We start from the raw sequence: 54642 nt of genomic DNA on the forward strand, positions 1-54642 counted from the left end.
TCTGTTGCTCCATCCGGGGGTTTCTTTGGTGTGGTTGCAGGCTTCGCAGAGTCCTTGGCCGTTGGTGTGGGTGGTGGGGCCGTTGTTGTGCCAGGGGATGATGTGGTCCAGGTGGCGGATGGGGGCGTCGCAGTAGGGGGTGCGGCAGGTGTCGTCGCKGGCGGTGATGAAGCGGCGGAGCCCGTCGGGGAAACGCCGGGCGCGGGRGTCCATCGCGATCAGCTCCCCGGTGGAGGGTGCGGTGTAGAGCCGTCGGAGCCAGGCATTGAAGGCCTGGTCTTCGCCGGTAGTGCCGGGTGCGGGCGGCTGGTTGATSAGGGYSCGGGCCCAGGCGGCGGGGACTGTGCCGTAGCCGGGGAGGCGGGCGGGTTCGCTGTCGGACTGGAAGAGGGTGCGGTCGGTGATGACGAGCTGAATCTCGATTCCGGTGATCCCGCCGGGGGTGCCTGTGGTGCGTTCGACCAGGTCGTCGGCCATGATCTGGGCGCGGGTGCGGGGGTCCCCGGCGGTGCGGAGGGTGTCGGCGTGGCGGGTGAGGGCGGCGTGCACGGCGACGGCCTGGGCGACGGGGAGCAGGGCGGTGAGGTAGGCCATGGTGTCCGGGGCCGGGCGGAGGCTGATGTGCCGKTCGGTCACGGCGTGGCTGGCACGCCGGGTAACAGAATGCGGGTCCAGCCGGTAGGCGGCGGTCCGGGCCGCGCCGGTGACGGCCCGGTCCCCGGCGCCGTCGAAGGTGCCGGTATCGGGGGCGAGWCCGGCGTCGACGGCGGTCCGGTCCGCGGCGGACAGGCAGGCGGTTTCGCGCACGAGGAGGGTGGCGCGCCATTCGTTGAGCTGCCCGGTCTCCAGGGCGGTAAGGGTGTGGGGCATTTCGGCCACGAGCGCCTTCGCGAGGCCCAGGAGCCGGCCGCCGCGGGCGGGGGATTCACGCCGGGCCAGGGCGATCTGCGSGCCGGTCCCGGCACCGAGCTGATCGGCGGGCATCCCGGCGGCGGCCTGGTCGCGGCGCCGGCGCGCATCGAAGGCGGCGGCGTCCCGGGCCTGCCGGGCGGCCATGGCGGATTTGAGGTCCTCCAGGTCCCGGATCTCGTCGATCAGGGCGGCGGCGCTGTCCGGGGCCGGAAGGCCGGCCAGGAGCGCGGCCACGTCCGCGACCGTGACAGCAAGTGCCGGTGCCGGGCCTGCCGGAACCACATCGGGCCCCACCTTGGCGTCCATGAATCAAGTCTCCCAGCCGGCTATGACAGTTATGGCCCTCCGCAGCCGCTCCACCGCTTCGGAGACCATCGGGGAGCCGCCGGGTCCGGGCGCAGGCCTCAACCCGTCAAGGCGTTGGTACTGTTCGATGATCCCGGCACGGTCCCCGGCCTGGCGCAGGTCCCGGAGCGTGCGGGCGCGAAACGCGGGCAGGTCCCGGAGCGTGCGGGCGCGAAACGCGGGCAGGTCCTGGAGTTCGAAGTCACCCCGCCCTGCTAATGATGAAGCCACCTCGGGCCCCTGCTTGCCGTCCATGAATCCAGTCTCCCTCGGGGGTCCGACAGTTAACGGAGAGCCCGTGCGGACTGACAGACAGACCTCAGTGCCGCCTCGACCTCGGTGGCCGGGGCCGCGTCTAACCCCGCGTTCAGCACCTCCGCGTGCTGCCGGAGCCACTACCTGCCGCTGAATTCCGTCCACAACCACATTCTTCCCGTGGGGTGTGACCTTATGACGAATGAAATGATGAGGGGCCAAGACGACGTGGAGTGACAACCTCGCCGTCCGGCACGCCTCCGAGACGGCGAGCATCGCCAACGCCCCCGGACTCGCTACCGAGAACCGCATCGTGCTCACCCCGCCGAGCTTCCACGACGGGACTCTGCAGGGCTCGAGGAAGGAGGAAGGTGCGCTTACTCCGAACAACCCCGAGATCCGCTTCTTCCGCGACCACCGTGGACGCGCCAGATACATCGACCCACGACCGCTTCCGGAACGCAGCACGCACCGGTACCGGTGTCCCCATCGAGCGCGTCATGTATCTGGACAAGCCTGGGACGACGCCAAGTGTTCCCGCGCCGGCGTGCACAAACGGTCGGCTGTCTGGGGGTCTTGCTAGCGTTGCACCCATGACGACTCATCAGATCACCCTTGGTGCGATCAACCTCGAGGCCCAGAATCCGGCCACGCTTGCCGAATTTTGGGCATCCGTGACGGGGGCTTTGCCCTCACCCGGGGGTGACAGCGTCTACCTGCCACCTGCCGGCCCCGGAGGGTTCGCAATGTTCTTCCAACCCATGACCGGGCCCCGGCCCGAGCGCCAAACGTTCCACCTGGACCTGACCGTCCCCTCGGGGTCACGGCAGGCTGAGGTCGAACGCCTCCTCAGCCTCGGCGCCACTTACCAGTGGGACGTCCTGGACGAATTCCCACACGTGCAGTGGACCACCCTGGCTGATCGGGAGGGAAACCTCTTCTGCGTGGCCGAACACCCACCCACAGACCAACAGGGTGCGAGAAGGGGAATTTCGAGCCAGGAGGCCCCGTTTTCCGCAAACGACTCGCTGCACGTCCCATAAACATCACCCTTTTCAGTCGGGTGTTGCGACGTTGGTGAGAAACCGGCTGTCCTCCCAGGAGTGCCGTGCTGCTCCCGGCCACCGTGCCGCCGTCGTCCGTCAGGCCCGTAATCCAGAAATCCTGGCGACGGGAGCGGCTGCCCACAGCGTGAGTTGGACCCACGCCGTGGACAGCCGGAGCGTCCGAGGCAAAGCTGATCTTGCGAAAGGCTGCTGTTACTTGTAGACGCGGACCCAGTCGACCTGCATCTGCGAGGGCTTGGTCGCGGAGCCGTCCGGGAACCAGTCAAGCTGCAGGGTCTGGTGCATACCAACGGTGGGGAGGTGCGCCGGGTTCGTGTCGGTGAAGGTCTTCACGCCGTCGATGTACCCGGTGATACCTGCCGGGGTCCACTCCACCGCATAGTTGTGCCACTGCGTGCTGTCAATCGGCTTGGCAGCAGTCGTCTGGAAGCTTGATCCGTTGCAGGCGTAGTGGAGGAAGAATTTCATCGTGGTGGTGTCGGCGCCGCCCTCGGCGTAGTCCACCTCAGCGCAGTTGGTGGAGGCGTTGTTGTTGGGCCAGAGAATCATGACCGGGTGGTACTTCGGGTCACGAGCGCTCGTCTTCATGCGCGATTCCCAACGGCCGTACTTCTGCTGGGCGAACTTGGCCGACATGCCGCCGGTTGTGCCGGCCGCGTCGCCGCTGACCGTTGCCATGCCGTTGGCGACGGACCAGGCGCTGGGGCTGCGGACGCCCTTGCCGGAGTGGCCTGCGCCGTTATAGACGCTCCACTTCGTGGAGTCGGGAGCGCCGGTGTTGGAGAACTCGTCACCGGCAACGACCGGGCCCCAGCCAAGGGTGGTGGCGGCCTGCGTGCCATCGCCAGCCGTGGCGGCGGGTGCCACGGCTGGGGCAGCTGCCGGGGCGACCGGCGTCGTGCCCGCGGCAGTGGCGGTCTTGGGGGTGCCTGTTGATGCGGGGACGACGGCGCCCGGCTGCGTGGCCGGGGCAGGAGCGGCCGCGGCGCTCTGCGCTGCGTCAGGTGCCGGCGCGGCGGGCGATGCGCTGCTAGGGGCCGGTGTGGCTGTGGTTGCCTTGGCTGAAGCGGCGGCCGGGCGTGATGCCTGACCGGTCGGCGACGGGGCATCCGCACCCTGCGTCGTGGGAGCAACACTGCACCCGGTCAGGGACAGTGCACCCATGGTCAATGCGATGGCTATTTTTTTATACAAAAGAACCCCTCCGGGCTTAGAAACTGGCGCGATCAATCCCCACGAGCAACGCGAGCGAGCACCATGGGAACGACTGCGGGAAGCTTGATCCGGCCCCGCCACAAGGGCTGGAGCGAGCAGGCGCCGGTTCGGCGCATCCGGGCCCAGCGGTCGGGCGTCCGGGGCCCTGCATTAGGGCCAGGCCTTCACGGCCAGCCGCTCACGTTACCGGACCGTTACCTTTGCCCGCAAACCCACGGCGCGCAAAAACCGCAGGTTTCCGCGCCGATTCGAGGGCACGCCGTCGGCGCACCCGGGCCACTGGTCGAGGGATGACCGAGCAGCGCTATTTGCGGCAATGACCGTCTGACCAGCCGTTACGGTTGCGTTTTGACCACGCATCAGGAACCCGCCGGTGCATCGATGCGCGGACGTCGGGGTGTTGCACGGCGGCACTAAAAGTTCTTTACAAATAGATGGAGCCGGACCCCCGAAAGGGGGCAACCGGCTCCATTGGCACATTTATTCTGCCTAGAGGCAACTGGGCTGGTATGACGGGTCTGCCGGCTGGCCGGCAGGACGCCCCAGCGCGTTGGAGACGAGGCGCTGAACGACGGGGTCGTTGGGCGTCTGGTCGTGCTCGATGACATCGGCAGGGCATTTGTCCTGGATGGTGATGTTCGTGACTTTCTGCAGTGACCCTGCCAGGAACTGGCTTTGATACGGCGTCACCACCTCGTCGTGCGTCGTTGAGATGACCGTGTAAGCCGGACCGGCAACTGTATCTCCGATGGAGTTCAGCTTGGTCAGGAAGGGCGATCCCGCCTGTTGGTCTGCGCAGGCCTGGCAGTTGGAACCTCCCGCGGATGTCGCCGGCGGCACGGAGCCCGGGGTTGGCGCAATCAGACCCTGGGTGCCGTGGTTGGACGGGGCGATGCCGACCAACTGGTTGACATTTTTCGCGCCGTTCAGGAAGCCCATGTAATAACGCGGCATCATGCCGCCTTGGCTGTGTCCCACCAGATCGACTTTTTTCGCCCCTGTCGAGGCCAGCACGGCGTCGACAAAGGGTGCGAGTTGCCCGGCGGAGTCGGCCACGGGGCCGGAGGCATCGACTCCGTTAGATGACCCGTAGTTCAGGGCATACACGCAGTAGCCTTCACTCTTGAGCGACGGCGACATGCTCGCCCAGTTCTTTGCCATGTTCTCGAACGTTCCCGGCACGAGAATAACCGGGTACGGGTGCGCCGCCGAGGGCTTGCACGACCAATCGTTGGCACCGGGAGGGGAGACGTCCACGGTGGCGGCGTTAGCGGCGGGCGAGGCCAAAATGGACCCGCACAGAACAGCCGCTGCCGCCAGCGCGGCGGACTTGGCAATGGTGTGATTTGCTCGGGTGGATTTGCTCGGGTGGGACACGGAATACCTCTTCGGTCGGGCCCCTCATCAGCGAGGAGCCGGCGTGGGTGAACGTGGGTTAGGGATCCGTCCCCAATGTGATCCGGCTCACGTTCATCACTTCAGGCTAGGAAACATTTCCCAACCAGTGACCACATCTGCACGTTTGTGCAGATGTTTCCCCCTACCCGAGCCTACTTTCGGGTAACCAGGCTCCACAGCTGCACGTATTCGCTTTCTTCCACACCCCGGACGGCGGCCCGGCGAGGACGTTACTCACCGGGCGGGAACTCGTAAGTGGCCGGGATCGTGGCAGGCGCCGTCCCGTAGGACAACACCACTTCGTCGTGTGCTTTCAGCGGGAGGTCACGGATGCCGGCGTCGTACTTCTTTCCGTTGACGTAAGCGGTCCAGCCGTCCACCGGCCCGTTCGCTGTCCCCGGGGTTCCGCTGCCGGAGAGGACGCCCCATTCCGTGAGAAGCTGCCCAAGCGTGAAGACCTGCCCCGCCGTGGGCGATTCGATGTGGACGACGCCGGTGGTGTCGTGCGTGTGCAGGGCAGAGATGCCGTCGGGCCTGTTTGCCGCGCTGATCGTGATACCGATGTTGGCGGGCACGGGCACGGGCTTTCCGTCCTTGAGCACGTCCAGGTGTGCGTGGTAGTGGTCCACGTTTCCCTCCGCCGTCAGGACGGCCAGGCCCGCCTTGGTGATGCGCTCACGCATACCCGCAGTGTCCAGGGCAAAGCCGGCAGGGGCGGGCGCGGCTGCCGCGGGCGGGGAGGAAGAGGCTGCCGGGGAAGAGGCGGTGGCAGTCGGTGCCGGCGCCGGTGCCGAACACGACGTCACCCCCAGCGTCAGGGTGGAAAGGGCGACGGCGAGTGCCAGCTTGGGGTGCATGGTTGCGGAGACTGCTTTCGTTCCGGGGACAAGATGCTTCCAGTCTATGCAGAGGAAAAGATCCGGCGGACTGCATCCGCGCAGGGCCTCCGGCCGGTAGTAAGGGTGTAAGCAAAGCACCGCCCGCAAGCCGGGCCTCCACGAGGAGTTTGAAATGCGCAAAACAATTACTGCCGTCGCCGGAGCAATGACGCTTCTGGCCGGGCTCGCAGTCGCCGGCCCCGCCCAGGCCAGCGACGGACACCGCGGCAAGGAGACGGCCCAACTGTCCGTTCTTCATGGCGTACCGGGCCTCACCGTAGATGTCTGGGTAGATGGCAAATTGACCCTGGACAACTTCACGCCGGGAACGCTGGCGGGGCCGCTGAACGTCCCTGACGGAGACCACAAGATCGCGATCACCGGGGCCGACGCCACGAGCGCAGACAACCCGGTGATCGGTCCCGTGACAGTCGACCTGGAGGCAGGGCGGAATTACACGGCAGTGGCACACCTGGCCGCTGACGGAACTCCCACCGCCACCCTCTTCACGAATAACACCTCCGCCAGCCCCGACGGGAAGGGCAAGCTGACGGTCCGTCACGTGGCCGCCGCACCGCCCGTCGATGTCCTGGCCGGCGGAACCGCGGTTATCAAGGGCCTGTCCAATCCCCACCAGAAGACGCTTACCCTCAAGGCCGGGACTGTGTCCGCGTCGGTCGCTGCCGCGGGAACCACGGCTCCACTGATCGGCCCGGCCGACGTCAACGTCGCCGAAGGCAAGAACACGATCGTCTACGCCTGGGGCAGCCTTGCCGATAACAACCTGGGCGTCGCTGTACAGGTGGTGGACTCCAAATCCGGCGGACAGAGGGGGCACAACGGCTAACGTCCGTTCGCCTCAGGAGTGACATGTTGCCTTCGTCAATGGGTGGGGTCGCGTTCCGCGCGGCCCCACCGGCCGTCTCCGCCGTCGAGCCACCGTTGCCCCGCACCGCCGGGCGCGGAATAATGTGGATCCACAGGGCTCGATGCCGCTCTAAGGAGCATTTAATGGAGGCAGCCGCGCAGGGTTGGGACGTGGGTCTCGATCATGCGTTCGCCAGCGGCGAGGAACAGGCGCTGGCGGAGGCATACCGGAAGATGAGCCCCCTCGTCTACACTCTGGCGCTAAGGTCCCTGGGCGAGCGGGCGGCCGCCGACGACGTTACGCAGGAGGTCTTCATCCGGGCTTGGAAATCGCGGGCGAGTTATCGGCCGGAGGCCGCACGGCTGCCGGCGTGGCTGATCGGGATCACGCGGAACGCCATTTCGGACGCGATGTCATCCCGTTCCCGCCAGCGCGATCTCGAACAGGCAGCCGTGCACCTGGTCAGCGGCCCGACCGTCAATCCGGGTGCCAAAGACGTGGAGGCCGTGGCGGACCGCATCACCTTGGAAGAGGAGTTGGAGCGACTAGGGGACCCCCAGACGGCCATAATGCGGCTGGCGTTCTATGAGGACTTGACCCATGACCAGATATCCTCGCGCCTGAACCTTCCGCTCGGCACCGTCAAGAGCCACATCAGGCGTAGCCTTACCCGGTTGCGGGCCCGTCTGGAGGTCGAACATGGAACACCTTGACGCCGAATTTCTCAGCCTCCTTGCCTTGGGTGAGCCGCTCGGGAACGAATCCGACGCCGTCCACCTGGCGGGCTGCCGGGAATGCAGTGAAACCCTCGCGGCGCTGCGGCGCACGGTCCTGGTAGCTACCGCCGACCCCGCCGCCGTGGAACTCACGCAACCCGGAAGCCACAATTGGGACGCCATCCACCAGGCACTCGGGCTGTCACCATCCCTGGCAGCGGATCCCTTGGGCCGCTCCGCGGTACCTGTCCGGGACGCGCAAGGTGCCCGGGACGGGCGCGGCACTGGTGCGCAAGTGGTGCGTCCGGCGGAAGCGCCGACGTCGCCGCCCCTTTCCTCGTATGCGCCGCCGGTTCCCCTGCGGCCCGGCCGCAGGACTCCCGGAACGCGCCGCGGCCTGTGGATAACAGCGGTTGCTGCGGGAATGGTGCTCGGTGCAGCGGGCGCGTGGACTGCGGCGGGCATCCTCGGCCGCACTGAACCTCCGGCAGCGGCGCCCACTCCGTCGGCCGTCGTCCTGGCCGAGACGCCGCTGCAACCCCTGGCAGCCCATGCCGCAAGCGGGAACGCAGTGGTCCAGCGGCTCCCGAACGGCACCCGCCAGCTCGTCATCCGGCTGGCCGAAGAGAAGGTTTCGGGTTTCCGCGAGGTCTGGGTGGGCTCCGCCGACCTGTCCAAGATGGTCAGCCTCGGAGTGTTGGGCAATGACCCCGGCGTTTTTGTCATCCCGAGCGGACTGGATTTGGCCCAGTACCCCGTGGTGGACATTTCCAACGAGCCTTATGACGGGGATCCGGCACACTCCCCGGAAAGCATCGCCCGGGGCCGGCTGACAGTCACCGGCTGACCTGGGGCCGCCGGTTCGTGTTCGCGCCCTCTTGGCGAAAGAATGGGCGGGTGAGTCACGCCGCGGAATTCATCGATGCCGCCCTGCAGCGGGAAGGCTCGTGGAGCCGCGCCGAGGCAGCGCAATACCGGCTGGGACGCGCGCTTCGGTTCTACGGTGCCTCAGTAGGGGCAGTCCGCGGGACGGTCCGGGATGCCGGCCGCCGCCATCCGGAGCTGTCGCACGATGACATCACCGCGCTGAGCTCTGAACTGTGGGCGGTGCCGGTCTTTGAGCGGCGCCTCGCCGCGGTGGTCCTGCTGCAGTCCAACGTGCGGCTGCTGACCAACGCGGACCTGACGCGGATAGAGGGCTTCGTCCGCCAGGCGCGGTTGCGGGACCTCGTTGATCCGCTCGCAATCGACGTGATCGGCCCCATGATGGAGGGTCTGGACGTGGTCGGCAGGGTGCGCGCCGACGCCGTGCTGGACCGGTGGATTCTTGAGCCGGACATGTGGCTCCGCCGTGCGGCCCTGCTCTCGCCGCTCCGGACGTTCCGTGCCGGTACGGGGGACTGGGACAGGTTTGTCCGGCGTGCCAGCAGGGTGCTGGCCGGGCCGCCGGCGGCGCCAGCCGCCGAGGAGGACGTGGTCCGGGAGGCAATCGCCCTGGTACAGGCTCAGCGGCTCGCGTCTCCGGCGTCCAACGGTTGAACGAAGGACTTGGCGGCCCGCGATCCGGCAACGGCGCTCGCGGCTATGGTGACCAGTGCGCCCAGGAGCAGGGCGGCATCCTCCCCGGGCAGCAGCACGTGGAGCTGCGTGCCGATGCTTGCTGCCGCCACGGGAACGCCCAGCTGGGCCGCCGAGAGTACGCCAAGTGGCAGGGGGAGCCCCAACGCCCGCAAACCGGAGTGGAGCAACACCGTCCCCATCCCCAGGGCCAGGCCCAGGACGATCATGTCCGGGTGGCCAGCGAGGTCGCGGAGGTTCAAGGAGGAGCCCAGCCACACAAAAAAGACCGGGCCCAGGAAGCCGTCGCTGACGGCGAAGAGCTGGCGCGCCAACCGCCTGGGCTCTCCGACGGCGGCCACCACCAGTCCGAAGGAGAATCCGGCCAGCATGACCGACACGTGGCCGAAGTTGGCAACTCCGGCCAGCGCGAAGAGCAGCGCCAGCTGAATCCGCAGCTCCAAGGCAAACTTGCGGTCCTCCGAGAGCCGGTGCATGCGCTGGCGCGTGCCGCTGCGCTCGAGGGAACGCAGGCCAAAGAAGAGCGCAATGGCGCATGCCCCCACCGCGAGCGCCCCCAGGGCGGCCCGGCCGGCGTTCGGCGGATCCACGGCCAACGGCAACGCGACAATGCAGGCGATGTCGGCGATGGCCACTTGGGCTGTCATGGCCACCACGTGCGGGCCGCCGAGGTGGAGGGAATCGACAATCGGGAGGACCAGTGCGGCGGATGAGGAAGCCAGCAGCACCACGTAGAGCGGAGCGTGCCCGGTGCCGAAGGCCAGGCCCATGCCGGTTCCGATGACCACCGCCGCGATCGCCGCCACCGCGGCCCGCCGTGAGCCCTTCCCGAGGGCCGAACGGATGTGGGGGTCCCTCACCGGCACGTGCGTTCCGGCCACAAACATCATGAGCGCAAAGCCGATGTTCGCCAGCAGGCTGAACGTGGGGTCGTTCGAGTCGACCAGCGCGAACCCGGTCCGACCGATCACGATGCCTGCCAGCAATTCGCCAAGAACCACCGGCAGGCGCCAGCGGGCTGGCAACGCCAGGAGGGGCCCTGCCAGGGCTACGACGGCGATCAGCGCCATAGACAGGAATGTCACCTTTCACCGGACCCGGCCGGCCTCCGTTCCACCACGGCGTAGGCCTTCCCGTCCAGGAACGCCCAATCGGTGACAACCATGAACCCCAGGGCGTCGACGCGGTCGTTGAGGACGTGGATGTCGAAACCGCCGTCCCGGGGTTCCGCATCCCAGGTCGAGACATGGACTTCCTTCCCTTCCAGGACCAGCAGCTCCGTGTTGACATCAAAATCTTCCTGGGGCTGATTGCTCAGCTGGCAGATGGCGACACAGTGGCTGTTCATTTCGGGCCTCCGCTTCGGGATGAGCTGGTGGCATCATCCTATGTGCGGATGCGCCGCTCTCCCTATGGGCAATTCCCGTGGGCAATTCCGGAGGCAAGGGGGGCGTTACCTGAATGTGACTTTCGGTGGTCGTCCCCGTACCCGTGGACAGGCTTCGATCGTCCTTTCGTGGCGTTCACTGCCGCTCCGGTTGTCGTTCAGCCCAAGCCTGCTGCCGCAGCCCCGACGGCAGCACCGGTGCAGGCGCCGGCCGCCCCCAGGGCATCCGTCCAGGTCCAGGCAGCACCTGCACCCGCCCCTGTCGCAGCACCTGCCGCGGCTCCGGCGGCGGCAGGGGGCCGCAACGCCGCCATGCTCTCCGCTGCCTACGGCCAGTTGGGCCTCACGCAGGACTGCACGGCCATGGTGGAGAAGGCCCTGGGAGCCGCCGGCAAGCCGGTCGGCGATCTCGGACCCACGCAGTTCCTCAGCCAGGGCACCGTTGTGGGCACGCCCCAGCCCGGTGACATGGTGGTGCAGTCAGGCCACGTGGGCATCTTCGCCGGCAATGGCCAGGTCATCAGCGGCGGCATGAACGGCGTCAACTCCACGATCGTCCACCCGTTGTCCTGGCTGACCGCCACCGGCCCCGTGACTTTCGTCCGCGCCTAAGCGCTGCGGCCCAACGGCCCTACATGAATGTCGGAACGACCGATGATCCACTGCCTTGGCGCAGTGGATCACCGGTTCTTTGGCGTTCAGCTTTCTCACAGAATCCGCAGATAAAGTCCCGACGGCAGGACTGCCCCGCCACGAAAACGAGGAGGACGCTTGGGCCCGGTAAAAAGTCTTTGGGCGATGGTTCAGGGGGATCCCGTCTTTATGCGGCGGGTCAACGGGTGGCTGGCAATCCTGTGGATCCTCATGATTCCGGTTTCGCTGATGATGGGCTGGCTGGATTCCGTCGTCTACGTCTCGGCGCTGTCGCTCTGGGCCCTCGTCTCCGGCCACTGGTCGGCCTGGCAGGCCGCCCGCGTCGAAGTCGCCCAGATGGAGGACGCAAAGAAGCGCGAGAAAGAAGACCTGGTGGCCGAGGTTGTTGCCGCTCTTCTCGCCAGGACAAACGTGGAGCCGGCAAACGCCTCGGCCGGAGACCCGGCGGCATCCCGGGCCGCGCCGGCGAACTGACTGCAGCCGCTAGCTAGAGCCGGGCTGCGGGAAGGACGATCTTCATGACGGTCCCTTCGGCACCGGTCCGGGCCACCTCCACCGTGCCGCCGGCGGCCATGGCAATCTCGCGGACCAGCGCCAGGCCGATGCCGAAGCTCCGCTGACCGCGCGCTCCATCGGGGCTGGGCGTCCTGACAAATCGGTCGAAGATCCGGTCCTGGTCGACGCCTGTAATCCCGGCGCCCGTATCCGCCACGGTGATGACCGCGTGGTTCTGCTCTGCGCCGACGCCAATCGTGACGCAGCCGCCGGGCGGGGTATGGGCCAGGGCGTTGTCCGCCAGCGCGAGCACCGCGCGCCGCAGGGCATTTTGTTCGATCCTGGCTTGCGGCCGGCCGTCGGCGGAGAAGTCCAGACGGACGTCGCGTTCCGACGCCAGTTGCTGGAGGCTCTCTGCGACAGAAGCCGCGACGCAGGCCAGATCGATGGGGTCAGCTTCGGGGTCCGGGGCAACCGCGGTTGCGGCCAGCAACAGTTCGTTGACGATTCCTGTCAGCGTTGCGGTATCCTCGCGAATCCTGGCCAGGGCCTGGCCTGGTTTTGAGTCCGGTGCCGCATCGCGCTGCGCAAGCTGGATCCGGGTGTCCAGGATGGCCAGCGGCGTGCGCAGTTCATGGCTGGCATCCTGGACGAACCGGCGCTGCAGGGCCAGTGCCTCTCCCAGCGGGCGGATGGCGCTGCGGGCACTGAGCCAGCCCACAAGGCCGGCCAATGCGATGCCTGCCACCCCGGCAATGATCATCGCCTCGAGCAGATCCTTGGAATCAAGGTAGGTGTAGGTTGCCCCGGCAGCCCCGGAGTGCGGCAATTCGGGGTGGGCCAGCTGGTTCATCAGATAGAGGGCGGTGGCGGCGAGGAGGCAGAGCACCATCACCGCGCAGGCGGCGCTGATGCGCAACGCCACCTTAAGCGAGGCCTTGCGCAAGGTGGACTGGTCCGGGGCCCCGCCCGGCAGTGCTTCCTTAGTCATTCGCTTCCCTTACTCATGGGCGTCGCCAATCTGGTAGCCGACGCCATGGACAGTGCGGACAACGGTCCTGGAGATTTTCCGGCGGAGGTGGTGGACGTAGGTGTCGATCACGCCAGGCTGGTCCGTGGGGTGGAAGAAGCCGGCGAGCAGTTCGTCCCGGGTGAAGACCCGGCCCGGTTCCGCGGCGAGTGCCGCGAGCACTTCGGCCTCCTTCGCCGTGAGGGAGACCAGGCCTCCGTAGACGGACCGGACCGAGCGGGATGCCGGATCGAGCTCCCAATCGCCGATGCTCACGGGCCCGACAGGCGGGCTGTAGGTGCGCGTCAGTGCGCGAAGGCGTGCAGCCAGTTCACCGGCGTCGAACGGTTTGGTCACGTAGTCATTGGCGCCCGCATCCAGGCCCCGGACCTTCTCGTCGGCATCGCCCAGCGCCGTCAGAATCAGGACCGGCGTGGCGATGCCCTTGGACCTTAGGGCCGCGATCAGGCTGATTCCATCCATCCCGGGCAGTCCGCGGTCGATCACCATCACGTCCCACGGCTCCGTCAGCGCCAGATGCAGGCCGTCCTGGCCGTTGGCGACCAGCCGGATCCGGTAGTCAGTCTCCAGCAGCTCGGCGATGAGCGGGCCCAGGACGGGGTCGTCCTCGACGAGGAGCAGGGACGGAAGGCCAGCGATTGTCATGCCGCCTATTCTTCCGTGGCCATTTCCCCGGCCAGCACGCCCTCGGCCGTGTCGTGCGCGTTTCCATCCGCACTATCCGGAGTGGTTCCAGCGGTGGCGCGGCGGTTGCTGCGGCGGCGCCTGAGGAGCTGGATGGCCCAGGGCAGGACTGAGACAAGGACCATGGCCACGGCGATGACGTCAATGTTCTTGGCGATGATCTCGTAGTGTCCCAGCCAGGTGCCCAGCAGGATCACGGACACGGCCCACGCCAGGGCGCCGACAATATTCCAGAGCGTAAAAGCTTTGTACCCGTAGCGGCCGATGCCGGCGGTCAGGGGCGCAAACGTCCGGACCATGGGCACGAAACGGGCCAGGACGACGGCGGCGCCGCCGTGGCGGCGGAAGAATTCCTCCGTTGTGGTCAAGTGGGCGGTCTTCAGGACCTTGGCATCATCTTTGAACCATCGCCGGCCAAAGGTGCGCCCCAGCCAGTAGCCGACCTGGTCGCCGGCCACGGCCGCTGCGGTGACGACGCCGATCAGGACGGGCAGCGTCAATTGCAGCTGCTGATGCAGGAGGCCCGCCGTGAAAAGCAAGGAGTCGCCGGGCAGGAACGGGAACAGCACCCCGGATTCGATGAACACCATCGCGGCGATGACGCCGAGCGCTGCGGGCCCGAGCCCCGCGAGCAGGCTGGCCGGGTCAAGCAGCGAGGGGGATCCGGCTGCGGCCGTCAGGGCCGGAACCAGTCCCGAAGCATAGATGCTGTGCATGGCCACTTCCCTAGCGTCGGCTTGATCGGAGGAACGCGGCGGCCGGCAGACGGTCCGCGATCCGGGGAGCGAAGCGGTTCCACAGCCCGGCGAGCAGTACCACCGCTGCGCTCGCGGCAAGGAATGAGGCCGCCACGTCGGTGGGGTAGTGGACCCCGACATACAGCCGTGACCAGGCCACGATGACCGCCATGGCGGCACCCGCGACGGCGATGACCTTGGACCAGCGGGTTCCGCGGGCCAGGAAATAGAGGGCGAAAGCCAGTGCGACGGCGAAGGAGACGTGGCCGCTGGGGAAGCTGTTGGACCCCGTCTCGGGCGAGAGCGGGTCGAAGAGTAGCGCCGGGTTGGGCCGTTGGCGGGCGATGATGAGCTTGAAGACTTCGCTGGCCACCCAGCCGGAGCATGCCACGAGTCCGAAGGCTACGGCCTTGACCAGGTCACGGCGGACCAGCCAGATGTAGAGGGCGGCGACGCCGATCAGCATGACACCGGCCACCGGGCCAAACACGAGATTAATTGCCATCGCGACGGCGGTCAGCGCGGCGGCGTGGTGCTTGCTGAGGTCCTGGTCCACGCCCAGCTCGGCCGTGGCATCGCCGGGCACCAGCTGCACCGCCAGGCCCAGGGCGATCACTGCCGCGCACAGCAGGGCGCCCAGCAGCAGCCAGTGCCGGGCTTGGGGCAGGGCCCAAAACCGCAGTCCGGCAGCGGGGCGTTCGTCGTCAACGTGGTGGGGTGCAATGCGGTCTACAGGGGCGGGTCCAGTCATGGAATCCTCCGGCTCGGGGCAGCGGCGCGCGGTCACGCGTCCTGTACAACTCTGCCTTGGGCCCCTTAAGAAACGCTTAAGAAGTGCCGGGAGCTCCTACGCCCGGCTCCTGCGTTGCGTAGCGGGACGGCGCCGTTCCGGGCTGACGTCGCCAGCGTACGCCCCGGCAAAATGCTGCCGGTTGATGCGTCACTGGGGAGATCGCCGTCCTCAGGCCCCGGTTTCGGCAGTATCTTGCCGAATTGGCGTCTGTGCGGCACGATGGGTGGACGCGAGTGGCTGGACCGGCAGCATCCTGCCGGATAACAGGAGCAGGCTCCGGGAGACACTGCGCGCCGATAACAGGCGGCACATCACGACGACGGGGGATTCATTGCAGAACGAGATGACCATTGCAGCAGGCATCCGCAGCGCCCGCAGGGACGCCGGGCTCACGCAGGATGACCTGGCGCATCTGGCCGGGACGTCCGTCCGGACCGTCCGGGCGATAGAGACCGGGACGGGGAATCCTTCGCTGCGGGCCGTCGCGGCCGTCGCCAATGTCCTTGGCCTGCAACTCGTGGTGCGCTGATGCTGGCGGAGCTGCAGGATCTGAAGTTCGTCAGGGCCGCGGACGTCTACAAAAACGGCACCCTTGCCGGGCACCTTAACCGGGCGGAATACGGGGGAGTGCGGTACTCCTATCTGCCTGCGTACCTCGCGGCCGGCCACCCGGCGGTGGCGGTCTCTCTGCCATTGTCCGAGGGGGCGGTGGAGACCCCCGCCGGGGCCCTGCCGGCGTTCTTCGCGGGGCTTTTACCTGAAGGGCACCGGCTCACGGTCCTGAAGAACGCGACCAAAACCAGTTTTGACGACGAACTGACGCTCCTCCTGGCCGTGGGCGCTGACGTGCCCGGGGACGTGCAGGTGGTTCCGGCCGGGGAGTCCCCAGTGGAACCGCCCAGCCTGGCCGACGCGTCACGTCCCGAGGACCTCGACTTCTCCCTCCTGGCCAACGCTGTTGACCTCCACGGGCTGCCGGGGGTCCAGCGCAAGACAAGTGCCTCCATGCTGACGACGCCGCTGGCCCTGCGGGGCCACCGCTACCTGCTGAAGCTCGACCCGCCGGAGCATCCCCACCTGGTGGAAAACGAAGCCGCCCACCTTCGTGCGGCGAAGGCCCTCAAGATCCCTGTCGCCCGGAGTTCGGTCATCGCCGACAGGAACGGACTGCCGGGGCTTCTCGTGGAGCGGTTCGACCGCGTCAAAGATCCGGCCGGCCAGTGGATCCGGCTTCCCCTGGAAGACGGAACCCAGGTCCTGGGCCTGCCGCCGGCCTCAAAGTACGGCGTCGCCTCCGAGGACGTGGCCACAGCGCTGGCACGGATATGCACGGCGCCGGTCGTTGCCAGCCGCAACCTCTACCTCCAGTTCGTCTTTGCCTGGCTGACCGGGAACGGGGACCTGCACGCCAAAAATGTCGCGGTTCTCGGCAGCAGGCGCGGATTCGTCGTAGCCCCTGTCTTCGACGTTCCATGTACGCTCCTGTACGGCGACGAGACCCTGGCGCTGCCCCTCTCCGGCAAGACCCGGAACCTCAGGGCCAGGGACTGGGCTGCGTTTGCCGATGCCCTTGGCCTGCCGCAGCCGGCCGCCGTGTCGGCCAACAAGACCGCCCTTGCCGCGGCAGGCGCCATCCGGCTGGAGGATCTGCCCTTTAGCGGGTCGCCGCTGCGCGGTGCACAGCGGGAGCTGGGCTTCCGACGCCGGGAACTCGCCGACTGACCACAGGTTTTCCCAAGCTCCAAGGCTTGCGCGGTGTTCCTCCGGGATGCAAACTGCAGGAACTTTTGATGCCCAACGCGGTCAGTCGCCTTCGGAGGACGAGCATGCCGGCGAAAAATGCTGTACGAAACCCGGCGGGAGGCCCGGATGAATGAGCCCCCGGCCCGCCGCTCCGGAACGGGCCGGCATAGGCGGGTCACCGATGGCATATCCTGGCCATGGCCTCGTGCATGGCGTCTTCGCAATGTCAGCCCACGTTTCCTGACCGCGGCCGCGGTCGCCCTCGCCCTGGCCTCGGCCGGCAACGCCTACGCGACTGTCCACGCGGACGTGCCGGCGCATTCGCTGGCCGGCCCGGCCACCGCCCGCCCAACCGGCCCCGCCTCCTCCGGCCCAACCGGCGCGGCGCCCCTGGCGGCACCCCGGCCGGCTGGCGGGTCCGCCGCAGGACAGCAGTCCCTGCCGCCGGCCCTCAGCCCGGGAGCCGCACAAGCGCCAGCGGGCGCAGCGCCGCACGATGCCGCCCTCATCGCCGCGCCGGCGGCTCACCCCGCCGATCCCCCCGGCGCCCCCGCCGCGCCGGCCCCCGTGGCAGCGCCCCCCTCTGCGGAGCCCGTTACCGCAGTGCCCGCCGCGGCCCGGGACGCTGCGCCGGCCGCCGGGGCTGCGTCCATCGGCCCCGGGCTGGACCAGCGGATCGATGCCATCATCCAGGCCAACAGGGCGTACGCGGTGGGAGTGGCCCTGATCGACGTTTCCGACGGCTCGGTCCATGAATACGGCGTGAAGGACAAGTTTGTGGCCGCGAGCACGGCCAAGATCCTTGCGGCGGCGGCCTATTACAACCTTGCGGAAAGGGGCCTGGCCTCCTTGGCTGAGCCGCTGGGAGTCTCGACCGCCGGCGAGCAGATCAGGGAAATGGTCCAGCAAAGCAACAACGATTCCTGGTCGCTGATCCTCGACGCCGTGGGCCAGGAACAAATAAGCGACTATGCGGCCTCGATCGGGATCGACTACGACCGCACGGTGAACCTCCTGACCCCCGCGGAAATGGCGCGGACACTGTCTCTCCTGTATACGGGCCAGCTCCTCAGCGCCGAGCACACCGCCGAACTGCTTTCCTACATGCAGGACACCAACTACGAACTGCTGATTCCGGCAGCAGTGCCCCCCGGCGTCGACGTCTTCCATAAGTACGGCCTCCTCGACGGCTACCTGCACGACGCGAGCATCCTCGTCCGGGACGGCCGGGCCTACGTTTTTGTGGTCTACACCCGGGGCGCGAACCTGACCGACATGGACGCCCGTTCCCGCATCATCCAGCAGCTGACCCGGACAGTGACGGCCGCCCTGTTCTGACCGCCTTCTGACCGCCCGAGGCAGTCCGGCCGTTCGGCCGGCAGCTCGGGCCCGTTCCCCCAAAGGGCGGACAATCGTACGCTGTAGAAAGGAGGTGAATGCCATGAAAGCAGCCCCAGGGGACCGCATCATCATCCGTGGCCACACGGTGGAGTCCGCCGACAGGCACGGCCAGATCCTGGAAGTCAGAGGTGAGGACGGCGCGCCGCCGTACCATGTCCGGTTCGACGACGGCCACGAGACCATCCTGTTTCCCGGCGGGGACTTCGTTGTCGAACGGAGCGGGACGAGCTGACACTAGAAGCTCGACGAACTCCCGGACCCGGAGAAGCTTCCGCCGCTGGAGCCGTAGCCCGTTGTGCCGCCGCTTCCGCCGCGGGCGCTGCTGACGCTGCTGACGCCTGTGTTGAAGCCGGAGTTGAAGGTAGGGACGGAGAAGAAATAGTAGGACGGGTAGACGGTGCCGAGGATGCTGGGCTCGTAGGTGCGGCCGTATTTGGCCTTCGTGCCCGCCTGCGCGCTCTCCATGTCCTTGCGCATGAGCTCCGCTTCCTTCTCGGTCCGGGCGAAGGCAGCAATCACCGTATCGGCGTGGTTCTTCAGCAGCTCTGAAAGGTGCGTGCGGGCATCCCGCAGCCTGTCCAGCGCTGTCTCAGGGCTGATCGTCCCGTCTGCGAGTTCCGCTGTCCACCGTTCCATCTCGCGCTGGCTTTGCCCGCGGAAGGACCGGAGCGCCGCAGCAGTCGCTGAATCACCCTCACCGTGGCGTTTGGTGAGCATCTGCTCGAGTGCGGCCAGATCGGCGCGGAAGGGGGCCAGCTGGCGATCCCACGCGTTAGCCCAAGCCGACCCCCGGCTGAGCAGTGCGTTCGTGTCCGAAATGACGTCATCCAGCGCGTCCAGCTCCGCAGCTGCGCCGGCGTATGTCCGGACCAGTTTCAGGTTCGGCCGCCGGCTCAGGTCCCTGCCCGTCAGGGCGTGCACCTGGTTGGAAAGCCCGGTGGCGGTGTTGTACCGGGACAGGAAGGTGCGGTGCTTCTCCAGGACCGTGCTGCCGTAGCGCGAGGACGCGGGGATGGTGTTGGCGTTGAGCTCGGTGACCTCCAGGTCCATTCCGACGCTCGCGTAGCTGGCATCGCCGCGGGCCAGTTCCCGGCGGCTGGACACCCTGGTCCGCCAGCGGACGATCAGCCAGGCGGCCGCACCCGCGACTGCCGCTGACACTGTGGTCCAGGCCGTGACAAGGAAGGCTGTGGACCGGTACCAGGGCTGGTTGATGAGTTCGGCGCCGCGGCGGATTCCGGCAATGGTCCCATCCGTCCACTGGGCGTCGCGCAGCAGGCCCTTGGCGGCGTTCTGGATGTCGTCACGCTGCTCCAGGGAGACTTTTCGGTCCTCACCCATATACGTCCCGACATGCCGGCCCACCGGATCCAGGGCGAAGATGAAGAGTCCGTCCGCCCACTTCTGTCCGTCGGCGCTGATCCACTCGGGGTGCTCGGCGCGGGCGAAGCGGAGGACCTCCTCGTTCAGGTTGTCCGCCGCCGTGCCGTTGTACGTGTAGACCGCGACCTTGGTGGGTTGGTAGAAATCGATGGACTGCACCGCCGGCAGGAGCTTGTTCAGGTCCAGCACCCCCGCCGTGTCCTTCACCACGACGTCGACCGGCGTGACAGCGAGCGCGGCCTGGGCTCCGCCGAGCAGGCCCATCGCCAGCAGCATGACGGCGGCGAGGACTTTCCGCATGATTCCCATTTGCTGAGCGTAGTGGCTGCACGGGGCTGCGTCGACGGAACCTAGAAAGGGGCCGAAAGACCGTGACGGCGGGCCGGCTCCCCGCCCATACTGGCGGCATGAGCCCGGAGCCGGAGTTGACCGCGTCGCGGCGTCCGGCCAGGCCGGACCGGATGCTTCTGGCCATCCTGGCCGCGATCGCAGTACTGGTGATTGTCGCCCTGGCTGTCGTGTTCACCCGGGGCGGACCGGCGCCGATGGACGCGGCCACTCCCGCCGGCGTCGTGCAGCGTTACTCCGCCGCCGTCATCGACGGTGACGAGGGAACCGCGGCCACCTTCCTCAGCGACGCCGCGCGGAACAAGTGCGCCAGCGGGCAGCGGCCCGTTGCCGAGAATCTGCGCGTCACCCTGGTATCGACCACGGAGCGGACGGATTCGGCGGACGTGAGGGTGCTCATTACCGTTTCCGAGGGCGGCGGGCCGTTCGGGAGCGCCGAGTACCAGGTCGAGGATGTCTTCGACCTCGTCCGGACGGGGGAGGCGTGGCTGATCGACAACGCGCCGTGGCAGCTCACTGTCTGTTCGAATCCGGGGGTCAAGCAGTGAGCGCGCCGGCGGTCGGGGCGGCGCAGCGCACGGTGCGCCGCCTGATCATGTACGTGCTGCTGTTCGCGCTGGTCATAGTCGCCGCCGTCGGCCTCGGCGGGTTGCTGGGACGCCTGCTGACCGCCGGCAGCGCGCTGGCCTCGGACGATGTCGCCGGCCTGGCGCGCTCCCTGGCGTTCGCCTTGATCGGCGGCCCCCTCGCCGCCATTCTGTGGTGGTTGGTGTGGCGGCGGCTCGGTGAGGAGGCGGAGCGGTCCTCAGTGGGCTGGGGCCTGTACCTGGCCGGCGCCTATGTGCTTTCCCTGATCATGGCCGCCAGCAACCTGCTGGACACACTGTCCTCCGTGGTCGGCAGGCAGCGGCTGCAATGGCGGTTGTCCCTTGCCACCGGGGTGGTGTGGGCTGCTGTGTGGTTCTGGCACCGGTGGATGTGGCGGCACGCACGGAAAAGTCCGACGGACCTGGCCGACGTCCCAACCGTGCTCGGCTCCGCACTGGGGCTGGTCATCGGCACCGGCGGCGCCGTGTCGGCCCTGTCGACGCTCCTTGACGCGGCCCTGCGCGGAGCCACGGCGGCCGCGTCGGTGGGCAAGCCATGGTGGGTGTCCGCGTTGCAGTCCCTCGTCTGGGCCGCCGGCGGCGCCCTGCTGTGGTGGTGGCACTGGAGGCACGACGGCGGCCAGCGGCTGCGTGGCGGGTTCGCCGACGTCACGCTCATCACCGTCGGGGTCCTGGGCGCGGGCATCCTGGCCCTCGGTGGCGCCGGGGTCGGGCTATTCGTTGTGCTGCGGCTCTTGTTCGACCGCACAGACACGATCGACGTCCTGCTGGAACCCCTGGGGCCGGCCGTGGCCGCAGCCGCCATCGGCACCCTCGTCTGGGTCTACCACCGCACCATGGCACGCGGGCGCTCCGACTCCACCCGTCAGGGCGGCAATCTGGTGACCTCCGGCGTCGCCCTCGCCGCAGCCGGCTCGGGGATCGGCGTGATCGTGAACGCCGCCCTTGCCCTGGCCGCGGCACCCCTCGCCGGATCCGGGACGCGCACGTTGCTGCTGGGCGGAATCAGTTCGCTTGTGGTCGGCGGCCCTGTCTGGTGGTTCGCGTGGAAGCCGGGGGAGCGACCCCGGGTGTCCGGGCCCGGGCTGAACGCCCGGCGCGTTTACCTGATTGTGGTGTTCGGACTGAGCGCCGTCGTCGCGGTGATCGCACTGCTGGTCATCGGGTACCGGGTGTTCGAATTCTTCCTGGGCGATGTGACCGGCGGAAGCCTCGTGGACAGGGTGCGCGCACCGCTGGGGCTGCTCGTGGCCACGGGGCTGGTCTCCGGGTACCACTTTGCGGTGTGGCGGCGGGACAGGGCGGACCTGGCGGCGGCCGACCCGGCCCGGCGTCGGACGGTCGGGCATGTCGTTCTCGTCACGGGTTCGGATCCCGCGAACATGGTCAGGGAGATCGGCGACGCCACCGGGGCCGGCGTCACGGTCTGGCGGCGCTCCGACGAGGGCGCCGCGGCTTCGGCCGGCGACGGGACATTGGCTGCGGCCTTGGAGGGTGTGACCGGCGAACGCGTGCTGGTCGTCGTCGGCCGGGACGGCCGGGCTGAGGTCATCCCGTTGCTGGGCTGACGTACACCCCAGCCAAGCGGGCTACGGGAGCCCGAATTCCTTCTTGTAGCTCCGGACCGCGTTGGTGACCGTGGGGAAGAAGTGATCGGGCCCGAACCTGCCGCTGACGCCGAAGCGGATCAGCCGGTCCTTAATGGGACCCTTCATCTCGGCGAAGACAAGGCTGATGCCCAGCTTGTGGAGCTCGTCGTCGAGCTCCACAAGGTCATCCGACGCGGAGGTATCGAGGTCAGTGATGGCCTCGGAGGCAACGATCACCCACCGGACCGGTCCGGGGGCGTTCGCCACGAGGGTCCTGATGTGCTCGGCAAAAACGGCTCCGTTCGCAAAGAAGAGCGGGGCATCGAAGCGCGCGATCACCAGGCCGGGAATCCGCAGGCCTTGGGGTGCCGGTTCAGATCGTGGTAGCCGGGCACGTCCCCGACGCTGGCGAGTTCGGTGCGGTACGGGTCCCAGGCCCGCCGGACAAAGGCGATGAGCGACAGGCCGATCTCCACCACGATGCCGTCGAGGACGCCGACGAATGCGACGCCGAGAAACGTGGCAACCAGCAGTGCCGCCTCCGTCCGGCTCATCCTGAGCAGCCGCCGCAGCGTCTGCACATCCACGATCGAGGCCGCCGCAACGATGACGACGGCGGCCAGGGTGCTGGAGGGCAGGTAGGACGTCACGCCGGGGGCGGCGAGCATGAAGAGTACGTCGAGGGCGGCTGCAACCACGCCGCTGAGGGGGCTGCGCGCGCCGGCCGCGAGCGCGATCGGGGTACGGGAGGTGCTGCCCGAGACAGCGAACCCGCCGAACAGTCCGCAGGCGGCATTGGCCACTCCGAGGGCCCCCCGCGCCCACGGTGGGAAGCGCCGTCTCCAGGCCCAGTGCCGCGGCAAGAAGTGCAGAGGCCACCACGGCGATCAGCACGCCCGGCGGCTTCCCCGGCAGGAAACGTACGGCAACGATGATGGCCGCCGTCCCGGCCCCGAACAACAACGCCAGCGGATTGACGGTGCCCTGCAGCAGGGCGCGGACCGAGCCGGCGGCGTTGTCGACCAGTGAACCCCCGCGGGAAGGGATCCCGAGGAATTTGGGTATCTGGCTGAGGATGACTGCAAGGGCGATGCCGTTGAGGTAGCCGACGCGGATGGGTTTGGACAGGAGGCCGGTCACAAACCCCAGCCGGAAAACCCGGCCGGCCAGCAGGATGACCCCGATCAGCAGGGACAAGGCGCCGGCAAGTGCCACCGCATGTCCGCTGTCCTTGCCCGCCAGGGGCAGCACGGTGGCAGCAATCATGGGCGCCAGGGTTGAGTCCGGTCCCACGACCAGGACGCGGGACGGCCCGAAGACGGCGTAGGCGAGAAGTGGAACGACCGAAGCATACAGTCCCGTGACGGCGGGCAGGCCTGCAGCTTCCGCGTAGGCCATGCCGGCAGGAATGAGGGTGGCGCTGAGGGCCGCACCGGCCGTCAGGTCAGACTTCAGCCAGGGGCGTTGATAGTCCAGGACCATCCGGATGCCCGGTGGCGCTGCCCGGATCCACTTCCCTCGCACGGTGCCGGCGTAGACCGAATACGGCGCCGGCATCTTGCGAAATACGTTAGTGACCACTAACGTATTGACTGTGCCCGATCTTCTGGAAGTTGCCACGGAGCCAAACAGGCGTGCACTGCTTCGCCTCCTGGCCGCGGGGGAGAAGACTGTGACGGAGTTGTCGGAGCATTTTCCGGTCAGCCGCTCGGCCATCTCGCAGCATCTGCTGCTGCTATCCGACGTCGGCCTCGTTTCAGCGAGGAAGGACGGCAGGAACAGGTATTACCGTCTGGACGCTGCCGGCATGAGCCGGTTGCGCGAACAATTTGACTCTTTCTGGACAAACGAACTGGACCAGCTGGTGGCCGACGCCGGCCGGCACCGCCTACAAACATCGCAAGGGAAAATCTGATGTCATTCAACAAAACTGTCTTCCTGCCGGTTGATCCGGATGCCGCGTTCGCGCTCATCACTGAGCCGGAGAGGCTCCGCCGATGGAAGGCGGTCGCTGCCAGGGTGGACCTGCGCGTGGGTGGGGACTACCGGTGGACCATCACCCCCGGCCACGTGGCCATGGGCACCTTTACGGAAATCGAGCCCGGAAAACGCGTTGTCTACACGTGGGGCTGGGAAGGTGACGGCGAACTGCCTCCGGGGGCGTCCACCGTGACGGTGCAGCTGGAAGCGGTCGAAGGCGGGACGACGGTCCAGCTGATCCACGAAGGGCTGACCGCGGAACAGGAAGCCAGCCATGCCGAGGGATGGAACCACTTCCTGGAACGGCTCGTCCTGCTGGCCGCGAGCGGCGACGCCGGACCCGACGAGTGGTCGGCTGCCCCGGACCCCATCGACGAGCTCGCCAGCGCTGAAGCGGCCCTCGCCGTGGCGCAGCGGGTTCTGCGGGGACTGCAGGAAAGGGACCTGAACGCCGGCACTCCCTGCGAGGACTTCACGGTTGCCGGTCTTCTGGATCATCTTTTTGGATCAATTGCTTCGATCGGCAAGGCGCTCGGCGTCGTGGTCCGTGACCAGCCGACGGTGTCGCCGGAGGTCCGGATTGCCGACGCCTCCCAGGTCACGCTGGAAGCATTCCGTGCCCGCGGCCTGGCAGGAAGCCTCGACATGGGTTTCGCCGAACTTCCGGCCACTTTGGTCGCGAACATTCTGAACTTGGAACTGCTGGTCCATGCGTGGGACTTCGCGAAAGCCACGGGCCAGGAACTTACGGTCTCGGCCGTGCTCTCCGACTACGTGCTGGGCCTTGCCCGGAACACCATCAGCCCCCAGATGCGCGGCACCAGCTTCGCCGACGAGACCCTTGTTGATGAGTCGGCGGCCAGCATGGAGCGGCTCATCGCGTTCACCGGCCGCGAGGTCGCCGGCATCTGATGCCGACGGGATCGCGGCAGGAAGGAAACCGGGATGGTTGACGTAACGACCGAGATTGTCATTGGCCGGCCGCGCGGGGTCGTAGCGGGCTATGCCGCGAACCCGGACAACGCCCCCAAGTGGTACACCAACATCAGGGCGGTCCGCTGGGAATCGACGCCACCCCTGGCTGTCGGCTCCCGGCTGGCTTTCCGTGCGCACTTCCTGGGCCGTGACCTGGACTACGTCTACGAGTTCACCGAGCTGGATCCGGGCGCGAAGCTGGTGATGCGGACAGCGCAGGGCCCTTTCCCGATGCAGACCACGTACACATGGGCTGACACGGACGGCTCGTCAACCCGCATGGCTCTGCGCAACACCGGCAAACCGGCGGGATTCTCCGTCGTCGTCAGCCTGCTGATGGCCCCGATGATGAAACGCGCCATGCGGAAAGACCTCGCGAAGCTGAAACAGATACTCGAGGCGGACTGAACGCCGGCGGGCCGCCGAAAGGAATCCCTGCCCGGTCTGATTCGCGCAGGCAGGGGCGGCCGTGGCATCCACTCACGGCCGTACGAACAGCGAACACCCTGATGAAAGGACATGCCATGAGCAAGTTCATGTATCTCTACAAAGGTCCGGCCACTCCGATGGACCAGTTCACCGAGGAGCAATCGGCGGCGCAAATGGCCGCCTGGGGCGCCTGGATGGAGAAAATCGGCACTGCCCTGCTCGACGTCGGTGCACCGTTCGCACCGTCCCGCACCGCGGTGGTGGACGACGGAGCGGCAACCGAAGTCTCGGACCTGAACGGCTACTCCATCGTGGAAGCCGAAAATCTCCCTGCGGCTATAGCCCTGGCCGATGGCCACCCGTTCCTGTCCGACGGCAACGGAAAATTCACCCTGGAGATCTTCGAGCTCGGCGAGATGTAAGCTCGCCACCGATGTGAGGGAGGCTGGAAGTGCTGCTGTGGCCGGTCCCGTATCCAGCCGGACCGGCCACACCCTAGGATTGCCCCATGTCTACTTACGAAGTCACCCGCACCGCAGTCATCCCGGCCCCGGCCAAAGACATCTTCCCGCTGGTCAACAACTTCCACGAGTGGACCAAGTGGTCCCCGTGGGAGTCCGTGGACCCCACGATGGACCGCAGCTACTCCGGCAGCGACACCGGGATCGGCGCCAAGTACGCCTGGAGCGGCAACCGCAAAGCTGGCTCCGGCACCATGGAGATCGTCGAATCCACCGAGCCGAGCACCGTCAGGATCCGCCTGGAATTCACGAAGCCCTTCAAGACGGTCAATCCCACCTTCTTCACGTTTGCGCCTTCCGGCAGCGGAACACAGGTGACCTGGACCATGACCGGCGAGAACAAGGGCATCGGCAAGGTCTTCGCCCTGTTCATGAACATGGACAAGATGGTCGGCGCGGACTTCGAGAAGGGCCTGGCGTCGCTCGCCGGGGCCGTCGCCCAACGCAAGGCCTGAGCGGACGGCCGACGCGTCGGCCCTGAGGGGCACCCGTCGTTCCTGAGGTGACTGTGAGGATTGTAATGCGACGGCCGCTTCACAGGGATTACGCAGGGACTTCGGGGTCTTCCTTGATCCGTTTCTGAAAGGCTTCTGCTACCGGGGCCGCAGAGCCCCTTCGATCGGTCAAAGAGAAAGCCGGAATCGATGAGCCGGAATGTCGCGAAAACTCTTGGACGCAATGCCACGCGGCGGGCCACGTGGCTGATTTTTGCCGCGGCACTCTCAGTATCGGCGGTGGCCTGCACACCTGCTCCGCCGAATGGCGGCCCGTCGCCGAGTGGGGGGGCCTCCGGCGGGCCGTCGTCGAGTGCGGGCGCCTCCGGCGGGATCCAGCCCCCGGGAACGGGCCTGGCGGCAGGGAAACCGGGCCATGTTTTCGTGATCAACCTCGAGAACAAGGGCTACGACAAGGTCTGGGGTGCGGGCTCGGAAGCGCAGTACCTGTCCAAGACCCTGCGCGGTCAAGGGGTCCTGCTGTCCGAGTACTACGGCATTGCCCACAATTCGAACCCGAATTACCTGGCCCAGATTTCCGGCCAGGCATCGAACGAGATGACGCGGAACGACTGCCCGACGTATGCCCCGTTCAAACAGACCGGGACTGCCTCGCTCGGCCAGGTGCAGGGGACCGGCTGTGTGTATCCGGCCTCGGTCCCCACCCTTGCAGGCCAGCTCGGCGCGGCCGGGAAGACCTGGAAGGGCTACATGGAGGACATGCAGACTCCCTGCCAGCATCCCGAACTTGGCGCCAAGGACGACCATCAGGGCGCCAACGTGGGCGATCAATACGCCACCCGCCACAACCCGTTCGTGTATTTTGAGTCCATCACCTCGTCCCCGGACTGCCAGAGCAACGTTGTCGACTTCGGGAACCTGTCCGGTGACCTGAAGTCCATCGACACGACGCCCAACTTCTCCTACATCAGCCCCAATTTGTGCAATGACGGGCACGACAGCCCGTGCGTGGACGGCAGCCAGGGCGGACTGGCCGCCTCCGACAGCTGGCTCAGCCAGCAGGTCCCCGCCATCCTGGACTCCCCGGCGTACAGACAAGACGGCATGCTTGTCATCACGTTCGACGAATCGGAAGGTAACACCACCGGACCCGCCGGACTTTTGCCGGGCGGCACAGCAGGGGGAAAGATCGGGGCCTTGGTGCTCTCGCCCTTCACCAAGGGCGGCTCGATTTCGGACAAGCCCTATAACCACTTCAGCCTGCTCGCCAGCATCGAGGACATCTTCTCCCTGCCCCGCCTCGGATACGCCGGGGCGCCGGGCCTGAACAGTTTCGGGTCGGACGTCTTCAACGCCAGGTCCTGATCCCCCGCGTCAGCATCCCGCCCCCGGGCTTCCGCGGTCAGGGCGGGGCCAGCCCGAACCTCTGGTATAGCAGCGGCAGCCCCTCCTTGAGGCCGTAGTCGACAGAGTCCCCGCGGTGGCCGATTCCTTCCCCGACGAACCGGCGGGTCGTCATGCCCGCTGCCTTCGCAGCCGCCTCGGCCGCGGCGGCTTGCGGCCCGTAGGTCGGGTCAAGGGCGCCGCTGGTGAAGATGGCGAGTGAGTCGGTGTACGTGCGGGCTTTGAGGATGGTGGCCGGTTTCTCTGCAGTAAACGCGGCCTGGCTGCCGCCGAATATGGTCTTTACGGTGTTCTCCGGGGAGCCGTCGATCGGTTCGAGCTCGCCGGAGATGTCCAGCAGGGAGCCGAAGAGCTCCGGCCGCTTGGCCCCGAACGAGAGCGCGCATTCTCCGCCGTTGGAGTAGCCCGCCACCGCCCATTGGACCCGGTCCGCCGCCACGTTGAGGTTCTTGCGGATGAAATTGACGACGTCGGCGGTGACGTACGTGTACACCTTACCTTTTTCGGAATCAACGCAGACCGGATTCTGGTAGGGGTTGCCCAGCTGGTCGATCGTGAGGAAGAGCGGAGCCAGCCCGTGATTGCGCTGGGCGAGGGCGTTGAGCTCCTGGACGGCGGATTTGTTCTGTTCGGGTCCTCCCGGCTGGCCCATCATCATGATGACAATCGGCAGCGGCGGCGGATCCGCCACCAAGGCGGCAGGCGGCAGATACAGGTAGGCGTCCCGGGCGTGGAAGCCTGAGACGGAGGCCGGAATCGAAACGGCACCGCTGACACCCGTGGCCGGCATCCCCGCCGGGGCCTTCCAGCTCTGCCACAACGGAGCCCCGCTTTCCTGCGGGGCTTGCGGGTTGAGCCGGGGGAGGGCAAGGTGCGGGGTCTGGTTCAGGCCCAGCATGGCACCGAGCGTCGGGTTCAGCCCGTACCCGGCGTTGATGCCCAGGGCCGCCGTCGAAACGAAAATCACGACGGCGACGACGGCGGCCGCTTTCCGCCACCAGCGGGAGCGCCACAAGTTCACGGCCGCAAGCCCGATCCCGGCGAAGGCAAAGATGACCCAGGCGCGGGTGTCCGGGTCCAGGGGTATGCCGAAGACGTTCAGTACGACTTCGCAGACGAACAACGTGACGGCTCCTGCCGCGGTCCCGCCGGCGAGCCCCGCAGACGCCACGAGCAGCCACCCCCGGCGCCCCAGCTGTTTCCTGGCCACCCGGTGGCTTGGCCCGCGGCCCGCAGCACCGGCCCGCCTGTGGCCGCGCATCGAACGGAGCATCCAGCGGGGGACGAACACGGACCGGACCAGCAGATAGATGCCAGCGAGCGCCGAAAGACTGTAGAAGGCGTAAAGCAGCGGATTGTCCATGACGTTGAGGCTGAGAAGCTGCTCCATAGGTCCCGTCCATCAAGCGCGTGCTCTTACCTGCCAGCGCGCTCGGGCGCTATCTGGCCGGCGTCGGTTGGGGAGCGCGTCTCAGGCTGTTATAGCACCTCGTCCACTGGGAAACGCTGGGAGTTTGATGGGTGCCAGTCACTGTTGCGGGCGTGGCCGCGGTATCCGTGAGCGTCTGTCCGGCGGGCCCTGTTGCCGCGCTGACCGAGGTGGTCAAATGGTATTTACAGGACGGGGCAGGCTCGAGTGTCCCGACACCCTGAAAGGAGTGCCAGTGCCCGCGCCAGTGTCGACACCCGTCCAAGGGGCCCAGCCGACGCAACACCGCGGGTCGCCGCGGGGGTTTCTGTCGGCCCTCCGGGGCGCTCCCGTCACCTTGGGGTATGTCGCTGTCGTCTGGGGCGTGGGCATCGCGTCGTCCAGCATCGTCTCGGGTCCCGGACCGGGGTGGCGGGAGGATGTCGCAGCGACGGCCTACTCGTTGCCGGCCCACTGGTGGACGGTGCTCGCATCCGCTCTCTGGTCCCGGGACCTGGCCGGCTACGTCCTGGGAACGGGTCTCGTGCTGCTGGCCGGCATCCCCCTGGAACGGCAGATCGGAAGCCTGAAACTGGCGGCCTCGGCGGTGACGGCGCAGATCGTTGGCGTCCTGGCCGCCACCGGGTTTTTGGAGGCAACCCGGGGCCTGATGGGGACCTGGGCGCTGGAAATGAACGGAACCTACTTCCTTGGACCGAGCGCCCTGGTCTATGGAGCGGTCATGGCTGCCACGGCTTCCATGGGACCCCTCTGGCGGCGCCGCATCCGTCTCGGCATTTTCGGGTTGCTCATCCTGTTGGCACTCTACAGCGGAGGCTTCACGGACCTTGTCCGTCTCGGGGCCGGCAGCGCCGGAGCCCTTCTGGGCCCCGTACTCCTTGGCCGGGCGCCCCGGCTCCTGCGACCGGTCAGCTCCAGGCACGAAGGGCGTGTGCTGATAGCCCTGCTGGTGGCCGTATCCGCCGTTGGACCGGTGGTTGCGGGCCTGACCCAGCACGCTGTAGGTCCCCTCTCTGTCCTGCGTTTGCTTTTCACCGATATCCAGCCCGTCGATCCGCAGACCCTGCAGAGCGCATGTGCAATCCCGGCCCAGCACCGGGAGTGCGAGGCCATGCACCTGCAGCTGAGGGCCGGGGCCGGGGCCATCTTCATGGCGATTGTGCCGTCGTTTCTTCTGTTGCTGTTGGCTGAGGGCCTGCGCCGCGGGCGGCGGGCAGCCTGGCTGGGTGCGATGGTCGTCCAGGCAGGCTTGTCGGTGCTGGCGCTCGTGACGATGGTGGGGGTCCTGCAGGCGGCCGGCCCCAACACGGTCGCGGGGGAGTTGGTCGACGCGAGCCAGGTCGGCGGCCGGACCCATCCGCTGACACTGGTGGTCCCGCTTCTCCTGCCGGTGGTGCTTTTCGTGGTACTGCTGGCGTGCCAGACGATGTTCCCGGTCGCTGCACCCCGAGGGACGTACAGACGGCTTGCGACCCGCGTCCTGGGCCTGGCAGGCGGCCTCGGCCTGGTCTATGTGGTGGGCGGCTTGGCCCTGGCTCCAGGGTTCAGTCCCGACCCGACGCTCGCAGACCTCGTGGCAGACGTTCCGGACAGGCTCCTCCCCCTGGGGTTCACAGTGGACATGCCGCCCGCGTTTTTTCCCGAGACAACACCGACGGTTCTGCTCTACGAAGGCGTTGGAATCGTCTTCTGGGCCGTTACCGGCGTGTTGGGCCTCAAGACGTTCCTGCGTCCGGCCCACCCGCGGCACGGCGCAGACAAAGACAGGGCCTGGGAGATCCTCACCGCAGGGGAGGGCAGTTCCATCTCGTGGATGACGACGTGGCCCGGAAACGTGTACTGGTTTTCCAGCACCGGTGACAGCTTTGTCGCCTACCGCGTCATCGCCGGAATCGCCCTGACTCTCGGCGCGCCGGTCGGGCGAACGACCGGGACGCGAGAAACGGTGGAGGAATTCGCCCGGTACTGCAGGTCCAATGGATGGACTCCGTGCTTGTACTCCGTGCCCGCTGATGTCCGGGAAGCGGCAGCCGCCCTCGGCTGGGACTCCGTGCAGGTCGCCCAGGAGACCATTCTGCCTTTGGAATCCCTATCGTTCAGGGGCAAACAATTCCAGGACATCCGTACCGCCATGAATAATGCCGCGAGGGCCGGTATCACCGCAGAATGGGTCCGGTACCCCACGGCTACGCTCGCCGTCCAGGCGCAAGTCCAGGCCATCTCCGAGGAATGGGTGTCCGACAAGAAGATGCCCGAGATGGGTTTCACCCTTGGAGGACTCGAAGAGCTCAACGACCCCGAAGTCCGCTGCCTGCTCGCCGTCGACGTCCGGCACCACGTCCACGCCGTCACGTCATGGCTTCCGGTCTATCGCGGCGGACGCATCATGGGCTGGACCCTGGACTTCATGCGCAGCCGGAGCTCGGGATTCCGCGCCGGGATCGAGTTCCTCATAGCTTCCGCGGCAATCAGCCTCAAAGACGAGGGGTTCGATTTCATCAGCCTCTCCGGCGCACCCCTGGCCCGTGCCCCGGGGGCCAGCCAACTCCAGCTAGTTGATGCCGGCCCGGAAGAGGTAGGCCTTCTTGAGCGCCTGCTTGACCGGCTCGGATCCGCCCTGGAGCCCGTCTATGGGTTCCGTTCGCTTCTGGCATTCAAAGGGAAGTTCCGCCCCCAGTACGCCCCGCTGTATATGGCGTATCCGGATTCGGCGGCCCTTCCAGGCATTGCGAATGCGCTCACGCGGGCCTACCTGCCTGACCTCTCCCTGGGAGAACGGCTCCACCTGGTCCGCAAGGTCCTCAGGCGCGAGACCAAAGCCCTTGCCCGATCCGGCGCGCAATACCACGCGCAATAACAGCAGTGATCCAGCGGCACCGGTGACCTCGTCAGTGGTGGAACGCCGGCGTGTGCCCTTCTGAGGGGAATGGCGCGTCCAGCCCGTTCAGATAGGTGACTTCCTTCTTCAGGTCAGTCAGGAAACTGGCTGCGAGGTCGCGGGTGAATCCGTTCCGTACAACCACCCTTTGAACTGTGACGTCGCTGAGCCCGTCGGGCAGCGGGTAGGAGGGAACAATCCAGCCGCCCATTCGCAGGCGTTCCGAGAGGTGGTGCAGGTTCCAGTTCCTGGTGTGGCCCTCGGTGAGCTGCCAGGCGAAGACGGGGATGTCCGATCCGTCGCTCCAGAGCGTGAAGGCGTCCATCTTTCCGATTTCCCGGGAGAGGAACACGGCGACGTCCCGGCAAGCGGACTGGACCGATTTGTAGCCTTCGAAGCCGAGCCTCAGGAAGAGGTAGTACTGCAGCAGCACCTGTGCGCCCGGGCGGGAAAAGTTCAGCGCAAACGTCGGCATGTCGCCCCCGAGGTAGCTGACGTGGAAGATGAGGTCATCGGGAAGTGATTCTTTGTCCTTCCACACGATCCAGCCCAGTCCCGGATACACCAAGCCGTATTTGTGGCCGGAGGTGTTGATGGACACGACCCGGGGGAGCCGGAAGTCCCAGACCGTGTCCGGCTGGAGGAAGGGCGCGATCATGGCCCCGGAGGCGCCGTCGACATGGATCGCAATGTCCAGTCCGCGGCGTACCTGGATGTCGTCCAGGGCCGCCGAGATCTTGTCGATGGCTTCGTACCGCCCCGTGTACGTCACACCCATGATGGCGACGACGCCTATGGTGTTCTCGTCCACGAATTTGTCCAGTTCATGGCCGTCCAGCACCGGGTGGCCCGCGGAGACCGGGACGTAGCGCGGCTCCACGTCCCAATAGTTGCAGAACTTCTCCCAGCAGACCTGGACCGCGGAACTGAGCACCAGGTTTGGCCTGTCCGTTGGCTGGCCGGCAGCACGCCGGGCGTGCTGCCACTTCCGTTTCATCGCAAGGCCGCCGAGCATGCAGGCTTCGGAGGAGCCGATCGTGGACGTGCCGACGCTGTTGGCCGGGTCCGGGGCGTTCCACAAGCCAGCGAGCATGCGCCAGCAACGGGTCTCGATCAAGGCGGTCTGGGGGTACTCGTCCTTGTCGATCATGTTCTTGTCGAAGGTCTCGGTGTAGAGCTTCGCGGCCTCCGGCTCCATCCAGGTGCCGACGAACGTGGCCAGGTTCAGGCGGGCATTGCCGTCGAGCATGGCTTCGTCATGGACAACCTGGTACGCCGTCGAGGGCAGGGCCTCCTTAGCTGGAAGCTCAAACCGCGGGAACGTCGTGGATTCCCCGGGCCGGCTGAACAAAGGGTTCAGTTCGACGTCGGTGTCTGGCTCGTTCTTCGAGTACCGGTGTGACCTGTTGATGGCTCGCTCCTTTGAAATCGCAGGAGCCGCGGCTGGGCCACGGCCTACACGGACCACGCTACCGCGGCCCGTGCTGCCACCCAAGTCACAGCACCTGGCGTCTTTAGAAAGCAACACGCGCGGCTTGAGCGCCACTTGTTCAGGCGCGGGGCTGGAAGGATTGCTACATGAGTACAAACAGCAAGGCCGGGCGCCATGCGCCGAACTTCAACACCCGGGCCCATCATTCGCGACTCCGGGTCCTGGTGATGGTCGTTCTCGGCCTGGCGGCAGGGGTTGCCGTGGGTGCCCTGAAGTCATGGGCGTATGCGCCGGCGATGGGGTGGGCGGCAGCGTCGTTGACCTACCTGGTCTGGGTTTGGGCGGTCATTGGTGGACTGCAGGCCCAAGCGACGGCGGCGCACGCCCGGCGTGAGGACCCGGGCCGGGGCATCTCGGATGTCCTGGTTCTTACCGCGACAGTGGCCAGCTTCGCCGGTGTGGCCTTGATCCTTCTGGATGCTTCCAATGCCCAGGGCGGTACGAAGGCCGCCATCATCGCCATGGCACTGGGGAGCGTGGCGCTGTCCTGGCTGCTTGTCCACACGCTCTACACGCTGCGGTACGCTTCCATCTACTACCGGGACAAGACCGGCGTCGACTTCAATGAGGACAAGCTTCCGCGCTACCTCGATTTCGCCTATCTGGCCTTCACTGTGGGGATGACCTTCCAGGTGTCCGACACCGATCTCAAGACGGACGCCATCCGCACCACCGTGCTGCGCCAGGCGTTGCTGTCCTACCTGCTCGGAGCCATTGTGCTGGCGACGACCATCAACCTTGTGTCCGGCCTCATCCACTGACCCGTTGTCCCTGGGCATAAAACAATGCCGCCACGCAAACGCCAGGCTCGTGCTTTGGACACCAGCCTGGCGTCTGCGTTTGAGCAGTTGGTCTTCCTAGACCCCGGCGTTGTAGACGTCGAGTCCGAACCGGTTGAGACCGGGCGTCCCGGCGTAGCCCAGGTAGGGCAGCCCGAAGGTGTCCTCGATACTGGCCAGCAGGCTGTAGTGGTTGTACGGGGTGGTGGACCAGGTGCCGCCCTTGGTGAAGGGGGAAAGGACGAGGGCTCCGACCCGGCCGCCGCCGGGACCGGTGATGCCGGGCTGCGGCGAGTTGGGTCCGGGCCCTTCGCCGCAGCAGGCGGTCGCATCAGACTGGGGTCCGTCCGATTCGTCGAACGTGATCACCAGGACGCCGTCCTGTTTGAACGCCGGGGACGAGGTGATGGCCGGCACCCACTGCTTGAGCCACTCGTCGGCGCTTTTGAGGCCGCCCGGCTGTCCGTCCACGCACGGGGAGTCGTGGCCGTCGTGGCAGAGGTTGGGCGTGATCATGGACAGATTGGGGGTCGTGGCGGTCGACGCGAGGTCCGTTTTCAGGGCGCTGAGGTCGACGTCGTTCTTGGCGCAGTCCGGTGAGCCGGTGATTCCGGCGAAGTAGACAAAGGGGTTGTGGCGGGCCGCGTACTGGTCGCCGGTCTTTGCTTTCTGCGTGTCATCCACCGCGCCGGGGGCGGGATGCCGGCAGGGGGTTCCCATGTCTTCCATGTAGCCCTTCCACGTCCTGCCGGCTCCGGTCAGCTGGCCGGCGACTGTGGGGACAGCGGCGGGGAAGACGCAGCCGTCGCCGACGGCCTGGCCGGGACTTGCCGTGCCGCTTCCGACGAACGGTGAGTAGTTCTGGCAGTCGGCCTGCATCTGGGGATTGGGCCCCTGGCCGGAGATCTGGGCGACGTAGTTGGGCTGGGAGTTGTGGGCCGTGCCGAAGTACTGGTTCAGCAGCACCCCCTGGCCCCTGAGCGTCCGGGACAGGTACGGGGCGGCCGACGCCGGACCCCACGTCTCGTCGTAGCCCTTGTTTTCGAGGTTGATGACGAAGACATGCTTGGCACCGGGCAGGTAGCCTTTACCCGCTGTGGTGGCGGCCGGGGCAGCGTTGGCGGGTGTCCCGGCCGTGGCGCCTTCGGGGCCGTAGCTGAGCGCCGCGGCTGCGAGCACGACCAGCGCGGCGGAGGCCAGCCGTCTCAATGTGCGGCGGCCTGCGCGGTGGTGCGGTGGCGCGGGGGTCGTTGTGGTGTTGGGGTTCACGGGAGTTTCCATCCGTCGGCGAGTGCTTTCTGTTTCAGTCCGGACCATTCCTCTTCCGGGGGCGGTCCCACAGGGGTGCAGGCCGGCCCGGCGACGAACGGCGGGACCAGATACTTGGGGGCTGCGAGATTGGCGGGCGCGGCGAAGTCCAGGACTTCGGCGATGTTGCGGGCGGCGCCGTCACGGGGTGTGAGGGCCGGCAGGTTCCACCGCCATTCGATGGCCTTGAGCACGGACGTGTGGTCGTAGACGTCGTGGGCAATGTGTCGGCGCCGGGCCCGGGGTGAGATGACCACGGACGGCACGCGGAAGCCGCGCAGGGACGTCGCGGCGCTCGTGTCCGGGGCCGTGCCCGGGGCGACGTGGTCGTAGAACCCGCCCCACTCGTCGTAGTTGATGACCAGCATCGTGTTGGCCCAGCCAGGGCCGGTCGTCACCGCGTTGTAGACCTCGGCGAGGAAAGTCTCGCCGGAGCGGATGTCCGCGTGCGGGTGGTCATCACCGGAGGTTCCCGAGCCCTCGTCCGTGAAGCGGGGATCCACGAAGGACACAGCCGGCAGGCTGCCTGCGCTGGCGTCGGAGAGGAACTCGGAGTAGTGGTGTGAGATGCCCTGGTACTTCGTGCCCCAGAGCGCGGTGAAGGGGATGTCGCCGTAGTAGTACTTTCCGGACACTCCGGCGGCGGCCAGCCGGTCCCAGATGGTCGGGAGCGTGGACGTCACTGTGGAGTTGTGTAGCCGGTCGGTGGCGGCCGCGTGCTGGTAGAACCTGTTCGGGTAGGTTTCGGCCATCGTGGCGGCGAAGTACCGGTCGCAGACGGTCCAGTCCGGGCCGGCCTGGCGCCAGAAATCGAGGTCTGCGGCGTCGTAGTAGCCGACGGCGAACTCGTCATTTTCGCCGGCCCGGAGCCAGCCGTTGTTCTTGCCGTTGTTGTACTGGATCCGGCCGCCCTCGTAGGAGTGGTCGGGGTCCGGGTGGCCGCAGCCCTGGAAGTCCGCCAAGTGGTGGGTGGTGTGCGGAATTCCGTAGCGGTCCGTGTAGCTCAGGCCGGCCTGCTGGCCGTCGGCGCCGGGCATCCAGCCGACGAAGTGGTCAAAGGAGCGGTTCTCCATCATCACGACGATGATGTGGTCGATCCCGGAAGCGCCCGCGGCCGGGAGTGCCGGGGTGGCGGCCGCCGCCGCCCGCAGCGTGCTGCCGGTGGCTAAGGCGGTGGCGGCAGCCGTACCTGCCGCACCCAAGAAACTACGTCTGGAAAAGTTCATGTCGTGGATTCCTTCATCGTCGGGTCCGGCTTCCAGTGCCAACAGGGGTGACTTGACCAGCCAACCACGTGGGTAATCGTTCGCAGGGCGGGAAAAGTTACGCGTGACCGGTCTCGTAGGCGCAGCAACGGCGCCCAGTGTCCGGGCACTGCCCCTGAGTCCACGCAAGCGCAGAGGACGGCGGTGTGTGTCCCGGAGGACCGGTGGGGCGAAGGACAGGAAGTTACTGATGGGTTTAGTTCACGCCCAAAAGTAGATCACGGAACGGTGACGGTCCAGGCCCATATAGGGGTCCGTTCACACAGTGTTCACTGCACGTTTCCGGGAATGCCGGCGGGATTCATCCGACGTCAAACTGTCGGCTGTGGCGCGGGCAGCTTCCAAGGGGAGCCGGAGGTCGATTTCGACAGAACCCGGGCATGCGCTGGAGGCACGGGCTGGCCCACCTGTCGTGGCTACGTTTCAGCGACCCGTGCCGCCGACACGAGGTGGCAGCCACCCAAAAAGGAACGGCACACCGTTTCCGGTGCGCCGTTCGAAGGACCAAGGTACCTTCAGCTGTTACTTGAAGGCATCCTTGACGTGCTCGCCTGCCTGCTTGAGGTCGGCCTTGCTTTGGTCGCCTTTGCCCTCTGCTTTGAGGCTGTGGTCGTCGGTTGCTTCGCCGGCGCCTTCTTTGGCTTTACCTGTCAGCTTGTCGCCGGTGTTCTGGATCTTGTCGCCCAAACCCATGTGGTCCTCCTGGATAAGCCTTCCCCGCCGAGGGGCCCCGGCAGGATCATCAATACTAAGCACACTGACCAAGTATCGCGCAAGCGGAAGGCATCGTGCACTAGCATCGGAAATACTGCGGCCCACAACGCGGCTCCAGCGGCGCTCCGGGAGGAACGCCGGGACCGCGTACCCGAAACCGCCGAAGGGACAACCATGGACATCACCGAAGTCATTCTCAATGACCACCACGACCAGCGCCGCATGTTTTCGCTACTTGAGCAGATGAATGATGCTTCCGCCGCGGACCTTGCCGCGGTGTGGGAGAGGCTGCGTATCCTCCTGGAGGTCCATGCCAAGGCCGAAGAGGTGCTCTTCTATCCGGAGCTACTTGCACTCGGCACGGGGGCCGGAGGTAAGGACTCCCCGGAGGATGAGACCACCGACGCGATCCATGATCACAACGAGATCCGTGACGCCATCGCCGAAGTCCGCCACCAGGAAACCGGATCGCCTGAGTGGTGGAGCGCGGTGGCCAAGGTCAATGAAGTCAACGGTGACCACATGGGGGAGGAAGAGCGCGAAGGCCTGACCGATTTTCGCCGCCACGCAAGCTTGGAACTCCGGCATACCCTGGCGCTTGCGTTCTGCGCCTTCGAGGCCGCACATGCCGGTGGCATCGATGGCCGGGACGTTGATCCGGACCGGTATGTGAAGCAACACGAAGATTCGGCAGCCCACCCCCGCGCCTAGGAAGTACGGGACACCTTTCAAGCATTGCCGACTGTCGCCCGAGGAACTAGCCGGCGTCCCGGACCCGCTGAAGGTACGTGACCAGTTCCTGGAGCCGGTCCGCGGGCCAGGGCAGCCTGGCGCTCAGCTCCGGGCTGTTTTCCTGCCACATGTTCCGCGCCGCAGCCTTGGTCGCGTCACTGCTGTGGAACCGGGAACCGAGCCCGTCCCACCGCCTCGCAAAGTCCCGGACCGCGGGGTCATCCACCGGCGTATGTGCCGACATGTGGCCCAGGCCTTCTTCGACGAGACTGGCAAGCGTGGTCCGGGCATCGTCGACGGCGGCCGGGCCGAGCTCGGCCCGGCGTTGTGCCAGCTCGGTGCGCTGTTCCTCCGTGAAGTACTTCTCGTACATGGTCATCCCCTGCAAAATGGATATGAAGTGGTCCACGCCCGGCATTGCGCCGCCCATGTTGTCGAGCAGAGCCTGGATCTGCCGCTGGAGGCGCAGCGCCTGCTCCGCCTGGTCCTGCAGTGCCGACAACTGGCCGGTGAGCAGCCGCCGCACGGCTCCGGCGTCGTCCGGCGACGCCGCCAGGACCTCGCGGACCTGCTCCAGAGACAGGCCCAGCGACCGCAGGGCCCTGATCCGGTAGAGGCGGCGGACATCCGCTTCCGAATACCGCCGGTGCCCCGAGTCTGTTCGCACTGTTGCGGGAAACAGGCCGATCCGGTCGTAGTGGTGCAAGGTCCGCACAGTGACCCCGCACAACGTCGCAAGGTCGCCAATGCTCCACAACTGCCCGCCGGTCTCCACCATGTTTCCCACCCTAGGACCTGACGCTGCGTCAGGATCAAGCCTTGTGCGGTCCATGGTGCCCATCAGACAAAACAGAAGTAAGCGGCACCCAAGAGGTCAAAAAAGCCGCACGCTGGCGCCGCCGGCCGGGCGGCAAACCAATGCCGCTGCCCGGCCCGCTCAACCCCGGGGTTTAGGTGCAGATGTTCGACTGGAGTCGCCGGAGCCAGCTACCGCCGAAAGCGCGAACACCCGGCGCCAGCACAGCGGCGGCCTACAGGTGATCGTGAGTCCGCGCGGCGGGCGGAAGCCCGGCTCGCTAGCCCTCGGCGGTTCCCGGGTCCTGGCCGTATTCCGCCGAGATCAGGATGGGAAGGTGATCGGACGCGCCACGCGGGAGCGTCTCGACGCTTTCGATCTCGAGGCCCAGGGACGTGGCGAAGTCAAAGTGGCCCTTGAAGACCTTGTAGCGCGTGTAGGTGCGCCGGTCGCTGAGCGAGAGCTCGTAGCCTGCATCCTTCATCTGTTCTGTGAGGTACTTGGTGAAGAACGGGTAATTGAAGTCGCCCACCATGAGCGTCATCAGGCCGCCGCCCATGCTGAGGAGCTCGGCGTGCGCGGCATGGATCTGGTTGCGCCGCAACGAGTTCGACGCGGTCAGCGGTGCCGCGTGGAAAGACGCGATCACGAGGCCGTGGTCCGTTTCGTTGTCGATCACGCGGGTGCCGATGAGCCGCTCGTGCGCCGGGGCCAGCACCCGGTCGTGGAGGGACTTCTTCAAAGCAAACGTTTTCGTGTCGTAGGCGGTGAAGCGGTCCTTGCGGTAATAAATCGCCAGGCCTAGCCGGTTCCCCCGCGTGGCGTCAGCCAGATGCAGATCGCCGATAGTCGCTGGCAGATCCTCGGTGTCGCATTCTTGGAGGCACAAAGCATCAACCTCGAAGTCGCGGGCCAAATCGACCAGCTCACCACTGGCCTTGTGTTTGCGGAGGTTGTAGCTAATGACTCGGATCAGGAGAGCACCTCTTCGGAGGATAGTGGCGGAACCTGTCTCAGAGTCTACCCAGTCCGGCCGGTCGTCGGTAAAGCCGTCAGGGGGATCACGAGGCGGACGCGGAATCCGGCCCCCTCCGGAGCCGCCTCGAGCTCCCCGCCGGCCAGCTTGGCCCGTTCCGCCATCCCGCTGAGGCCGAACCCGGCGGCGCCCGGGGCGTGTTTGCGCACGTTGGACAGTGCTTCCTGGGCGGTGCGGTAGAGGGCGATCGCGGCGTACGGTGGGAGCGCGGTCGCCTCGCCGCGGGTCCGGAACGCCAGCGGCCCGGCGGACGCCGGGCGATGCTGTTCGACCAGGGAGTCAATCAGCTCGGGACCTGGCAGCTCGTCCCCGCGCAGGGCCCGCACCGCCCGCCGGGCTTCCGCGAGCCCTGACCGGGACAGCGCACTGGCCTGGTCCATGGACTCGCTGAGCCGGCCGTCCGCGCCGGTGCTGCGGGCCAGGAGCCCACCTCCGCCATCATCGTGGGCTATCTCGCCACAGGCATCTACGAGGAGTTGTGGTTCGGCGGGCTGGTCCTGAACGCCGTCGCCTCGTGGAGGCTGGTCCGCGCCGCCCTGCTGTCCTCCGCGCTCTTCGGCCTGGTGCACCTGAGCAACATCGCCTTCGGGGCCAACCCGGCCGCCACCGCCGCACAGGTGGCGGGAGCCGCGTGTTTCGGCGTCGGACTCGCGGCCCTGCGGCTCCGGGGGACTCCGATGTGGCCGCTCGTCATCCTCCACGCGGTCTCGGACATCGGCCTGCAGCTCGGCGACGTGAACAGCGCCTGGCGCTGGGGCATCATGATCGGCGGGGACATCGTGCTGCTGGTTTTCGGCCTCGTAATCCTGCGGCACCGGACGGCCGCCCGGACGGCCGCCCGGACGGCCGCCCGGACGGCCGCCCGGGCGGCGGCCCGGGCCCGCCGGGCGGTGGCCGCCTGAAGCGATAGGGTGGTCGGGGATTCACTGATGGAAGCTGCGAAAGGGTCGACGTTGACTGCTGAACTACCTGTTCTGGCCGAGGGCGATTTTTACTACGAGGTGCTGGGGGAGGGGCGGTTCCGCTCCACCATCCATGCCCAGGGCGCCTGGAACGAGCACGAGCAGCACATGGCCCCCGCGTCGGGCATCATGGCCGACTGCCTGGCCCGGCACGAACCCCGCGAGGACATGCGCATGGCGCGCATCAGCTACGAGATCCTCGGCCTCATCCCCGGCGGCGAGTTTGAAGTCACCACCACGACGCTGCGCCCCGGCCGGACCATCGAGCTGTTGCAGGCCGAGCTCGTGGCAGGCGGCCGCGTCGCCATCCGCGCCACGGCCTGGCGCATGATTACCACCGACACCTCCGCCATCGCCGCCTTCGAGGACCCCGGGATTCCGGTGCCGGAGAAGTGCGAACCGTACGATGCCGCGAGTGTGTGGCCGGGCGGTTACATCGCTTCGCTGCAGATGCGGATCGCGGAAGGCCACCGTGCCGGCTCCGGCACGGTCTGGCTGCACACGGACCACCCGCTGACTGACAAGGACGACAGCGGCGACCTCGCCCGGCTGGTCGGCCTGGTGGATACCGCCAACGGCATCGCAGCCCGCGTTCCTCCGGGCAAGGGCAGCTACGCGTTCCCGAACCTGGATCTTCAAATCCACATGTACCGCCGGCCCGAAGGAGAGTGGCTGGGGCTGGACAACGAGGTGTCTTTCGGTAGTGACGGGATCGGGCTGACCTCCACCGTGCTGCACGATCTGCAGGGGCCGTTCGGGCGCGCCGAACAGATTTTGACGCTGCGGAAGTCCTAGGACCCAGCCGGCCCGGCCGCCGGTAGCCGCGCGGGAGCCATGACGGCGCTGCGCGCGGGAGCCATGACAGCGCTAGTGGAACACGAGCCAGCCGGCCACCGTGGCCAGGCCGGTCAGGAACGCGCCCCAGAGGATGTCCGCCACCACGATCGCGAGCGGCCAGTTCTTCAGCGTCGCGGCGTTCGTGAGGTCATACGTGGCGTAGGCGAACGTTCCCAGTGCCGCGCCGTAGCCGAGCGCGGTGAGCCAGCTGCCGCCGTCGAGCGCCGGCTGGAGGGCGAAGAAGACGATGCCGGCGATGTACAGCACGTAGAAGACGACGGCGTAGCCTAGATGGGGCTTGTCCGCCATGAGGTGACCCAAGTGGCTCCGATAGAACGTGCTCATCGTCTTGAGCCAGACGGAATCGATGACGGCGAACGCGGCGGCGACGACCAGGAACTGCAAGATGACCATAAGGGAGCATAACAACATGCAGCAGGCGGCCGGACCCCGGACACTGACGGTTGTCCGGCAGGAGCAATCGCTCGGCGCGGCCGCAGACCTGGACTTCGCCCTGGAACTGCTCCAGCGGGTGAAGACCGGCGGGGTGGGACCGGCCCTGCGGCTCTACCGTCCCGCTCCCACCGTGGCCTTCGGCCAGCGCGACACCCATCTGCCGGGCTTCGACGCAGCGGGGCGGGCCTGCCGCGAACTGGGATTTGAACCGCTGGTCCGCAAGGCCGGCGGCCGCGCCGCAGCCTACCACGGGGGAACCCTCGTCATCGATCACGTGGAACCGGACGCGGACGCGATCGCCGGAGCCAAGGGACGTTTCTCCTTCTTCGGCGAGCTGCTGGCGCAGGCGCTGCGCACCGCCGGCGTCGACGCCGGCGTGGGCGAAATTCCCGGCGAGTACTGCCCCGGCGAATTCAGCGTCCACGGCACGGACCCGGCCGTGCCGGCGCACCGGGTCAAGCTGATCGGCACCGCCCAGCGCGTCGTGTCCGGCGGCTGGCTGTTCAGCTCCGTGATCGTGGTGGAGAACTCCGCGCCGATCAAAGCCGTGCTGGAGGCCAGCTACGCGGCCCTGGGCCTGGAGTGGGATCCGGCGACGGCGGGAGCGGTCAACGATCTCGTCCCGCACCTGGACGTGGATGCCATCGAGGCTGCTGTGATCGGCACCTACGCCCGCTACGCAACCTTGGACTACGGCGACTTCGGCAGCCTGCGCGGCTGAGAAGGGCAATCAGAAGAAGGGCAATCAGAAGGAGGAAGGCCGGACACCTGTGGTGCCCGGCCTTCCTCCTGTGACGGCTGGTTCCTAGTGCCCCCGTGCGATCCATTCCGCAAGGTGCGGCGCCTCGGCGCCGACCGTCGTCGGATCCCCGTGCCCGGTGCGCACCACGGTGTCCGGGGGGAGCGTGAGCAGCCGGTCCTTGATGGACGCGACGATGGTGGGGAAGTCGCTGAAGGACCGGCCGGTGGCTCCCGGGCCGCCCTGGAACAGGGTGTCGCCGGTGAAGACGGTGCCCTCGCTTTCCAGGGAGAAGCTCACGGACCCGGGTGAGTGCCCCGGCGTGTGCAGGGCCACGATGCGGGCGCCCGCGACGTCGAAGGTGTCCCCGTCCGCGATGGCATGGTCCGGCTCGGTTCCCGGGAAGACCCGTTCCCACAGCATCCAGTCGTCCCGGTTCAGGTACACAGGGGCGTTGACGAGGGCGCGGACCTCGCCGACGGCGCCGATGTGGTCATCGTGCCCGTGCGTCAGGAGGATCGCCGTGACCTTGCGGCCGGCGACGGCGGCAGCAACCGCTGCGGCGTCGTGCGCCGGGTCGATGATGACGCATTCCGCGTCGTTGCCGATGATCCACACGTTGTTCTCGACGTCCCACGTTCCGCCGTCCAGCGAAAAGGTACCGGAGGTGACCAGCTGGTCGATCCGCAGGGCGTTTCCGGAACCGGCGCTCACAGCTCGACCACCGAGCGCAGCACCGAGCCGGCGTGCATCTTTCCGAAGGCTTCCTCGATCCTGTCGATGGTGATGCGTTCAGTTACGAAGGCGTCGAGGTCCAGCTTGCCCTGCCGGTAGAGGTCGATCAGCATCGGGAAATCGCGGGAGGGCAGGCAGTCCCCGTACCAGGAGGACTTCAGCGAGCCGCCGCGGCCGAACACGTCCAGCAGCGGCAGTTCCAGGGTCATCTCGGGGCTGGGGACGCCCACCAGAACCACGGTGCCGGCGAGGTCGCGGGCGTAGAAGGCCTGCTTGTAAGTCTCGGGGCGTCCGACGGCGTCGATCACGACGTCCGCGCCGAAGCCGCCGGTGAGTTCCCGGATCGCCTCGACGGGATCGACGGCGGAGGAATCCACGGTGTGGGTGGCGCCGAGTTCCCTGGCGCGTTCGAGCTTCTTTGCGTCGATGTCGACCGCGATCACGGTGGTGGCGCCGGCGAGCGCGGCGCCGGCGACGGCAGCGGTGCCCACGCCGCCGCAGCCGATGACGGCGACGGAATCGCCGCGTGTGACGTTGCCGGTGTTGATGGCGGCGCCGAGTCCGGCCATGACGCCGCAGCCGAGCAGGCCGATCGCGGCGGGATCGGCGTCGGGGTCCACCTTGGTGCACTGGCCGGCGGCGACGAGCGTCTTTTCGGCGAACGCACCGATGCCCAGGGCGGCTGTCAGTTCGGTGCCGTCCTCGAGGGTCATTTTCTGCGTGGCGTTGTGGGTGTTGAAGCAGTACTGCGGCTTGCCGCGGCGGCAGGCCCGGCACTCGCCGCAGACGGCGCGCCAGTTCAGGACGACGCGGTCGCCGGGAGCCACCTCGGTGACGCCCGGTCCCACAGCGCTGACGACGCCGGTGGCCTCGTGCCCCAGCAGGAACGGGAACTCATCGTTGATGGCGCCCTGCTTGTAGTGCAGGTCGGTGTGGCAGACACCGCAGGTGAGGATGTCCACCAGGGCTTCGCCGGGGCCCGGGTCCGGCACCAGGATCGTCTCCAGGGTGACGGGGGCGTTCTTGGAACGGACTACTGCGCCTTTGACTTTGTGGACCATGGAGGTAGCTCCCTTTGTACGTCTCGCGGAACGCGGTACGGCGCGGCCCCGGGGAGGCCGCGCCGTCGTGGATGGTTGTCCTGACCGGGCTAAAGCAAAGGGCCTCAGGCGGCGAGCCGGCTCTTGACCTCTGCTGCCGAGGGGTTGGTGGCGGCGGTGCCGTCCGGGAACAGCACGGTGGGGACGGTGCGGTTGCCTCCGTTGAGCTGCTCCACGAGATCTGCGGTGCCTTCAACTTCTTCGATGTTGATCTCGGTGTACCCGATGCCCTGGGCGTCCAGCTGCTTCTTCAGACGGTTGCAGTAGCCGCACCAAGTGGTCGAAAACATGGTGATGGTTCCGGATTCGGGGGTGAAGTCCACGAAGTTCTCCTCAAAGCTGGTTGACAGTGCTGGTCGGCAGTCTGGGCCGACTGTGGTGGCCGGCATAAAGCCAGACGTCACTCTCAATAACCGTAACCTGCGCACCGCTATTCCCGCAGGGCCGACGGCGGACCGGGGACCGGAGGGGCGCGGCGCAGGGGCCGTGCGTAATGACACACTCTGCCCGCGGTGGCATGCTGGGGGCATGTGTGGACGCTACGTGATGGCGCGGGCCGTCGGGGACCTGCTGGCCGAGTTCGACGCCGGGCTGGAGGACGAGGTCGTGATTCCGCCGTCGTGGAATGTGGCCCCGACCGCGGATGTGCCGATCCTGCTGGAGCGGCTGGTGGACGGATCCCCGGTCCGGCAGCTGCACATTGCGCGCTGGGGGCTGGTGCCCTCCTGGGCCAAGGACCCGGGTATCGGTTCCAGGATGATCAACGCCCGCAGCGAGAGTGTCCTGGAGAAGCCGGCGTTCCGGAAGGCCGCGCGCGCCCGGCGCTGTGCCGTCCCGGCCGACGGTTACTACGAGTGGAAGGGCGAGGGCCGCGGCAAGCAGCCGTACTACGTGCACCCCAAGGATGAGCACCCCATGGTCTTTGCCGGACTGTACGAGTGGTGGAAGGATCCCGCCAAGGCCGAGGGCGACCCGGAGCGGTGGATGCTGTCGACGTCGATCATGACCACGGACTCGCCGCCGGAAGGCTACGCCGGGGGCATGCTGGCGGAACTGACTGCCCTCCACGACCGGGTGCCGCTGCCGATGGACCGGGAGACCATGCAGGCGTGGCTGGACCCGCACGTCGATGGCGCTGCCGCTCTCGTGGACCTGGTCCGCGCCGGCGCGCACGACGTCGCCGAGGGCTGGACGATTGACGCCGTCGGCACCGCCGTCGGGAACGTCAAGAACGATTCCCCGGAACTCATCCAGCCGGTCGGGAGCCTCTTCTAGGGCTCCGGCTGCCCGACCGCTCCTGCCCCGCCCGCTTAGCAGAGGCTCCGTTCAGAGCGTGACAACACCGCCGTCGTCGACCGCCCACGAGGGGTTGAAGGCCACTTCCCAGCGGAAGCCGTCGGGATCGGCAAAATACCCCGTGTACCCGCCCCATGGCTGGGTCCTGGGGGCGGAGACGATGGTGGCGCCGGCCGCTTCGGCCTCGGCCATGACCCAGTCGACTTCCGCCGTGCTGGCCAGGTTGTGGCTCAGCGTGATGCACGGAATGCCGGCAGGGCTGCCGGTCCCGGCCTCGGCCTGCATCTGTCCGGCGTCCCAGAGCGAGAGGAGCAGGCCGTGATTGACCTGGAGGAAGAGCACCTGGCCCGGAACTTCCCGGTGGACGCGCCAGCCGAGGCCGTCAACGTAGAAGCTGCGTGAGGCGTCGACACTGCGGACACCCAGTGAAATTAAGTCGACTCGTGGCTGCATCTTTAGATACTGTCATGGTCATGTCCACAAATCACGGAGACGACAAGAACGCCCAGGCCGACAAGGAGCAGCTCGCCGCCGTGCGTGTGGCCGTGGACGAGGTGGATGAGCAGATTGTCATGCTGATCGGTCGCCGTGAACGCCTCATCCGGATCGCCGGGACCCTCAAGGAGGACAGCGCCCAGGTGCGGGCGCCGGGGCGGGTTGAGCGCGTTATCGAGCATGTCCGCGCGACCGCGGAGAAAAAGGACATCGATCCCGACATCGTCGAGAAGACCTACCGCGCCATGGTGGAGGCCTTCACCACGCTGGAACTGGAAGTGTACAAAGCCAGCAGTTAGGTCCCGCCGCTTTAGAGGGCTTCCTCCACCGGCACATTCGCCTGGAAGTCCCGGCCGTCGCAGTCGCTGAAAGCGGTCATGAGGTGTCCCTTGGACAGTCCCATCACCGTGCTCAGGGGGAAGTGGCCGGTGATGGTGTTCCCCGAATGCTCCACACCCTTGAGGTCAAAGTTCTCCTCCGTGCCGTCATGGCTGAAGCAGTAGAAGGACACGGCCTCGCCGTTCATGAATTCGATCCCCATCCTGCGCTGGTGGGAATGGTCCGGCGTTGCCGCCACGAGGCCCACTACGTAGGCGCCCTGGCCCGGAATATTTCCGTCTATATCGAACTTCGCCACCAGGGCGATGTCCTTGGCGGCGATGCTGACGTGCTTGAGGAGTGCGTTATGGGAACTCATGGCTCAATCCTGCTCTCTGCGCTCCCGTCCGTCCACCCCTGACCTAGGTTTTGCCCCGGCCCCGTCGTAGACTGGACTTGTTCGAAGATATATTCGAATAATGATTTTGCGCGGATTGTTTGCGCGGTGGTCCAGGAGGCACTATGGGCATGTTCAGCGAGTCGGTCGACGTCGTCTGCACGCCCTCCGGCATGCCTTTGAAGCTTGACTGGGCAGGCCGCCACTACACCGTGTGCGCGGACCCGGTCCGCTGGTACGAGCGCCGCCAGTGGTGGGCGGAGGAAAGCCGGGCTCCCCTGGGGAGCGGTCCGGGGCTGGTCGACCACGAGATCTGGCGGGTCCAGGTCCGCCTGGCTGATGCATCCCCGGAGGACATGCTCACCCTTGACCTGACCCGGCATCTCGGCAGCGGCCGCTGGCGGTTGCTGAGGATCCACGACGCCCTGCAGCCCCTCCGGAAGCCCAAAACAGCATGAGCTTCACCCATCTCCACGTTGCCACCGCCTTCAGCGCCCACTACGGGGTCTCCTGGCCGGATGAACTGGCCAGCGCCGCCGCGGCCGACGGCGCCACCGCGCTCGCCTGCACGGACCGTGACGGGCTCTACGGGACAGTCAAGCACCTGAAGGCCTGCATGGCGGCCGGGCTGGATCCGATTGTCGGGGTCGACCTTGCGGTCTTTGACGACGACGGCGACCTCCGCACCCAGGTGGGCGGACGCGTCGTCGTCCTGGCGCACGGGCACGCCAGCGGCGCCGGCTACCGCGCGCTGTGCAGGCTGATCTCCGACGCCCATGCCCGCACCACGGGTAAGGCCGGGGGAGCGGTGCCGGTTGCCGTGACCCGGGCGGAACTGGCCTCCCGCACGCTGCACCCGGAGACGCTGAAGCCGGTGCTGACCGTACTGATCGGGCCGGACTCCGACGTCGGACGTGCCATGGGCGGGCGGCGGTACCTGCGGCCCCGCACCTTGTTCAAACGCTGGCTCGACGCCATGCCGCCGGGCACCGTGGCGGCGGAGGTCGTCTCCCAGCTCAGCCCGCCGGGGGAACCGCTCAGCACGGCCCATGCCGTGCGCATGCTCAAACTCGCCGCGGAACACGCAGTGCCCGCCGTACTGAGCAACGCCGTGCGGTATGTCGCCGAGGACGGCGCGGCAACGGCGGACGTGCTGGACTCCGCCCGGACCCTGAAATCGCTCCCCGAGCTCTCCGCCGCCCCGCTGCTGCAGCCCAACGGGCAGGGCTGGCTCAAATCGTCGGCGCAGATGCTGCAGCTGGGCAAGGAAATCATGCATGCCGCCGGATACGGCACCGCTGACCTCAAACGGCTAATGGCCCAGACCGAGGCGCTCGCGGACCGCTGCCGGATTGACCCGGTCACGGATATGGGGTGGAAGCAGCCCGTGGTTCCGGAAACCTCCGTGATCGGCATCGCCGGGGATCCCCTCGTGGAGCTGACCCTGCGCTGTGAGGCCGGAATCGGCCGGCGGTTCCCGGGCATCGCCGGAAAGCCGGAAGAACAGCTGCGTGCCCGGCTGGGGCACGAACTGCGGATCATCGACAGCCTGGGCTTCGCCGCCTATTTCCTGACTGTCGCCGAGGTCTCGCGGATGATCCTGGACATGGGTGTCCGGGCAGCCGCCCGCGGCTCCGGCGCCTCCAGCCTGGTCAACTATCTGATCGACGTCAGCCAGGTGAACCCGCTCCAGCACGACCTCATCTTCGAACGCTTCCTCTCCCGCGACCGTGCCACGTTGCCGGATATCGACATCGACGTCGAAAGCGCCGAACGGCACAACGTCTACCGGAAGATCTTTGAGCGCTTCGGGGCCGAACGCGTCACGCTCATGAGCATGCAGAACGGCTACCGCGCTCGCGGTGCCGTGCGCGACGCCGGCCTGGCGCTGGGCATGGACGACGGGGAGATCGGCGAAATCGCCAAGCAGCTGTGGCGGTTCTCGGCCCGGAATTTCCGAGAGGCCCTGGTGGAGAAGCCGGAGCTGCGGGAATTCGCGGGACGGGTGGAGCAGCGCGACTTCACCGGGAACCAGCAGCTGGATCTGCTGGTGGACCTCACGGAACGGCTGGACCGGCTGCCCCGGCACATCTCCATGCACCCGTGCGGCGTCATCCTGGGCGATGCCACCCTGCTGGACCGCACCCCCGTCCAGCCCAGCGGCCTGGGCCTGCCCATGAGCCAGTTCGACAAGCACGACATGGACCCCATGGGGATGCTCAAACTCGATGTGCTGGGGGTCCGGATGCAGAGCGCCATGGCCTTCGCCGTCCGGGAGGTCATCCGGATCCACCCCTCCAAGGCCGAAGTGGTCGCAGCCGGCGCGCATCCGGCCGGACCGGAGGGCACCGGACCGGACTACATTTCCGCGGACGGGCGCATTGATCTCAACGCCGTCCCGCTCGACGACGAACCCACGTACGAGCTCATCCGGAGCACGCACACCCTGGGCTGTTTCCAGATCGAATCCCCGGGCCAGCGCGAACTGATCGGCAAGCTGGCGCCGCGGGAGTTCAACGACCTCATCATCGACATCTCGCTGTTCCGGCCGGGGCCGATGAAATCGGACATGGTCCGGCCCTTCCTGGAACACCGGCACGGTTTCGCCCCCGAGGTCTACCCGCACCCGGACCTCAAACCGGTGCTCGAGGAGACCCACGGCGTGACGGTTTTCCACGAGCAGATCCTGAAGACCTTCGATGTCATGACCGGGTGCGGGCTGGCGAGGGCCGATGAGTTCCGCCGTGCGCTGGGCAACGAGGTGCTGGAAGGAAGGGTGGAGGAGTTCTTCCGGAAGGAGGCCCGGGCCAGGAACTACACCCCGGAGGTGGTGGACAAAGTCTGGGGCACCCTGAAGGCCTTCGGCAGCTTCGGGTTCTGCAAGGCCCACGGGGCCGCCTTTGCCGTGCCCACGTACCAGTCGGCGTGGCTGAAGACCCACCACCCGGAGGCGTTCCTGGCCGGGCTGTGGGAACACGATCCCGGCATGTACCCCAAACGCCTGCTGGTGGCCGAGGCACGGCGGCTGGGGATCCCCATCCTTCCCCTGGACATCAACCGGAGCCAGGCGGAGTACCGGGTGGAACGGGTCCCCGCCGGCCCGGAACGGGGCAAGCTGGGCATCCGGCTGAGCCTCAACGGCATCTACGGGCTTTCCGGCGCCGAGCTGAAGAGAATTGTGGCGGGCCAGCCCTATGACTCGCTGGCGGACCTGCGCGCACGGTCCCGGCTCAGCAAGCCGAGCATCAAACGGCTGGCCCAGCTGGGCGCCTTCGACTCCCTGCACCGGGCCGCCGGCGGAACGGCCAACCGTGCGGACCTGGTCCAGCACCTGCAGGACCTGCAGCACCGCCCGCAGCGGAAGGGCAGGGAGATCATTGACGGCCAGCTGGCCCTGCCGCTGGGGGACATCGAGCTGAAGAACCTGAAGGCGGTGCTGCCCGCGCCCAGCATGGTGGACAACGTCCGGGCGGAACTGGACCTGATGGCGGTGGACGTCAGTGAACACCTGATGACCAGCCACCGGTCCCTGCTGGACCGGCTTGGCGTAACCACCGCGGACAAACTGCTGGGACTGCGCAACGGCACCGAGGTGCTGGTCGCCGGGGTCCGGGTTGCCACCCAGACCCCGCCCATGCGGGGAGGGCGCCGGGTGGTGTTCATCAGTGTCGACGACGGCACGGGCTGCGTGGACTCTGTCTTCTTCCACGAGGCCCAGGAACAGGCAGGGTCCCTGCTGTTCGGCACCCGGCTGCTGCTGATCCGGGGCACCACCCGCCGTACCGGACCCCGGGGGATCAGCATCAGTGCCAGCATGGCCTGGGACCTCAGCCGCACCGGGACCCTGCCGTTCCCTGAACCGGCGGCCGGTGTGTCCGCCAGCCGGGAGGCGGAGCCCGCGGGCCCGCTGGACGGGATCAGCCGGAACCTGGCCATCACCGGGCTGGGCGGCTGAACCGCGGTACCGCGGGGCACGCCGGGGCCGCCGGACCCGGCGCCGCGCCGCCGTCGTGCGTTGGGCGGCCCCGAAGAAACCGATAGCATGGACGAGGCTGGCTGTGGTCCCCGTACGCCACAAGCTACGAAGCCTAAACATTGAATAGGAGACACCCGTGTCAGATGCCCAGCAGATCACCCTTCTCGTCGATGGCGAAGAGACCAAGGTGACTACCGGGACCACCGGCGCGGAACTCTTTTTTGAGCGCCGCGACGTCGTTGTGGCCCGCGTCAACGGCGAGTTGACGGACCTTGACCAGCCGCTGCCCGAAGACGCCACGGTGGAGGCCGTCACCATCGGCTCCCCGGACGGCCTGAACGTCCTGCGCCACTCCACGGCCCATGTCATGGCCCAGGCCGTGCAGCAGCTGCGGCCCGATGCCAAGCTCGGCATCGGGCCGTACATCACCGACGGCTTCTACTTCGACTTCGACGTCGAGGAGCCGTTCACGCCGGAAGACCTGCGCCAGCTCGAAAAGATGATGCAAAAGATCATCAACCAGAACCAAAAGTTCGTCCGCCGCGTCGTCTCCGAGGACGAGGCCCGTGAGGCGATGAAGGACGAGCCCTACAAGCTTGAGCTGATCGGCCTCAAGGGTGCCGGCTCCGACGCCGACGGCTCATCCGTCGAAGTGGGCGGCGGCGAGCTCAGCATCTACGACAACGTCGAGCGCAAGGAAGGCACCGTTCTCTGGTGCGATCTCTGCCGCGGGCCGCACCTGCCCAACACCAAGCTGATCTCCAACGCCTTCGCCCTGACCCGGTCCTCGGCGGCCTATTGGCGGGGCAGCGAAAAGAACAAGCAGCTCCAGCGCATCTACGGCACCGCGTGGCCCACCAAGGAGGCACTCAAGGCCTACCAGGAGCGGATCGCCGAGGCCGAGCGCCGCGACCACCGAAAGCTGGGCGCCGAACTGGATCTTTTCTCCTTCCCGGATGAGCTGGGCTCCGGCCTGCCGGTGTTCCACCCCAAGGGCGGCATCATCCGCAAGGCCATGGAGGACTACTCCCGCCAGCGCCACGTCGACGCAGGCTACGAGTTCGTCTACACCCCGCACATCACCAAGGGCCACCTCTACGAGGTCTCCGGCCACCTGGACTGGTACCGGGACGGCATGTTTCCCCCGATGCACATTGACGCGGAACTCAACGAGGACGGCACGGTCCGCAAGCCCGGCCAGGACTACTACCTCAAGCCGATGAACTGCCCGATGCACAACCTGATCTTCCGCGCCCGCGGCCGGTCCTACCGCGAGCTGCCCCTGCGGCTGTTCGAGTTCGGTTCCGTCTACCGGTACGAGAAGTCCGGCGTCGTGCACGGACTCACCCGGGTCCGTGGCATGACCCAGGATGACGCCCACATCTACTGCACCCGCGAGCAGATGAAGGACGAGCTCACCAAAACGCTCAACTTCGTGCTCGGACTGCTCAAGGATTACGGGCTCAACGATTTCTACCTGGAACTCTCCACCAAGGACCCGGAGAAGTCCGTGGGCTCGGACGAGGTCTGGGAGGAGGCCACCCAGACCCTGGCCGAGGTCGCCGAAGCCTCCGGGCTGGACCTGGTCCCGGATCCGGGCGGCGCCGCGTTCTACGGACCCAAAATCTCGGTCCAGGCCCGCGACGCGATCGGCCGGACCTGGCAGATGTCCACCATCCAGCTGGACTTCAACCTGCCCGAGCGCTTCGAGCTTGAATACCAGGCCGCCGACGGCACGCGCCAGCGGCCCGTCATGATCCACCGCGCCCTCTTCGGCTCGATCGAACGCTTCATGGGCGTCCTGACCGAGCACTACGCCGGCGCCTTCCCGGCCTGGCTGGCCCCCGTCCAGGTGGTCGGCATCCCGGTCGCCGAGACGTTCAACGACTACATGTTCGACGTCGTGGACCAGCTCAAGGCCGCAGGCATCCGTGCCGAAGTCGATATTTCCTCGGACCGTTTCCCGAAGAAGATCCGCACGGCCAGCAAGGACAAGATCCCGTTCGTGCTGATCGCCGGGGGAGACGACGCCGAGGCCGGCGCGGTCTCCTTCCGGTTCCGCGACGGCAGCCAGGACAACGGCGTGCCCGTGGCCGAAGCCGTCCAGCGGATCGTCGAGGCCGTCCGCAACCGGACCAGCTAGCGGATACGGAAGGGCAAGGCGTGCAGGAGAGTACAGCAGCGGGTCCGGACTATCCGGGCGACGGCGCCGTGACAGACGACTTCGGCCTGGCGGGGGTCCCGGACGCTTTCCAGCGGCTGTGGACCCCGCACCGGATGGCGTACATCAATGGCGGCCAGCACCAGTTCAAGAACCCGGACGACTGCCCCTTCTGTGTCGCGCCCGAACGCGAGGACGAGGATTCGCTGATCGTCTACCGCGGACGGACAAGTTACGTGGTCCTGAACCTGTTCCCGTACAATCCGGGCCACCTGCTGGTCTGCCCCTACCGGCACGTCCCGGACTACACGGACCTGACGGCGGAGGAAACGGCGGAGTTCGCCGAGCTGACCCAGACAGCCATGCGGGTGCTGCGCAAGGTCGCCAACCCCACCGGCTTCAACCTGGGCATGAACCAGGGAGTCACCGGCGGGGCCGGGATCGCGGGCCACCTCCACCAGCACGTGGTGCCGCGCTGGGGCGGGGACGGGAATTTCTTCCCCATCATCGCCCAGACCAAGGCGATCACCCAGACCCTGGGTGAAGTCCGCCAGCAGGTGTCCGACGCCTGGCCCCAGGAAACGACGGCACAGGGGCACGCCGGGCAGGACGAACCTGCCGGCGCACATCCCGGGGATGCGGATGCTGAATAGGCACGCGCGGGGCTTTTTCACCGCACTGTTCTCTCCCCTTGCCCGCTGGCTGTTGAGGATCGGCGTCTCCCCGGACGCCGTCACGGTGGTGGGCACGCTTGGTGTGGTGGTGGGCGCCCTCGTCTTCTACCCCCTCGGGCAGCTCTGGTGGGGCACCATCTTCATCACGGCGTTCATCTTCTCGGACGTCATCGACGGCATCATGGCCCGCATGCAGCAGCGTGGCGGCCGCTGGGGCAA

At 67.2% G+C, this 54642-nt stretch carries 59 protein-coding genes and 2 pseudogenes (1 of these 61 only partly in view); 32 read left to right on the top strand and 29 right to left on the bottom strand.

Features of this window, described 5'->3' with window-relative positions; all coding sequences use genetic code 11:
- Both AC1DCZ_RS14005 and AC1DCZ_RS14010 read right to left on the bottom strand, forming a co-directional pair.
- A partial coding sequence (locus tag AC1DCZ_RS14005) for an HNH endonuclease (protein ID WP_476975134.1) occupies positions 1 to 1218 on the bottom strand: 1218 nt, incomplete at its 3' end.
- Positions 1219 to 1221: 3 nt separating this feature from the next.
- A complete protein-coding gene (locus tag AC1DCZ_RS14010) occupies positions 1222 to 1512 on the bottom strand; it encodes a hypothetical protein (RefSeq protein WP_476975135.1) in 291 nt (96 codons plus the stop codon).
- 593 nt (positions 1513 to 2105) lie between these two features.
- On the opposite strand from AC1DCZ_RS14010, the gene AC1DCZ_RS14015 reads away from it, so the two are divergent.
- A complete protein-coding gene (locus AC1DCZ_RS14015) occupies positions 2106 to 2555 on the top strand; it encodes a VOC family protein (protein ID WP_476975136.1) in 450 nt (149 codons plus the stop codon).
- Between the two features lie 216 nt (positions 2556 to 2771).
- On the opposite strand, the gene AC1DCZ_RS14020 is transcribed toward AC1DCZ_RS14015, so the two are convergent.
- From AC1DCZ_RS14020 to AC1DCZ_RS14030, 3 genes are all read right to left on the bottom strand, one after another.
- Positions 2772 to 3743, bottom strand: a complete 972-nt coding sequence (locus AC1DCZ_RS14020; protein ID WP_476975206.1) for a glycoside hydrolase family 16 protein — start codon at positions 3741 to 3743, stop codon at positions 2772 to 2774.
- A 540-nt stretch (positions 3744 to 4283) separates the two neighbouring features.
- Positions 4284 to 5171 (bottom strand): esterase/lipase family protein, encoded by an 888-nt coding sequence (locus AC1DCZ_RS14025; protein WP_476975137.1) that lies wholly within the window; start codon positions 5169 to 5171, stop codon positions 4284 to 4286.
- 251 nt (positions 5172 to 5422) lie between these two features.
- Entirely contained in the window at positions 5423 to 6049 is a 627-nt protein-coding gene (locus AC1DCZ_RS14030) for a hypothetical protein (RefSeq protein ID WP_476975138.1), read from the bottom strand.
- Between the two features lie 154 nt (positions 6050 to 6203).
- On the opposite strand from AC1DCZ_RS14030, the gene AC1DCZ_RS14035 reads away from it, so the two are divergent.
- The 4 genes from AC1DCZ_RS14035 to AC1DCZ_RS14050 all read left to right on the top strand — a co-directional run bounded on the left by AC1DCZ_RS14035 (position 6204) and on the right by AC1DCZ_RS14050 (position 9193).
- Positions 6204 to 6917, top strand: coding sequence for a DUF4397 domain-containing protein (locus tag AC1DCZ_RS14035; RefSeq protein ID WP_476975139.1), 714 nt, complete (start codon positions 6204 to 6206; stop codon positions 6915 to 6917).
- A gap of 164 nt (positions 6918 to 7081) precedes the next feature.
- Positions 7082 to 7651, top strand: a complete 570-nt coding sequence (locus AC1DCZ_RS14040) for an RNA polymerase sigma factor (protein ID WP_476975140.1) — start codon at positions 7082 to 7084, stop codon at positions 7649 to 7651.
- Complete coding sequence (locus AC1DCZ_RS14045) at positions 7638 to 8501, top strand: anti-sigma factor (protein ID WP_476975141.1); 864 nt, start codon at positions 7638 to 7640, stop codon at positions 8499 to 8501. The genes AC1DCZ_RS14040 and AC1DCZ_RS14045 overlap by 14 nt, the downstream gene beginning before the upstream one ends.
- 50 nt (positions 8502 to 8551) lie before the next feature.
- Complete coding sequence (locus tag AC1DCZ_RS14050) at positions 8552 to 9193, top strand: DNA alkylation repair protein (RefSeq protein WP_476975142.1); 642 nt, start codon at positions 8552 to 8554, stop codon at positions 9191 to 9193.
- On the opposite strand, the gene AC1DCZ_RS14055 is transcribed toward AC1DCZ_RS14050, so the two are convergent.
- Both AC1DCZ_RS14055 and AC1DCZ_RS14060 read right to left on the bottom strand, forming a co-directional pair.
- Complete coding sequence (locus AC1DCZ_RS14055; protein WP_476975143.1) at positions 9160 to 10302, bottom strand: cation:proton antiporter; 1143 nt, start codon at positions 10300 to 10302, stop codon at positions 9160 to 9162. The two genes, AC1DCZ_RS14050 and AC1DCZ_RS14055, sit on opposite strands and share 34 nt — an antisense overlap.
- Positions 10303 to 10313: 11 nt before the next feature.
- Positions 10314 to 10580, bottom strand: coding sequence for a hypothetical protein (locus AC1DCZ_RS14060; RefSeq protein WP_476975144.1), 267 nt, complete (start codon positions 10578 to 10580; stop codon positions 10314 to 10316).
- Between the two features lie 153 nt (positions 10581 to 10733).
- Between AC1DCZ_RS14060 and AC1DCZ_RS14065 the strand changes: the two are divergent.
- Together AC1DCZ_RS14065 and AC1DCZ_RS14070 are read left to right on the top strand one after the other, a co-directional pair.
- Positions 10734 to 11231, top strand: a pseudogene (locus AC1DCZ_RS14065) (hypothetical protein); the annotation flags it as partial.
- A gap of 186 nt (positions 11232 to 11417) precedes the next feature.
- On the top strand, positions 11418 to 11747 hold the full coding sequence (locus AC1DCZ_RS14070; RefSeq protein ID WP_476975145.1) for a hypothetical protein: 330 nt from the start codon (positions 11418 to 11420) through the stop codon (positions 11745 to 11747).
- A gap of 13 nt (positions 11748 to 11760) precedes the next feature.
- Here AC1DCZ_RS14070 and AC1DCZ_RS14075 read toward each other — a convergent pair whose 3' ends face one another.
- The 4 genes from AC1DCZ_RS14075 to AC1DCZ_RS14090 are packed head-to-tail and all read right to left on the bottom strand — an operon-like array spanning position 11761 to position 14970.
- On the bottom strand, positions 11761 to 12759 hold the full coding sequence (locus AC1DCZ_RS14075; protein WP_476975146.1) for a sensor histidine kinase: 999 nt from the start codon (positions 12757 to 12759) through the stop codon (positions 11761 to 11763).
- Between the two features lie 9 nt (positions 12760 to 12768).
- On the bottom strand, positions 12769 to 13443 hold the full coding sequence (locus AC1DCZ_RS14080) for a response regulator transcription factor (protein WP_476975147.1): 675 nt from the start codon (positions 13441 to 13443) through the stop codon (positions 12769 to 12771).
- Between the two features lie 5 nt (positions 13444 to 13448).
- Complete coding sequence (locus AC1DCZ_RS14085; protein ID WP_476975148.1) at positions 13449 to 14198, bottom strand: VTT domain-containing protein; 750 nt, start codon at positions 14196 to 14198, stop codon at positions 13449 to 13451.
- Positions 14199 to 14208: 10 nt separating this feature from the next.
- Positions 14209 to 14970 (bottom strand): phosphatase PAP2 family protein, encoded by a 762-nt coding sequence (locus AC1DCZ_RS14090; protein ID WP_476975149.1) that lies wholly within the window; start codon positions 14968 to 14970, stop codon positions 14209 to 14211.
- Positions 14971 to 15355: 385 nt separating this feature from the next.
- On the opposite strand from AC1DCZ_RS14090, the gene AC1DCZ_RS14095 reads away from it, so the two are divergent.
- From AC1DCZ_RS14095 to AC1DCZ_RS14110, 4 genes are all read left to right on the top strand, one after another.
- Positions 15356 to 15541, top strand: coding sequence for a helix-turn-helix transcriptional regulator (locus AC1DCZ_RS14095; protein WP_476975150.1), 186 nt, complete (start codon positions 15356 to 15358; stop codon positions 15539 to 15541).
- The gene (locus AC1DCZ_RS14100) at positions 15541 to 16734 is read left to right on the top strand and encodes a type II toxin-antitoxin system HipA family toxin (protein ID WP_476975151.1); all 1194 of its coding nucleotides are present in this window, start codon (positions 15541 to 15543) and stop codon (positions 16732 to 16734) included. The genes AC1DCZ_RS14095 and AC1DCZ_RS14100 overlap by 1 nt, the downstream gene beginning before the upstream one ends.
- Positions 16735 to 16881: 147 nt before the next feature.
- Positions 16882 to 18093 (top strand): serine hydrolase, encoded by a 1212-nt coding sequence (locus tag AC1DCZ_RS14105; RefSeq protein ID WP_476975152.1) that lies wholly within the window; start codon positions 16882 to 16884, stop codon positions 18091 to 18093.
- Between the two features lie 103 nt (positions 18094 to 18196).
- The gene (locus AC1DCZ_RS14110; protein WP_476975153.1) at positions 18197 to 18388 is read left to right on the top strand and encodes a DUF1918 domain-containing protein; all 192 of its coding nucleotides are present in this window, start codon (positions 18197 to 18199) and stop codon (positions 18386 to 18388) included.
- A 2-nt stretch (positions 18389 to 18390) separates the two neighbouring features.
- Here the strand turns inward: AC1DCZ_RS14110 and AC1DCZ_RS14115 are convergent, their stop codons facing one another.
- The gene (locus AC1DCZ_RS14115; protein WP_476975154.1) at positions 18391 to 19848 is read right to left on the bottom strand and encodes a DUF5129 domain-containing protein; all 1458 of its coding nucleotides are present in this window, start codon (positions 19846 to 19848) and stop codon (positions 18391 to 18393) included.
- Between the two features lie 98 nt (positions 19849 to 19946).
- On the opposite strand from AC1DCZ_RS14115, the gene AC1DCZ_RS14120 reads away from it, so the two are divergent.
- On the top strand, positions 19947 to 20435 hold the full coding sequence (locus tag AC1DCZ_RS14120) for an LpqB family beta-propeller domain-containing protein (protein WP_476975155.1): 489 nt from the start codon (positions 19947 to 19949) through the stop codon (positions 20433 to 20435).
- Complete coding sequence (locus AC1DCZ_RS14125) at positions 20432 to 22063, top strand: DUF5671 domain-containing protein (RefSeq protein WP_476975156.1); 1632 nt, start codon at positions 20432 to 20434, stop codon at positions 22061 to 22063. The genes AC1DCZ_RS14120 and AC1DCZ_RS14125 overlap by 4 nt, the downstream gene beginning before the upstream one ends.
- A 21-nt stretch (positions 22064 to 22084) precedes the next feature.
- Here AC1DCZ_RS14125 and AC1DCZ_RS14130 read toward each other — a convergent pair whose 3' ends face one another.
- The 3 genes and pseudogenes from AC1DCZ_RS14130 to AC1DCZ_RS14140 form a co-directional block, all read right to left on the bottom strand.
- Positions 22085 to 22423 (bottom strand): sodium-independent anion transporter, encoded by a 339-nt coding sequence (locus tag AC1DCZ_RS14130; RefSeq protein ID WP_476975207.1) that lies wholly within the window; start codon positions 22421 to 22423, stop codon positions 22085 to 22087.
- Positions 22420 to 22887 carry a SulP family inorganic anion transporter gene (locus AC1DCZ_RS14135; protein ID WP_476975157.1) on the bottom strand — a complete coding sequence of 156 codons (468 nt, stop codon included), beginning with the start codon at positions 22885 to 22887 and terminating at the stop codon, positions 22420 to 22422. The genes AC1DCZ_RS14130 and AC1DCZ_RS14135 overlap by 4 nt, the downstream gene beginning before the upstream one ends.
- A gap of 58 nt (positions 22888 to 22945) precedes the next feature.
- Positions 22946 to 23641: pseudogene (locus AC1DCZ_RS14140) on the bottom strand (SulP family inorganic anion transporter); the annotation flags it as partial.
- Positions 23642 to 23678: 37 nt separating this feature from the next.
- On the opposite strand from AC1DCZ_RS14140, the gene AC1DCZ_RS14145 reads away from it, so the two are divergent.
- From AC1DCZ_RS14145 to AC1DCZ_RS14170, 6 genes are all read left to right on the top strand, one after another.
- Entirely contained in the window at positions 23679 to 23999 is a 321-nt protein-coding gene (locus AC1DCZ_RS14145; protein ID WP_476975208.1) for an ArsR/SmtB family transcription factor, read from the top strand.
- The gene (locus AC1DCZ_RS14150) at positions 23999 to 24976 is read left to right on the top strand and encodes a TIGR03086 family metal-binding protein (protein WP_476975158.1); all 978 of its coding nucleotides are present in this window, start codon (positions 23999 to 24001) and stop codon (positions 24974 to 24976) included. The genes AC1DCZ_RS14145 and AC1DCZ_RS14150 overlap by 1 nt, the downstream gene beginning before the upstream one ends.
- Positions 24977 to 25009: 33 nt before the next feature.
- Positions 25010 to 25447 (top strand): SRPBCC family protein, encoded by a 438-nt coding sequence (locus AC1DCZ_RS14155; RefSeq protein ID WP_476975159.1) that lies wholly within the window; start codon positions 25010 to 25012, stop codon positions 25445 to 25447.
- A 116-nt stretch (positions 25448 to 25563) separates the two neighbouring features.
- Positions 25564 to 25890 (top strand): YciI family protein, encoded by a 327-nt coding sequence (locus AC1DCZ_RS14160; protein ID WP_476975160.1) that lies wholly within the window; start codon positions 25564 to 25566, stop codon positions 25888 to 25890.
- Between the two features lie 86 nt (positions 25891 to 25976).
- Complete coding sequence (locus AC1DCZ_RS14165; RefSeq protein WP_476896448.1) at positions 25977 to 26444, top strand: SRPBCC family protein; 468 nt, start codon at positions 25977 to 25979, stop codon at positions 26442 to 26444.
- 423 nt (positions 26445 to 26867) lie between these two features.
- The gene (locus tag AC1DCZ_RS14170; protein WP_476975161.1) at positions 26868 to 27809 is read left to right on the top strand and encodes an alkaline phosphatase family protein; all 942 of its coding nucleotides are present in this window, start codon (positions 26868 to 26870) and stop codon (positions 27807 to 27809) included.
- Positions 27810 to 27846: 37 nt separating this feature from the next.
- On the opposite strand, the gene AC1DCZ_RS14175 is transcribed toward AC1DCZ_RS14170, so the two are convergent.
- Positions 27847 to 29238, bottom strand: coding sequence for an alpha/beta hydrolase (locus AC1DCZ_RS14175; RefSeq protein ID WP_476975162.1), 1392 nt, complete (start codon positions 29236 to 29238; stop codon positions 27847 to 27849).
- A gap of 376 nt (positions 29239 to 29614) precedes the next feature.
- Here AC1DCZ_RS14175 and AC1DCZ_RS14180 point away from each other — a divergent pair, with 376 nt between their 5' ends.
- Positions 29615 to 32134: a bifunctional lysylphosphatidylglycerol flippase/synthetase MprF gene (locus AC1DCZ_RS14180; protein WP_476975163.1), complete on the top strand. Its 2520-nt coding sequence runs from the start codon at positions 29615 to 29617 to the stop codon at positions 32132 to 32134.
- 31 nt (positions 32135 to 32165) lie between these two features.
- Here AC1DCZ_RS14180 and gad read toward each other — a convergent pair whose 3' ends face one another.
- Entirely contained in the window at positions 32166 to 33566 is a 1401-nt protein-coding gene (gene gad, locus AC1DCZ_RS14185; RefSeq protein ID WP_476975209.1) for a glutamate decarboxylase, read from the bottom strand.
- Positions 33567 to 33733: 167 nt separating this feature from the next.
- Here gad and AC1DCZ_RS14190 point away from each other — a divergent pair, with 167 nt between their 5' ends.
- On the top strand, positions 33734 to 34408 hold the full coding sequence (locus tag AC1DCZ_RS14190) for a DUF1345 domain-containing protein (protein WP_476975164.1): 675 nt from the start codon (positions 33734 to 33736) through the stop codon (positions 34406 to 34408).
- 96 nt (positions 34409 to 34504) lie between these two features.
- Here AC1DCZ_RS14190 and AC1DCZ_RS14195 read toward each other — a convergent pair whose 3' ends face one another.
- From AC1DCZ_RS14195 to AC1DCZ_RS14205, 3 genes are all read right to left on the bottom strand, one after another.
- Positions 34505 to 35695: an alkaline phosphatase family protein gene (locus tag AC1DCZ_RS14195; protein ID WP_476975165.1), complete on the bottom strand. Its 1191-nt coding sequence runs from the start codon at positions 35693 to 35695 to the stop codon at positions 34505 to 34507.
- A complete protein-coding gene (locus AC1DCZ_RS14200) occupies positions 35692 to 36960 on the bottom strand; it encodes an alkaline phosphatase family protein (protein WP_476975166.1) in 1269 nt (422 codons plus the stop codon). Before AC1DCZ_RS14200 ends, AC1DCZ_RS14195 begins: the two co-directional genes overlap by 4 nt.
- Before the next feature lie 561 nt (positions 36961 to 37521).
- Positions 37522 to 37692, bottom strand: coding sequence for a CsbD family protein (locus AC1DCZ_RS14205; RefSeq protein ID WP_476975167.1), 171 nt, complete (start codon positions 37690 to 37692; stop codon positions 37522 to 37524).
- A gap of 195 nt (positions 37693 to 37887) precedes the next feature.
- Between AC1DCZ_RS14205 and AC1DCZ_RS14210 the strand changes: the two genes are divergently transcribed.
- Positions 37888 to 38424 (top strand): hemerythrin domain-containing protein, encoded by a 537-nt coding sequence (locus tag AC1DCZ_RS14210; protein WP_476975168.1) that lies wholly within the window; start codon positions 37888 to 37890, stop codon positions 38422 to 38424.
- A gap of 46 nt (positions 38425 to 38470) precedes the next feature.
- On the opposite strand, the gene AC1DCZ_RS14215 is transcribed toward AC1DCZ_RS14210, so the two are convergent.
- The 3 genes from AC1DCZ_RS14215 to AC1DCZ_RS14225 all read right to left on the bottom strand — a co-directional run bounded on the left by AC1DCZ_RS14215 (position 38471) and on the right by AC1DCZ_RS14225 (position 40657).
- Positions 38471 to 39223, bottom strand: coding sequence for a MerR family transcriptional regulator (locus tag AC1DCZ_RS14215; RefSeq protein WP_476975169.1), 753 nt, complete (start codon positions 39221 to 39223; stop codon positions 38471 to 38473).
- Positions 39224 to 39521: 298 nt separating this feature from the next.
- Positions 39522 to 40214 (bottom strand): endonuclease/exonuclease/phosphatase family protein, encoded by a 693-nt coding sequence (locus AC1DCZ_RS14220; RefSeq protein ID WP_476896502.1) that lies wholly within the window; start codon positions 40212 to 40214, stop codon positions 39522 to 39524.
- A gap of 47 nt (positions 40215 to 40261) precedes the next feature.
- Entirely contained in the window at positions 40262 to 40657 is a 396-nt protein-coding gene (locus tag AC1DCZ_RS14225; protein WP_476975170.1) for a sensor histidine kinase, read from the bottom strand.
- Between the two features lie 57 nt (positions 40658 to 40714).
- Between AC1DCZ_RS14225 and AC1DCZ_RS14230 the strand changes: the two genes are divergently transcribed.
- Entirely contained in the window at positions 40715 to 41179 is a 465-nt protein-coding gene (locus AC1DCZ_RS14230) for a CPBP family intramembrane glutamic endopeptidase (protein WP_476975210.1), read from the top strand.
- Between the two features lie 51 nt (positions 41180 to 41230).
- Positions 41231 to 42034 (top strand): thioesterase family protein, encoded by an 804-nt coding sequence (locus AC1DCZ_RS14235; protein ID WP_476975171.1) that lies wholly within the window; start codon positions 41231 to 41233, stop codon positions 42032 to 42034.
- Between the two features lie 72 nt (positions 42035 to 42106).
- Here AC1DCZ_RS14235 and AC1DCZ_RS14240 read toward each other — a convergent pair whose 3' ends face one another.
- Positions 42107 to 42490, bottom strand: a complete 384-nt coding sequence (locus AC1DCZ_RS14240) for a DUF2177 family protein (protein WP_476975172.1) — start codon at positions 42488 to 42490, stop codon at positions 42107 to 42109.
- Between AC1DCZ_RS14240 and AC1DCZ_RS14245 the strand changes: the two genes are divergently transcribed.
- Positions 42483 to 43253 carry a lipoate--protein ligase family protein gene (locus AC1DCZ_RS14245; protein WP_476975173.1) on the top strand — a complete coding sequence of 257 codons (771 nt, stop codon included), beginning with the start codon at positions 42483 to 42485 and terminating at the stop codon, positions 43251 to 43253. The genes AC1DCZ_RS14240 and AC1DCZ_RS14245 overlap by 8 nt on opposite strands.
- An 84-nt stretch (positions 43254 to 43337) precedes the next feature.
- On the opposite strand, the gene AC1DCZ_RS14250 is transcribed toward AC1DCZ_RS14245, so the two are convergent.
- The 3 genes from AC1DCZ_RS14250 to AC1DCZ_RS14260 form a co-directional block, all read right to left on the bottom strand.
- The gene (locus AC1DCZ_RS14250; RefSeq protein WP_476975174.1) at positions 43338 to 43985 is read right to left on the bottom strand and encodes an MBL fold metallo-hydrolase; all 648 of its coding nucleotides are present in this window, start codon (positions 43983 to 43985) and stop codon (positions 43338 to 43340) included.
- Positions 43982 to 45067 (bottom strand): S-(hydroxymethyl)mycothiol dehydrogenase, encoded by a 1086-nt coding sequence (locus AC1DCZ_RS14255; protein WP_476975175.1) that lies wholly within the window; start codon positions 45065 to 45067, stop codon positions 43982 to 43984. Before AC1DCZ_RS14255 ends, AC1DCZ_RS14250 begins: the two co-directional genes overlap by 4 nt.
- A 104-nt stretch (positions 45068 to 45171) precedes the next feature.
- On the bottom strand, positions 45172 to 45429 hold the full coding sequence (locus tag AC1DCZ_RS14260; RefSeq protein WP_011692168.1) for a mycoredoxin: 258 nt from the start codon (positions 45427 to 45429) through the stop codon (positions 45172 to 45174).
- 205 nt (positions 45430 to 45634) lie between these two features.
- Here AC1DCZ_RS14260 and AC1DCZ_RS14265 point away from each other — a divergent pair, with 205 nt between their 5' ends.
- Positions 45635 to 46381: an SOS response-associated peptidase gene (locus AC1DCZ_RS14265; RefSeq protein ID WP_476975176.1), complete on the top strand. Its 747-nt coding sequence runs from the start codon at positions 45635 to 45637 to the stop codon at positions 46379 to 46381.
- A 51-nt stretch (positions 46382 to 46432) separates the two neighbouring features.
- Here AC1DCZ_RS14265 and AC1DCZ_RS14270 read toward each other — a convergent pair whose 3' ends face one another.
- Entirely contained in the window at positions 46433 to 46855 is a 423-nt protein-coding gene (locus AC1DCZ_RS14270) for a VOC family protein (RefSeq protein WP_476975177.1), read from the bottom strand.
- Positions 46856 to 46869: 14 nt separating this feature from the next.
- Between AC1DCZ_RS14270 and AC1DCZ_RS14275 the strand changes: the two genes are divergently transcribed.
- Positions 46870 to 47196: a chorismate mutase gene (locus AC1DCZ_RS14275; protein ID WP_476975211.1), complete on the top strand. Its 327-nt coding sequence runs from the start codon at positions 46870 to 46872 to the stop codon at positions 47194 to 47196.
- Between the two features lie 11 nt (positions 47197 to 47207).
- Here AC1DCZ_RS14275 and AC1DCZ_RS14280 read toward each other — a convergent pair whose 3' ends face one another.
- The gene (locus AC1DCZ_RS14280) at positions 47208 to 47594 is read right to left on the bottom strand and encodes a hypothetical protein (RefSeq protein WP_476896468.1); all 387 of its coding nucleotides are present in this window, start codon (positions 47592 to 47594) and stop codon (positions 47208 to 47210) included.
- Between the two features lie 143 nt (positions 47595 to 47737).
- Between AC1DCZ_RS14280 and AC1DCZ_RS14285 the strand changes: the two genes are divergently transcribed.
- The 5 genes from AC1DCZ_RS14285 to pgsA form a co-directional block, all read left to right on the top strand.
- Positions 47738 to 48070, top strand: coding sequence for a DUF6504 family protein (locus AC1DCZ_RS14285; protein ID WP_476975178.1), 333 nt, complete (start codon positions 47738 to 47740; stop codon positions 48068 to 48070).
- Positions 48067 to 51567 (top strand): DNA polymerase III subunit alpha, encoded by a 3501-nt coding sequence (locus AC1DCZ_RS14290; protein ID WP_476975179.1) that lies wholly within the window; start codon positions 48067 to 48069, stop codon positions 51565 to 51567. Before AC1DCZ_RS14285 ends, AC1DCZ_RS14290 begins: the two co-directional genes overlap by 4 nt.
- Before the next feature lie 157 nt (positions 51568 to 51724).
- Positions 51725 to 53731, top strand: coding sequence for a threonine--tRNA ligase (gene thrS, locus AC1DCZ_RS14295; RefSeq protein ID WP_476975180.1), 2007 nt, complete (start codon positions 51725 to 51727; stop codon positions 53729 to 53731).
- 20 nt (positions 53732 to 53751) lie between these two features.
- Positions 53752 to 54402, top strand: a complete 651-nt coding sequence (locus AC1DCZ_RS14300) for an HIT family protein (RefSeq protein ID WP_476975181.1) — start codon at positions 53752 to 53754, stop codon at positions 54400 to 54402.
- Positions 54392 to 54642, top strand: partial view of a phosphatidylinositol phosphate synthase gene (gene pgsA, locus AC1DCZ_RS14305; protein WP_476975182.1) — the start only. Its footprint extends 388 nt past the window's final position; only the first 251 of its 639 coding nucleotides appear in the window; the start codon lies at positions 54392 to 54394; its stop codon lies beyond the right edge, outside the window. Before AC1DCZ_RS14300 ends, pgsA begins: the two co-directional genes overlap by 11 nt.

Source organism: Arthrobacter sp. 10N418 (genome assembly GCF_056394725.1).

Coding starts and splice junctions, on each gene's coding strand:
- AC1DCZ_RS14010 (WP_476975135.1), bottom strand. CDS start 1,512: ATGGACGGCAAGCAGGGGCCCGAGGTGGCTTCATCATTAGCAGGGCGG.
- AC1DCZ_RS14015 (WP_476975136.1), top strand. CDS start 2,106: ATGACGACTCATCAGATCACCCTTGGTGCGATCAACCTCGAGGCCCAG.
- AC1DCZ_RS14020 (WP_476975206.1), bottom strand. CDS start 3,743: ATGGGTGCACTGTCCCTGACCGGGTGCAGTGTTGCTCCCACGACGCAG.
- AC1DCZ_RS14030 (WP_476975138.1), bottom strand. CDS start 6,049: ATGCACCCCAAGCTGGCACTCGCCGTCGCCCTTTCCACCCTGACGCTG.
- AC1DCZ_RS14035 (WP_476975139.1), top strand. CDS start 6,204: ATGCGCAAAACAATTACTGCCGTCGCCGGAGCAATGACGCTTCTGGCC.
- AC1DCZ_RS14040 (WP_476975140.1), top strand. CDS start 7,082: ATGGAGGCAGCCGCGCAGGGTTGGGACGTGGGTCTCGATCATGCGTTC.
- AC1DCZ_RS14045 (WP_476975141.1), top strand. CDS start 7,638: ATGGAACACCTTGACGCCGAATTTCTCAGCCTCCTTGCCTTGGGTGAG.
- AC1DCZ_RS14055 (WP_476975143.1), bottom strand. CDS start 10,302: ATGGCGCTGATCGCCGTCGTAGCCCTGGCAGGGCCCCTCCTGGCGTTG.
- AC1DCZ_RS14060 (WP_476975144.1), bottom strand. CDS start 10,580: ATGAACAGCCACTGTGTCGCCATCTGCCAGCTGAGCAATCAGCCCCAG.
- AC1DCZ_RS14070 (WP_476975145.1), top strand. CDS start 11,418: ATGGTTCAGGGGGATCCCGTCTTTATGCGGCGGGTCAACGGGTGGCTG.
- AC1DCZ_RS14075 (WP_476975146.1), bottom strand. CDS start 12,759: ATGACTAAGGAAGCACTGCCGGGCGGGGCCCCGGACCAGTCCACCTTG.
- AC1DCZ_RS14080 (WP_476975147.1), bottom strand. CDS start 13,443: ATGACAATCGCTGGCCTTCCGTCCCTGCTCCTCGTCGAGGACGACCCC.
- AC1DCZ_RS14085 (WP_476975148.1), bottom strand. CDS start 14,198: ATGCACAGCATCTATGCTTCGGGACTGGTTCCGGCCCTGACGGCCGCA.
- AC1DCZ_RS14090 (WP_476975149.1), bottom strand. CDS start 14,970: ATGACTGGACCCGCCCCTGTAGACCGCATTGCACCCCACCACGTTGAC.
- AC1DCZ_RS14095 (WP_476975150.1), top strand. CDS start 15,356: ATGACCATTGCAGCAGGCATCCGCAGCGCCCGCAGGGACGCCGGGCTC.
- AC1DCZ_RS14100 (WP_476975151.1), top strand. CDS start 15,541: ATGCTGGCGGAGCTGCAGGATCTGAAGTTCGTCAGGGCCGCGGACGTC.
- AC1DCZ_RS14105 (WP_476975152.1), top strand. CDS start 16,882: ATGAATGAGCCCCCGGCCCGCCGCTCCGGAACGGGCCGGCATAGGCGG.
- AC1DCZ_RS14110 (WP_476975153.1), top strand. CDS start 18,197: ATGAAAGCAGCCCCAGGGGACCGCATCATCATCCGTGGCCACACGGTG.
- AC1DCZ_RS14115 (WP_476975154.1), bottom strand. CDS start 19,848: ATGGGAATCATGCGGAAAGTCCTCGCCGCCGTCATGCTGCTGGCGATG.
- AC1DCZ_RS14120 (WP_476975155.1), top strand. CDS start 19,947: ATGAGCCCGGAGCCGGAGTTGACCGCGTCGCGGCGTCCGGCCAGGCCG.
- AC1DCZ_RS14150 (WP_476975158.1), top strand. CDS start 23,999: ATGTCATTCAACAAAACTGTCTTCCTGCCGGTTGATCCGGATGCCGCG.
- AC1DCZ_RS14155 (WP_476975159.1), top strand. CDS start 25,010: ATGGTTGACGTAACGACCGAGATTGTCATTGGCCGGCCGCGCGGGGTC.
- AC1DCZ_RS14160 (WP_476975160.1), top strand. CDS start 25,564: ATGAGCAAGTTCATGTATCTCTACAAAGGTCCGGCCACTCCGATGGAC.
- AC1DCZ_RS14165 (WP_476896448.1), top strand. CDS start 25,977: ATGTCTACTTACGAAGTCACCCGCACCGCAGTCATCCCGGCCCCGGCC.
- AC1DCZ_RS14175 (WP_476975162.1), bottom strand. CDS start 29,238: ATGGAGCAGCTTCTCAGCCTCAACGTCATGGACAATCCGCTGCTTTAC.
- AC1DCZ_RS14190 (WP_476975164.1), top strand. CDS start 33,734: ATGAGTACAAACAGCAAGGCCGGGCGCCATGCGCCGAACTTCAACACC.
- AC1DCZ_RS14200 (WP_476975166.1), bottom strand. CDS start 36,960: ATGAACTTTTCCAGACGTAGTTTCTTGGGTGCGGCAGGTACGGCTGCC.
- AC1DCZ_RS14205 (WP_476975167.1), bottom strand. CDS start 37,692: ATGGGTTTGGGCGACAAGATCCAGAACACCGGCGACAAGCTGACAGGT.
- AC1DCZ_RS14210 (WP_476975168.1), top strand. CDS start 37,888: ATGGACATCACCGAAGTCATTCTCAATGACCACCACGACCAGCGCCGC.
- AC1DCZ_RS14215 (WP_476975169.1), bottom strand. CDS start 39,223: ATGGTGGAGACCGGCGGGCAGTTGTGGAGCATTGGCGACCTTGCGACG.
- AC1DCZ_RS14225 (WP_476975170.1), bottom strand. CDS start 40,657: ATGGACCAGGCCAGTGCGCTGTCCCGGTCAGGGCTCGCGGAAGCCCGG.
- AC1DCZ_RS14245 (WP_476975173.1), top strand. CDS start 42,483: ATGACCATAAGGGAGCATAACAACATGCAGCAGGCGGCCGGACCCCGG.
- AC1DCZ_RS14240 (WP_476975172.1), bottom strand. CDS start 42,490: ATGGTCATCTTGCAGTTCCTGGTCGTCGCCGCCGCGTTCGCCGTCATC.
- AC1DCZ_RS14255 (WP_476975175.1), bottom strand. CDS start 45,067: ATGGTCCACAAAGTCAAAGGCGCAGTAGTCCGTTCCAAGAACGCCCCC.
- AC1DCZ_RS14265 (WP_476975176.1), top strand. CDS start 45,635: ATGTGTGGACGCTACGTGATGGCGCGGGCCGTCGGGGACCTGCTGGCC.
- AC1DCZ_RS14270 (WP_476975177.1), bottom strand. CDS start 46,855: ATGCAGCCACGAGTCGACTTAATTTCACTGGGTGTCCGCAGTGTCGAC.
- AC1DCZ_RS14275 (WP_476975211.1), top strand. CDS start 46,870: ATGGTCATGTCCACAAATCACGGAGACGACAAGAACGCCCAGGCCGAC.
- AC1DCZ_RS14280 (WP_476896468.1), bottom strand. CDS start 47,594: ATGAGTTCCCATAACGCACTCCTCAAGCACGTCAGCATCGCCGCCAAG.
- AC1DCZ_RS14285 (WP_476975178.1), top strand. CDS start 47,738: ATGGGCATGTTCAGCGAGTCGGTCGACGTCGTCTGCACGCCCTCCGGC.
- AC1DCZ_RS14290 (WP_476975179.1), top strand. CDS start 48,067: ATGAGCTTCACCCATCTCCACGTTGCCACCGCCTTCAGCGCCCACTAC.